This window comes from Bacillus sp. LNXM65 (genome assembly GCF_002998575.1).
Classification (GTDB): Bacteria; Bacillota; Bacilli; order Bacillales; family Bacillaceae; genus Bacillus.
On record NZ_PVRB01000012.1, the window covers coordinates 1 to 55,627 of the forward strand.

Here is a 55,627-nt window from a genome sequence, read left to right on the forward strand (position 1 = left end):
ATCAGGTTGATAGGTCTGAGGTGGAAGCGTGGTGACACGTGGAGCTGACAGATACTAATAGATCGAGGACTTAACCTATATTCTAATGTGAAGCTTGAACATTGTTATCTAGTTTTGAGAGAACATTCTCTCCATCAGGTTTGGTGGCGATAGCGAAGAGGTCACACCCGTTCCCATACCGAACACGGAAGTTAAGCTCTTCAGCGCCGATGGTAGTTGGGGGTTTCCCCCTGTGAGAGTAGGACGCCGCCAAGCTTTTCTAAGGATCAGTTCCATACGGAACTGGTCTTTTTTGTTTTTTAAGAAAAGGAACAAACACCCGATCTGACATGGATACATATACTAAACTACCATCTAAAACATTCTTAATTTTGTATACAATTGAAAGCGCTAGGGCATACTGAAGCTATAAGTGGAGGTGTCACAATGAGCAAAAAAGAGCGAGAAGCGATTTGTTTGATTTGTGAAGAGAAAAAGACAAAGGGAATTTATTTATATCATCAGTTTTTGTGCCGAGACTGTGAGCGAAAGTTAATTTCTACATCGACCTCGGATCCTAGCTATTCCGATTATGTGAGAAAGCTTAAAAATCTTCATACGCCGCCTTTGTATTCATAGACCACTAGATGGTCTTTTTTTATGAGCTATAAAGGATTGGTCTTGTTTTTTGGAACTTAGTTTGGACATCATCCGTAATTCATAATAAGATAAACAGAGAGCCTGATTATTCATAGGAGTCGATGAACATGAAATCAATTTTTTATACATTTATATGGGCCATCCTCTCTACTTTTTTTTCGGTTGTGATTTTAACCGTCAGTATAGGGGTTTTCCATCATCATGCTGGATTATCGATACTGTATGCGATGATTGGGTGGGTTGTGATGTTTGCAGGGGGCAGATGGGCTGCTTTCCAATTGTTTTTAAAGAAACACGGACTGTCTCGTAGTGATTATGTATATATCAAACAGCATTTAAAAGAAGCAGGGCAAAAACTTGTGCGTTTAAAAAAAGCTTTATTTACTGTGAAAAACGTACAAACGATCAAACATAATTATGAAGTTCTTCGGCTTGCACGACGAATCTATACAATAACAAAAAAAGAGCCAAATCGATTTTATGATGCACAGCGTTTTTATTTCGAAAGCTTGGATTCTGTCGTTGAACTAACTGAGAAATATGCACTATTGTATAATCAGCCTAATCGTAGTCATGAGCTGGAAATGACATTGAGCCAAACCCGAGTGACATTGACAGAGCTGCAAAAGCAATTGACCAATGATTTGCAGCAAGTTTTAGGAAGAGACATAGAAGCTCTTCATATTGAGCTTGAAGTAGCAGATAAAATGATGAAGAAATAGATGAAAGGAGTCAAACTCGATGAAACCGGAAGATCACGCCACACCATCACCTGCCTCCACTACAGATCTTCAGTTTCGGGTGTTTGATACCTTATCTGATGAGGAGAAAAAAGAAGCCGTGCAGCGTGCTAAGCAGATCCCTGACAATCCGCAAAAGCTGCTTTTCTATGGTACACGTGTGCAGGAACAATTATTGGAACAATCACAACAGATGATGAAATATGCTGAGAAAAAAGATATCGATCAAATAGGAGACGTGCTTGATACCTTTTTGCAGCAGCTGCATGTAGTGGAGCCTGAGGATTTACTGCCAAAGAAACAGGGCATTTTTTTAAAATGGTTTCAACGGGATAAACGATCTACTCAGGAGATCATATCGCGTTTTCAACATGCAAAATCACAGATCGAGAGATTGTCAGCAAGACTTCGTTATGCAAGAGGCGTATTAATCTCGGACCATATGTTATTAGAGCGTTTATTTGAAGAAAATCAAACTTATTTTCAAGAGATGACGCTGCAGGTCGCAGCAGTTGAAGCGAAAATGACAACGTTAGAGCAGCGGCCTATTTCAGAAACGCAACTTTCTGTTGACCGGACAATAGAGGAGCAATTGATGAGTCAAGAAGTCAATGAGGAAGAGTATGTGGAGAGACTAAAGGAACGAAAGTATGATTTGCTGTTAAGCCGGCAAATTGCATTGCAATGTAATGCTCAAATTCGGATGATCCAGCATACGAATCATACTTTGGCCAATCATATTCAATCAACTGTTTCTGCGTCTATTCCACTATGGATCAACCAAATGTCGATTGCGTTAACGCATATTCAGCAGCGGGCCAACTCAGCTCTTGAGAACCGAATCCAAAAAACATATGAAAAGGTATCGAAGCAGCAGGGACAGCTTCTTGAAGAGGCATCTTTTGCTCCTATAGATACGTTGAAAAAGGTCCAACGTCAATTAGCTGAAACATTACAGGAAACGTTACAGGTGAAAGAGCATGGAAGCCAAGAGCGAGCTCAATTGAAAAGCAGTATGTATGAGGCAGAGCAGCAGCTGGCGAATCCAATAAAGGAATGAGAAACCATCTTTCGGTTCACTTATTTGAACGTTATAATAGACTTAAGATATCGTTAAAGTGAAAAGGGTCGATTTGTTTGAGAACACCTTTATATACAACATTAGCACAGCATGCGGAAAAGAAGCCTTATTCTTTTCACGTTCCAGGACATCACAATGGAGATGTCTTTTTTGATGAGGCACGGTCCCACTATGCTTCAATCCTTCAGCTGGATGTGACGGAGCTTGAAGGTCTAGATGACCTCCATCACCCGACTGGTGTGATTCAAGAGGCAGAAAATTTATTGACTAAGCTATATGGTTCAGATCAAAGCTTTTTCCTTGTAAATGGCACAACAGTCGGAAATTTGGCGATGGTGATGGCGGCATGCCGCACGGGAGACGAGATTTTTGTCCAGCGTAATTGCCATAAGTCTGTCTTCCATGCGATCGAGCTTGCAGGGGCAACGCCTATTCTGGTAGACGCTGAGATAGACCCACACTTGCATGTTCCAACACATGTGACGGATGATACAGTCAGAAAAGCCATAGCAAGACATCCTAATTGCCGAGCAATCGTTTTGACTTATCCGAACTACTATGGACATGCAGCTGATTTATCAAAGCTGATTCACATGTGTCATGAAGCAGGTGTGGTTGTTTTGGTTGATGAGGCTCATGGCGCGCATTTTGTATTAGGCGGCGCATTTCCTCCATCTGCTCTTTCCTATGGAGCGGACGTGGTGGTACAATCAGCACATAAAACCCTTCCGGCAATGACGATGGGTTCCTATCTTCATCTTCAAGGGGACCGAATCGATGCGAAGCGTTTGAAAACATTGCTCACGATGCTTCAAAGCAGTTCGCCGTCTTATCCAATTATGGCCTCATTAGATGTGGCGAGGGCTTATGTCGAGGAGATCAAAGGAAAAGGGACATTGGATGTAATCATGAAAGAACTGACAGAGCTGAAAGATCAGTTCAACCGTCTGACTCATCTTGAAGTGGTTGAGCCTGACTCGCTGCTTTCCGATCCATTAAAATGCGTCATTCGATCAACAAAAGGACTGACTGGTTACGAACTAAAACGGGTGCTTGAATCAGTGGATGTTCATCCAGAGCTTGCGGACGAACATCAGGTTTTACTTATTCTTAGCTTAGAACAGAGGAAGGACGTTCCTTTCAAGCGGATCGAGCAGGCTCTTAAGCAAAGTGATTCATTGATCAAAGGAAAAAAACATATCCAAAATGAGACGTTATCTATTGAGACTGATGAGCAAAATCAAGACATAGAGGCTGTCCCATTTGAACATGCAGCAGGCCGGATGAGTGCAGAATCAATTATTCCCTATCCGCCTGGTATTCCTTTGATGATTAAGGGAGAGCGTATTGAGATAGATCAAATTGAGGCGTTAAGCCGTTTGCTTAGACATCAGGTTCATGTTCAAGCAAGTCAGGTCATTCATCAGAGAAAATTATATGTTTATATAGAAGAGGAGACACTATGAGCGGTATGTTTATTACGTTTGAAGGGCCAGAGGGCGCCGGAAAAACGACAGTGATTCGAAAAGTGTACGAAGAAATGGAACGTCAAGGATATGCAGTCATGGCGACACGTGAGCCGGGAGGCATTGAGATTGCTGAGCAGATTCGTGAAGTCATTTTAAATGAAAAAAACACGAAAATGGATGCGAAAACAGAGGCATTGCTGTATGCAGCAGCGAGAAGGCAGCATTTGGCTGAAAAGGTAGAACCGGCATTGCAGCGCGGAGACACAGTCTTATGTGATCGTTTTGTTGATAGCTCTCTCGCTTATCAAGGCTATGCGAGAGGGCTTGGAATTGATCAAGTCAGATCAATTAACGACTTTGCTATTGATGGCACGATGCCGCAAATGACCATTTATTTTTCCATTACACCTGAAGAAGGGTTAAAACGAATTCACGCCAATCAAGGAAGAGAAAAAAACAGATTAGACATGGAGACGCTGAATTTCCACCAGTTGGTCAGAGAAGGCTATGAACTGCTTATTGCGCAATCGCCAGAACGATTCCGTGTAGTAGATGCGTCTCAGCCGATACAGGATGTCTATGAAGAAGTACTTCGGGTGATTCAGGACACATTAAAGAAAAATCAAATATGACCTCATTCCCAATCGTTGTTATAATATAGAGGAAGACATCGGCATGTCACCTGTGCCTAAAACAAAGGAGGCCAATCAAATGAAATTAATTGTTGCCGTTGTACAGGACCAAGATAGCAGCAAGTTGTTGAAAATATTGACTGAACATCATTTCGGCGTGACAAAATTAGCTTCAACTGGTGGGTTTTTAAAGTCTGGGAATACGACTTTTATCATTGGTTGTGATGATGTCCGAGTGGATAAAGCATTACAGCTTATAAAAGAAAATTGCCGCAAACGTGATCAAATGATTGCACCTGTATCTCCAATGGGTGGTAACGCAGATTCATATGTACCATACCCTGTTGAGGTTGAAGTTGGTGGAGCTACTGTCTTTATTCTGCCAGTTGAACAATTTCATCAATTCTAAGGATGGGTTGCTGTGAAAATTAATCAAGATATGCGGCTGCTTTTAGAAAAGCGTGAACTCCAAGGCATTAAAGGAAGCCAAACATCTGCCTCCTTTAAAGCATCGATGGAGACGCAAAGCGGCAAAATGCGCTTAGAGCAGCTGACGGTCATGCTGAGTGATATCGAAGTGTTCGGTAAAAAGCTGACAAAGTCACGAAACCTAAAGGACTTGGCTAGGTTTAAAGGGCTTGTGAAGCGCTTTGTAAAAGAGACAGTCGATAATGGATTCAATATAGAAACATCAAGGAGCTTTGACATTTATGGCAACACGCGTACACTCGCTTTAGTCAAAGCATTAGATGAAAAGCTGATTGAATTAACAGAGGATATGATGGACCAAGAGAAACCTTCTATTGATTTGCTTGAACGTATTGGAGAAATAAAAGGTTTATTGATTAACCTTTACACATAGAGAGTGATAACATGGCAATTAGCTGGGATGACATGAATGATTTGCAGCCGCGCGTCATGCGGCTGATTTTTAATAGTATTGATAAAGACCGACTTGCGCATGCCTACTTATTTGAAGGAAAAAAAGGGACGGGAAAGCTGGATGCTGCGATGCTTTTGGCTAAGAGCTTTTTTTGCTTGAAAGCAGGAGTGAAACCATGTGAATCCTGCCAAAACTGCAAAAGGATTGAGTCAGGAAACCATCCCGATTTACATCTCGTGCAGCCTGATGGTCAATCGATTAAGAAAGCGCAAGTGCAGGCATTGCAAGAGGAATTTACAAAAGCAGGTGTGGAATCTCACCGAAAAATGTATATCATTCTTCATGCGGACAAAATGACGGTCAATGCCGCGAACAGTTTATTGAAGTTCCTAGAGGAGCCTAACCGGGAAACGATGGCAATTTTAATCACTGAGCAATCGCATAAAATGCTGGATACGATTATTTCAAGATGTCAGATGCTTAGCTTTCAGCCGCTGCAGCCGCAATCCTTGGAGCAGCAGCTATTACAAGAAGGCGTATCTCAGCATCTTGCAAGGCTTTTGTCGAATTTAACCAATAATTTAGCAGAAGCACTCGAATTAAGTCGAAATGATCAGTTTGCAGAGTCTAGAGCGAAAGTGATAAAATTGTATGAAGTCTTACACCAGCGAAAAGAACATGCATTTTTTTATATACAAGATCAATGGATGCCTTTTTTCAAAGAGAAAGACCTTCAAGAAACAGGTCTGGATATGCTTTTATTTATATATCGTGATGTATTGTCGATTCAAATAGGAAATGAAGATAAAGTCATTTATCAAGACTTATTCCAGACAATGAAGCAGCACGCGCTGCATTCCACACAGCAGATGGTGACGAACCAGATCCTTGCTGTATTAGAAGCGAAAAAGAGACTTCAATCCAACGTGAATGCCCAAGGGCTGATGGAGCAATTGGTGTTGATGTTGCAGGAGGGATAAGTTTGTACAACGTAATTGGTGTTCGTTTTAAAAAAGCGGGCAAAATCTATTATTTCGATCCTAATGGATTTCATATAGAAAATGATAGTTGTGTCATTGTAGAGACGGTCAGAGGAGTTGAGTACGGACAAGTGGTCATCGCTAATAAAAAAGTAGATGAACACGATGTCGTTCTTCCTCTGCGTAAGGTGATTCGTGTAGCAGACGAACGAGACCGGCTCATCGTTGAGGAAAACAAAGAAGCAGCGATGACAGCCTTTGATACATGTCTTCAGAAGGTAAGTGAACACGGGCTAGAAATGAAGCTGGTCGATGTTGAATTTACATTTGACCGAAACAAGGTCATCTTCTACTTCACAGCGGATGGCAGAGTAGATTTCCGCGAGCTAGTGAAAGATCTTGCTTCAATTTTCAAGACGAGAATTGAACTTCGCCAGATTGGTGTAAGAGACGAGGCAAAAATGCTGGGCGGCATAGGTCCTTGCGGGCGAATGCTTTGCTGTTCGACATTCTTAGGAGACTTTGAACCAGTATCCATTAAGATGGCAAAAGACCAAAACCTGTCGCTAAATCCTACAAAAATTTCAGGGCTTTGCGGCCGTTTGATGTGCTGCTTGAAATATGAGAATGATGAGTATGAAACAGCGAAAGAACAATTGCCCGATATTGGTGAAACGATTCAGACATCTAGTGGCTCTGCAAAGGTAGTAGGGCTCAACATTTTAGAACGAATTTTGCAACTTGAATTAACCGGGCAAGAAAAAGTGATAGAATATACTTGGGAAGAATTATTACAAGAAGGCGTTGTATCTGCACAAACAACTGAGTAACGAGGTGTGCCACCTTGGATAAAAAGGAACTATTTGATACGGTGATCAATTTAGAAGAACAAATCGGTTCTCTTTATCGCCAGTTAGGTGATTTGAAAAATCATATCGGTGAAGTGATTGAAGAAAATCATCAGCTGCAGATGGAGAATCAGCACTTGCGTGAACGTCTGGATCAGTCTGATCGGGACAAATCGTCTGAGACAGAGAATGATTCTGCTCAGAAGCCAGGTCATTCTGATATAGGAGAAGGTCATGATAACCTGGCTCGGTTATATCAGGAGGGCTTCCATATTTGTAATGTACATTATGGGAGCATTCGTAAAGAGGGAGACTGTTTGTTCTGTCTGTCATTTTTAAATAAAAAATGAGAAAAGGCTTCCGCTGAATCGGAAGCCTTTTTCACAGGAAAAGAAAGGATACATCATGGTTTCGTTAAGAGAAGATGAACGATTAGATTACTTGCTCGCCGAAGATATGAAGATTATTCAAAGTAAAACGGTTTTCGCCTTTTCATTGGACGCAGTATTATTAGCGAAATTTGCGTATGTGCCAATCCGAAAAGGAGAGATCATTGATCTTTGTACGGGAAATGGCATTGTGCCGTTGCTGCTTTCGACTCGATCTAAGGCCTCCATTACTGGGGTCGAAATTCAAGAACGGCTGTTTGATATGGCAAAAAGAAGTGTGGCGTATAATCAACTTGAAAAGCAAATTAAATTGATTCATGGTGATTTGAATGATATGCCAGCACGCTACGGCAACCACAAAGTAGATGTCATCACATGTAATCCGCCATATTTTAAGACACCTTCTAAGGAAGAAATCAATGAAAATGAATACTTGGCAATTGCTCGGCATGAAATCCATTGTACATTAGAAGATGTCATTCGCGTTTCTTCCACGCTGCTGAAGCAAGGGGGTAAACTGGCGATGGTTCATCGGCCGGGTCGGCTGCTTGAGATTGTGGAATTGATGAAGAAATACCGAATTGAGCCAAAACGAATTCAATTTGTTTATCCCAAACAGGGGAAAGAAGCCAATACCATCTTAGTAGAAGGTATAAAAGATGGAAAACCAGATCTGAAAATCCTCCCGCCTCTTTTTGTTTATGGAGATGATCAAGAGTATACAGAGGAAATCAGGACGATACTGTATGGAGAAGCATAATCATTATTTCTATGTATTGAAATGTGCAGACGGCAGCCTATATGCAGGTTATACAAATGATTTACAAAAAAGACTGACGACCCACAATAGTGGAAAGGGAGCAAAGTATACAAGAGCAAGACGGCCGGTTGAGCTGTATTATCATGAATGTTTTGCAACCAAAAGAGAAGCCATGCAGCAAGAATATCGTTTTAAAACGTGGACGCGGAAAAAGAAAGACCTTTATATAGAAGAAATGCGAATAGAAAAGGAGGCGGCACATGAAAACACAGAAAAGCTTTGATGGTCAATCAGATATGGGCATTCTATATCTCGTCCCAACCCCAATTGGTAATTTAGAAGATATGACGTTTCGAGCCATACAAACATTAAAAGATGTAGACTATATTGCCGCAGAAGACACAAGACAAACGAAAAAACTTTGTCATGTCTATGAAATTGATACGCCATTAACGAGTTATCATGAGCATAACAAAGACAGCAGCGGCCACAAGTTAATCGAATGGTTAAAAGAAGGAAAAAACATCGCACTCGTGAGCGATGCTGGTTTACCGACGATCTCAGATCCAGGTGCTGAAGTGGTTCGAGACTTTACTAATATCGGCGGCTATGTCGTTCCGTTACCTGGAGCAAATGCTGCACTTACAGCACTCATTGCATCAGGGATTACACCTCAGCCATTTTTCTTTTATGGTTTTCTTGACCGACAAAAAAAGGAAAAGAAAAAACAGCTCGAAGCTTTGAAGAAGCGTCAAGAAACAATCATTTTCTATGAAGCGCCCCATCGATTAAAAGAAACGCTGACTTTGATGAAGGAAGTGTGGGGCAACCGGAATATCGCCATTACGAGAGAACTAACGAAAAAATTTGAAGAGTTTATTCGTGGAGATTTAGAGTCTGTGCTGACATGGGCCGCAGAGCATCAAATCCGGGGTGAATTCTGTCTTGTCGTACAAGGTAATGATCAAGATGAAGAAGAGCTAAATGAAGATGTCTGGTGGAAGTCCTTATCTGAAAAGGAACACGTGATCCATTACATAGAAGAGGGATTAACGTCGAAGGAAGCCATTAAACGTACAGCCGTCGAACGTGGTATACCAAAGCGCATGATATACGATGCCTATCATATTGAACAATAAAGAAAGGTTCTTGCAAACGGTGCAAGAACCTTTTTTATATCAAACTTATTTTTGTGATTGAAGTTGGTTTTGGATTTCGTTAATGATTTGCTCTGCACCTTCACGGCTAAGAACTAATTTACCATTAGCAAGTTTAAGGTTATCGTCTGATACTTCACCTGTAACTTGGCAAGTCATGTTTGGTTTATATTTTTTTAGAATAATTTTTTCATCATCAACATAAATTTCCAAAGCGTCTTTTTCAGCGATTCCTAGAGTACGGCGAAGTTCGATTGGAATCACCACGCGTCCTAATTCGTCAACTTTACGTACAATACCTGTAGATTTCATCTTCATTCTCCTCCCAAAGAGTTCTTATTCTTAATATAATATTATCTTCGTCATTATTCGACAAATTCCTTACATTCATAGCATAACAAGGTTTCCATAAATCGTCAATCATTTTGTTTACTATTGTTTGTAAAATATGACTCTTAAAGTCAAAAGACCTTGAAACTATTGATTTATAAGGATTTCTCGGGTTTTTTCTATGAAAATATGAGAAATGACGAGTTCAGATTAACAAGACTTTTGCCCTAAATTAGACAATTGTAAATCTGGAAATAGATTTCATACGACAATATTCGACAAAATGTCGACAGGTTTGTCGTTTTTTTCGAAAAACTCATCTTTTTCGATCATTTCATCTTGTTCTATGTATATATGCTTGATCTTAAAGGCTAAGATGGTATCATAGAGAAAGCACAAGTGCAAAATTTAATGAATTGATCTAACACATTTTCATGTAATGATGATAACCGCTCTCGTCCATTGGGCGGGAGTTTTTGACATTTACACACATGCAGGAGGTTCCGACATGCCGGAAAAGAAAAAAACGTTTTATCTGACAACACCTATTTACTATCCGAGCGGAAAATTACATATTGGACATGCTTATACGACAGTAGCAGGGGATGCTATGGCTCGTTATAAACGTCTTCAAGGCTATGATGTGATGTATTTAACGGGTACAGATGAGCACGGACAAAAAATTCAGCAAAAAGCTGAAGAACAAAATATTACACCGATCGAGTATTTAGATCCGGTCGTAGCAGACATTCAATCATTATGGAAGAAACTCGACATTTCGAATGATGATTTCATCCGTACAACAGAAAAAAGACATACGAAAATCATTGAGCAAGTGTTTCAAAAGCTGCTTGATCAAGGTGATATTTATTTAGATCAATATGAAGGCTGGTACAGTATTCCTGATGAGACATTCTATACGGAAACACAGCTTGTGGATGTTGAGCGGAATGAAAAAGGAGAAGTCATTGGCGGGAAAAGCCCTGACAGCGGACATCCTGTCGAATTAATTAAAGAGGAATCATATTTCTTCCGTATGAGTAAGTACGCGGATCGTTTACTAGACTATTATGAGAAGAATCCAACGTTCATTCAGCCTGAATCAAGAAAAAATGAAATGATCAATAACTTCATTAAACCCGGTTTAGAGGATTTGGCTGTATCAAGAACAACCTTTGATTGGGGAATTAAAGTTCCTAACAATCCAAAACACGTCATCTATGTATGGATTGATGCGTTATTCAACTATTTAACTGCGATTGGCTACGGAACTGATCAGGATGAAAAATATAAAAAATATTGGCCTGCTAACGTGCATCTCGTAGGGAAAGAAATTGTACGCTTCCATACGATTTATTGGCCAATTATGCTGATGGCACTAGATCTGCCGCTACCGAAACAAATTTTCGCACACGGCTGGCTGCTGATGAAAGATGGTAAGATGTCTAAATCAAAAGGGAACGTAGTAGATCCCGTCACATTAATTGATCGCTATGGCCTTGATGCCCTTCGTTATTACCTCCTTCGTGAAGTACCATTTGGTGCGGATGGTGTGTTTACACCAGAAGGATTCGTGGAACGTGTAAACTATGACCTTGCCAATGATTTAGGTAACTTGCTTAACCGTACAGTTGCGATGGTACAAAAATATTTTGACGGTACATTAAGCAGCTATAAGGGTCCAGTTAATGAGTTTGATGAGGAACTTAAAGCGGTAGCTGAGCAAACAGTCAAAGCCTATGAAGAAGCGATGGAAAACCTTGAATTCTCGGTGGCTCTTTCAAATGTTTGGACATTAATCAGCAGAACCAATAAATATATTGACCAGACAGCTCCATGGGTGCTGGCAAAGGATGAAACAAAACGAAAAGAGCTGCATTCTGTCATGTATCATTTAGCAGAATCACTGCGCATCACAGCGGTGCTCTTAACGCCATTCCTAACGAAAACACCTGAGAAAATCTTCTTCCAGCTTGGCATTGAAGAAGAGAAGCTTAAAAGCTGGGATAGCATTCTATCTTTTGGTGCCATTCAACAAGCGACGGTACAAAAAGGAGAGCCTTTGTTCCCTCGTTTAGAGGTTGAAGAAGAAGTAGCGTATATTAAAGAGAAAATGCAGGGAAGTGCACCAAAGGAAGAAGAGAAAGTTGAAATAGAAGAAACGGAATTACCTGAGCTTGGAGCAGAAATTGCATTTGATGATTTCTCAAAAGTTGATCTTCGAGTAGCACAGGTACTGGAAGCAGCCCCAGTGAAAAAAGCGGATCGTCTCTTAAAGCTTCAGCTTGATTTTGGATTTGAAAAAAGACAAATTGTTTCAGGGATTGCCAAGCATTATCAACCTGAGGAATTAGTAGGGAAAAAGCTCGTTTGCGTAGCGAATCTCACACCAGTCAAACTCAGAGGGGAAATTTCCCAGGGAATGATTTTAACTGGAGAAACTGATGGGAAATTGCAGGTTCTTGAAGTAGATCGATCTCTAGCAAATGGAACAAAAATTTTATAAATCAACAAAAGGTGTTCCACGTGTAACATTTCGTCGAACACCTTTTGTTTTTTAGAAGAATTGTCGAAAGGAGCAATCAACGATGTTATTTGATACACATGCCCATTTAAATGCTGAACAATATAATGAAGACTTAGAGCAGGTGATCGAAAGAGCGAAAAGTGAAAAAGTCGAAAAAATCGTGGTGGTAGGGTTTGACCGCCCGACAATTACGAGAGCAATGGAATTAATTGAAGAGTATGATTTCATCTATGCAGCCATTGGCTGGCATCCAGTCGATGCCATTGATATGACAGATGAGGATTTGCTGTGGATCAAAGAATTATCTCAACATGAAAAAGTCGTTGCGATTGGAGAAATGGGTCTGGATTACTATTGGGACAAGTCGCCAAAAGATGTACAAAAGGAAGTCTTTAGACGTCAAATTGCTCTTGCGAAGGAAGTGAATCTTCCAATCATTATTCATAATCGTGACGCAACGGAAGATGTCGTGACGATCTTAAAGGAAGAGGGAGCGGCTGATGTTGGAGGGATTATGCATTGCTTTACGGGCAGCCTAGAAATCGCAAAAGCGTGTATGGATATGAACTTTTATATTTCATTCGGTGGACCCGTGACATTTAAAAATGCCAAAAAACCGAAGGAAGTTGTCAAGGACATACCAAGTGACCGGCTTTTAATTGAAACAGACTGCCCTTACTTAACGCCAGCGCCATTTAGAGGGAAACGTAACGAGCCAAGTTATGTGAAATATATCGCAGAACAGATCGCGGAGTTACGAGAAACAAGCTTTGAAGAGCTTGCTGAATTGACCACAAAAAATGCGAAAAAAGTTTTCGGTATAAACTGACAGTATATGATGTCAATCCTTGTTTAAGCTTGTCCAATTGTGAAACATAACGAAAATGTTCTACACGTTTGCGCCTCCTCATAGGATAAGTTGTCGATAAGTCTTTCTTCCCTTCCTTCCATCAATCTCCCATAATAGGGTTACAATCGAGCATTTTTGTACAGTGGGAGGAAGGGTTGACAGGTTTTGAGATACTCTATATAATCTCTCCGAGGAGAAGGAGGCGTTTTTCATCGTACAAAAAATGAAAAATCTGTTTTCTGTTAAGCTAGGAAAAGGCAAGGTTTTATTACTAGTTGTTTGCTTGCTTTTAGCTGGAACGGGGACGGCTTACGGTGCGCATGAGCTCACTAAGCAGTCTATTACCATTTCAATCAATGGTAAAGAGAAGACAATTCGTACACATGAAGAGACAGTAGCACAGCTGCTTTCAGACCTTGGAATAAAGACCAGGGCGGAGGATCATATCTCTCCAAGTCTAAATACAAAAATTGAAGACAACATGAACATTGTGTATGATGCGGCTATACCGGTTCATCTGACCCTAGATGGGAAAGAGAAAACGATATGGACAACAGATCAGACGGTTGGAGCATTATTGAAGAATGAGAAGATAGATATTGGGAAGCACGATCAAGTAACTCCAGGAAAGAATGACAAGATTAAAAAGGATATGAATCTTGTGGTTCAGCAGGCCTTCCAGGTCAGCGTAAATGATGGAGGAAAAGATAAAAAGGTGTGGACCACTTCGACTACGGTCGCTGACTTTTTAAAGCAACAAGAGCTGAGGCTCAAGAAGCACGATAAGATCAAGCCTGCGTTACATAGTAACCTTTCTAAAAAGAGCGCAGATATAAAGATCACTCGGGTGGAAAAAGTCACCGATGTAGTGGAAGAGAAAATTGCTTTTGATACCAAACATAAAAAGGATCGTTCTCTTGAAAAAGGAAAAGAGAAGGTGCTTAAAAAAGGTGAAGAAGGTAAATTGAAGAAGCACTATGCCATTGTGAAAGAAAACGGCAAAGTGGTGTCTAAAGAATTGATTAAAGAAGTGACTGAAAAAGATAGCAAGGATCGTTTAGTGGCTATTGGTACACAAGTGTCCAATAAAGAGCCTAAAGCGACACCTGCCGTTTCAAGAAGCAATGACTCGTCTGGAAAAGAATTTTATGTGGCGTCGACAGCCTATACAGCGAGCTGTGCTGGATGTACGGGCAGAACGTCAACAGGCTTTGATTTAAAAGCAAATCCGGGTGCAAAGGTTATAGCAGTAGATCCGAGTGTCATTCCGCTAGGCTCTAAAGTGTATGTGGAAGGCTATGGATATGCCGTTGCATCAGACACTGGATCTGCTATAAAAGGGAATAAAATCGATGTGTTCGTCCCAAATAAGTCGGTAGCTTATCAATGGGGAAATAAACGAGTGAAAATTAGAGTACTCAAATAAACACATCAAATCATTTATATGAACAGAGGGCTTTGCGCACCCTCTGTTTTTTTGGTTATAATAGAAGCACTGTTTTCTAATTAATTAGACGCAAAAACAGCATGAAAGGTTTCATTTTTTAACCAAAAATTGTTTATTGTTTTTGCAAGCGGAGGAATACATGAAAATCAAAGAAATCATTGTGGTGGAAGGTCGTGATGACACTGCCAGAGTGAAGATGGCAGTTGATGCAGATACGATCGAAACAAACGGATCAGCTATTGGTGATACAGTTATTCAACAAGTGCGTCTTGCTCAGGAGACGAGAGGGGTCATTATTTTAACTGATCCTGATTTCCCTGGTGAGAAGATCCGGAAAACCATCGCAGAAGCGGTTCCTGGCTGTAAGCACGCATTTTTGCCAAAACATCTTGCGAAGGCGAAGCGGGACAAAGGAATTGGTGTCGAGCATGCTTCCTTGGACAGTATTCGAGAATGCCTAGCCCATGTCCATGAGGAAATGGAAGAATCGGAAAGTGACATTACATTAGATGACTTATTTGACGCAGGCCTTATCGGAGGAGAAGCATCGAAACGCCGCCGCGAACGACTAGGTATGCTTTTAAATATAGGATATACCAATGCGAAGCAGCTGCAAAAGCGCCTTCACATGTTCCAAATAACCAAACATGATTTTATTGCGGCCTTAAAGACCGTCATGCAGGAGGAAGCCGATGAATAAAGATATTGCGACACCCATCAGAACGAAGGAAATACTGAAGAAATACGGTTTCTCTTTTAAAAAGAGCTTAGGGCAGAACTTTTTAATTGATACAAATATACTCGATCGTATTGTCGATCACGCAGAGGTGACGGATGAGACCGGCGTGATTGAGATTGGGCCTGGTATCGGTGCATTGACCGAGCAGCTCGCTAAGCGTGCAAAGAAAGTCACCGCTTTTGAAATCGATCAGCGTTTATTGCCCATTTTAAACGATACACTCTCTCCATATGATAATGTCACGATCATTCATCAAGACGTATTAAAGGCGGATGTGAGGAAGGTCATCGAGGAAAATTTTGCTGACTGTAAAGAAGTGATGGTTGTCGCCAACCTTCCATATTACGTGACGACACCGATTATTATGAAGCTGCTTGAAGAAAACCTTCCATTGAAAGGGATTGTCGTCATGCTGCAAAAAGAAGTAGCAGATCGTATGGCAGCAGTCCCTTCATCAAAGGAATACAATTCGCTGTCTATCGCAGTTCAATACTATACGGAAGCGAAAACAGTAATGGTTGTGCCTAAAACGGTTTTTGTTCCACAGCCTAATGTGGATTCGGCTGTGATTAAACTAACCGTTCGTGAAACGCCTGCTGTCTCAGTAGAAAATGATGCGTTTTTCTTTCAATTGATCCGTGCGAGCTTTGGTCAGCGCCGAAAAACATTGATGAATAATCTCATGAACAATTTACCTGATGGAAAAAAACATAAAGCCATCATCGAAGAAGCACTTCAAACAGCAGACATTGATGGAAAGCGCCGCGGTGAGTCATTATCCATTGAGGAATTTGCCTGTTTGTCGAACGTTTTACAAAAAGCTCTGTCTTAAGGGCTTTTTTCTTTTGTTTTTCACCACTTTGTTCGTTCGGGCATAGGCTAGAAAGAACAGCACACATGAAAGAAGAACATATTTTAGCGTAAGACGATACCAACAGGATATGAGCCTGATTGTGGAGTGAAAAGCATGCAATTTCAAATAGGAGATATGGTGACAAGGGCATCCTATCAAATGGATATTTTGTTTCGAATCATTCGAATTGATGAGACCGATCAGCACGAAGCTACCGCCATATTGCATGGGAATGAAGTGAGGCTGATTGCTGATGCCAAGTTGTCAGATCTCGTCAAGGTTCAAAAAGAGGAACAGCTGACTAGAGAGAAAAATGACGAACGAAAAATCAATGAATCGCTTGACTTACTTAGACAGGATTATCAGCTGCTGCGGGAAAAACAAGAGTATTATACTTCTGGACAATATCAGCATCAGGAGCAGTATTTTCACATGCCTGGAAAGGTCCTTCATTTAGATGGAGATGCTTCATACTTAAAGAAATGCTTGGATGTATATGAACGAATTGGTGTACCTGTGTACGGTGTGCATTGCCATGAGAAGAAAATGCCAAGCATGATTGACTCGTTAATTGATCAATATCGACCAGATATCTTGGTTATCACAGGACATGATGCGTATTCCAAGCAAAAGGGCGGCGTACATGATATCAGTGCCTATCGCCATTCTCGTCATTTCGTTGAAACGGTTCAAAAAGCAAGACGGAAAATTCCTCATTTAGATCAGCTTGTGATCTTTGCAGGTGCCTGTCAATCTCATTTCGAATCATTGATCCAAGCAGGTGCCAATTTTGCGAGTTCGCCTTCCCGTGTGAATATCCATGCGCTCGACCCCGTCTATATCGTTGCGAAGATCAGCTTCACTCCATTTGTAGATCGAATCAACGTGTGGGATGTGCTCCGAAATACATTAACAAGAGAAAAAGGCCTCGGAGGCATCGAGACGAAGGGCGTTCTAAGGGTAGGTATGCCATATAAAAGAGACCATGAATCGACACAACCCGACTGATTTCAGTCTGGTTTTTTTTATGTTCAAAAAGAAATTGCAAAAGGATACATAATTCACCGGAATTTGAGAAAAATAGGGAGAAGAAAAGGTAGAAGTTTGTCAAAATTATTTTGTTGACAATGGCTCGTGTTCGTTGATATAATTTAATTTTTATTTGACAAAAACGGGCCGTTGTTGTATAATTATCTCAGTGAGGTGGATGCAATGGCGAAGACTTTGTCCGACATCAAAAGATCGCTTGATGGTAACTTAGGTAAACGTTTGACGTTAAAGGCTAACGGGGGCCGCCGTAAAACAATTGAGCGTTCGGGCATTTTAGCTGAAACGTACCCTTCTGTATTTGTGATTCAATTAGATCAAGATGAGAATTCGTTTGAAAGAGTTTCTTATAGTTATGCAGATATACTGACTGAGACGGTCGAATTAACGTTCGATGATACCGCTAGCTCAGTCGCCTATTAATGGGCAGTGAACTTCTTGTTTACTGCTTTTTGTTTTGCCTTTTTTTCTGAATGGGAGTCTGTCCATTTTTTGAAAGGGGTAAAAGGAAGGAATCGATACAAAATAAGAAAGCCACAAAAGCAGTGGCACTGATTCGAATTCTCGACTAAAGGGGCTGTTTCGTTTGGGTAGACGCCGAGGCATTATGTCAGATGAGTTCAAATACGAGCTGGCGAAGGATCTTGGATTTTATGATACCGTCAAAAATGGAGGCTGGGGAGAGATTCGTGCGCGTGACGCAGGTAATATGGTCAAACGTGCCATTGAATTAGCTCAACAGCACATGGCTCAGGATGAGAATCAACGATAGAAAAACGGTCAGGGATACCTCGGGTGTCTCTGGCTTTTTTTGATGAAAAAGTCAGTGTGCTCGGCGTAAAAGCCTATATTCATCAGATCCATCAAATGTGATACAATATTGATACTTATGTTTAGATGGAGAAGTAGGTGAAATGTTTGCGTATTTTAGAAAAAGCACCGGCAAAAATTAATCTCTCACTTGATGTTCATGGAAAAAGACCGGATGGATATCATGAAGTGGAGATGGTGATGACAACAATAGACCTTGCAGATCGACTAGAGCTGACGGAGCTGGACAAGGATGAAATCCGTGTATCATCTCATAATCGATTCGTGCCAGATGATCAGCGTAATTTGGCTTATCAGGCGGCTAAATTACTCAAAACAAGGTTCGGTATTCAAAAAGGTGTATCAATTGTCATCACAAAAGCAATTCCAGTCGCAGCAGGTTTAGCTGGGGGCAGCAGTGATGCGGCAGCAGCTCTTCGCGGCTTAAATCGTTTGTGGAAATTAAACCTCACGTTAGATGAACTAGCTGATCTTGGAGCGGAGATCGGCTCAGATGTGTCTTTTTGTGTACACGGAGGCACAGCACTAGCGACAGGACGTGGAGAAAAGCTGAAGCATATTGCGACACCGCCGCATTGCTGGGTGATTTTAGCGAAGCCGGTGATTGGGGTATCTACAGCTGAAGTCTATAGACAATATGACGCAAGCAAAGTAGAACACCCAAATGTAAAGCGTATGATTGAAGCGATTGAAGCGAAAGATTATAAAGAGATGTGCGGCTCACTCGGCAACGTTCTAGAGTCTGTGACATTAAAGATGTACCCAGAAGTAGATATGATCAAAAGACAGATGAAGCGTTTCGGTGCTGACGCTGTTTTAATGAGTGGAAGCGGCCCTACAGTATTTGGCTTGATTCAATATGAATCGAAGGTACAAAGAATATATAACGGACTGAGAGGATTTTGTGATCAAGTATACGCTGTCCGCATGATCGGCGAACAAAATGCCCTTGATTAAATCCGTATATTAAGTTATATTTATCATAAATTATTCGGGTTCTGGGGGTAAGTTCATGAAGTTTCGTCGAAGCGGCAGATTGGTGGACTTAACAAATTATTTGTTAGCCCACCCGCACGTACTAGTACCGTTAACTTTTTTTGCAGAAAGATATCAATCTGCGAAGTCCTCCATTAGTGAAGACTTAACGATTATCAAACAGACCTTCGAACAGCAGGGAATAGGCACATTGCTTACTGTACCTGGTGCTGCTGGCGGAGTGAAATATATTCCAAAGATTCACCTAAAAGAAGCAGACGACGTAGTAAACGATATCGGAGAGGCTCTATCGACTCCTGAACGTGTACTTCCTGGCGGTTATTTATATTTAACCGATGTTTTAGGGAATCCATCAATTCTTGCGAAAATCGGTAAGCTGTTTGCGACCATCTTTGCAGACCGTGCGATTGATGTCGTCATGACCGTTGCGACAAAGGGTATTCCAATTGCCTATTCTGTTGCGGGTTATTTAAATGTGCCTGTTGTGATCGTTAGAAAAGATAATAAGGTAACCGAAGGATCAACTGTAAGTATTAACTACGCGTCAGGTTCGTCTAACCGAATTCAAACCATGTCACTTGCAAAGCGGAGTTTAGATAAAGGATCCAATGTCCTAATCATTGATGACTTTATGAAAGCGGGCGGAACCATTAACGGCATGATGAATTTGCTTGAGGAATTTAATGCAAATGTTGCAGGGATCGGTGTTCTTTTAGAAGATGAAGGCGTAAATGAACGTCTCGTTGATGAATATGTATCGCTTTTAAAGCTTTCAACCATTGATATGAAGCAGAAGATCATTGAGATCAATGAAGGCAATTTCCACGAGTTTTTTCATTCGAAAGCTTAAGCTTTGATCAAACATGTAGTTGAATGGGAGAGATTGATATGACAAAAGTTGTTCAAACCAAACATGCACCAGCAGCCATTGGACCTTACTCTCAAGGGATTATTGTCAATAACATGTTTTACAGCTCAGGGCAGATTCCATTAACGCCAGCTGGAGACTTTGTAAATGGAGATATTAAAGAACAAACACATCAAGTGTTCCGTAATCTTAAGGCCGTACTTGAAGCAGCAGGTGCTTCCTTTGAGACAGTCGTGAAAGCAACAGTTTTTATCAAAGATATGGAACAATTCGCAGAAGTAAATGAAGTGTACGGTGAGTATTTCCATACACATAAGCCAGCTCGTTCATGTGTGGAAGTAGCAAGACTTCCTAAGGATGCACTCGTAGAAATTGAAGTAATTGCATTAGTAAAATAAACAGGCAGTCTCAACGAAAGCCGTTTGGTTTCATCATATGCAGGAAAAGACATCATCATGATGTCTTTTTTTCACGCAAAGAATGTAAGCGTCGTCACCAAAATGACAAATAATGTATAAATATCCCGATATTTCAAAAAAAGTTTAAAAAAAGAGCAGGAGAATCACCACAATCGTTGAATACCTAAGTAATGCTTTTATATTGGGAAAAGGTGGTGAACTACTGTGGAAGTTACTGACGTAAGATTACGCCGCGTGAATACCGATGGTCGCATGAGGGCGATTGCATCCATCACGCTGGACCACGAATTTGTTGTTCATGATATTCGTGTGATTGATGGAAACAATGGGTTGTTTGTGGCAATGCCTAGCAAACGCACGCCTGATGGAGAGTTTCGCGATATTGCACACCCAATTAATTCAGGTACTCGGGGTAAAATCCAAGATGCTGTATTAAATGAATATCATCGCTTAGGCGAAGAGGAAGAAACAATTGAATATGAAGAAGCTGGAGCTTCTTAATCATATGTGAATCCAAAAAGACAGCTTTAAGAGAAAATGGAATGTTTTCTTTTAAATGCTGTCTTTTTTGCGTTTTTTCTCTTGTTTCTTATGTCTTTCATCCATTAGAAAATTATTGCACTTCCTCTTGTATCCTTGAAATCAGTCCTTATTTAGGATATATTTTTCTATGGATAATAGGGATATTGGAGGCCAATCAATGGATAAGCGGTTCGCAGTGATTTTAGCAGCGGGAAAAGGAACGAGAATGAAGTCAAAGCTATACAAAGTACTTCATCCAGTTTGCGGAAAGCCAATGGTCGAGCATGTGGCAGATGAAGCGTTAAAGCTTTCTTTAGCCAAGCTAGTGACGATCGTCGGTCATGGAGCAGAGAACGTCAAAGAGCAGCTTGGAGACAGAAGTGAGTATGCACTTCAAGAAGAACAGCTGGGAACAGCACATGCCGTCAAACAAGCAAAGTCGTTCCTTGCGCAGGAAAAGGGAACAACCATTGTCATTTGTGGTGATACGCCATTATTGACAGCGGAAACAATGGAAGCTATGTTGAGTGAGCATCAAAAACATCAAGCGAAAGTCACTATTTTAACTGCACATGCGGATGACCCGACAGGTTATGGTCGTATTATTCGTGACGAAACCGGTGCTGTCGTGAAAATTGTGGAGCATAAAGATGCGAATGATGCGGAACGTCAAGTGAATGAAATTAATACAGGGACCTATTGTTTTTCAAATGAAGATCTCTTCCGTGTGATTGAGCAAGTATCGAATGAAAATGCACAGGGTGAATACTATTTGCCAGACGTCATTGAAATTTTAAAGAATGAAGGGCAAACGGTTGCAGCATATCAAACACCGCATTTTGAAGAAACACTTGGAGTCAATGATCGTATCGCTCTATCACAAGCAGAGCAATTCATGAAGCGACGTATTAATCATCAGCATATGAAGAATGGTGTGACCTTGATTGATCCTGAGAACACGTATATTTCACCAGATGCTGTCATCGGTGAAGATACAATCATTTATCCTGGGACGGTCATCAAAGGGAATGTAAAAATCGGTGCAGACGCTACTATTGGGCCAAACACTGAAATTGTTGACAGCATCGTCGGAGATCGCACAGTGATTAAGCAATCTGTCGTCTGCGATAGTGAGGTTGGAGTCGATGTGACAATTGGGCCGTTTGCTCATATTCGCCCGTTGTCGAAAATTGGCGATGAAGTGAAGATCGGCAATTTTGTCGAAATCAAGAAAACGGTTTTCGGTGACCGCAGCAAAGCATCTCATCTAAGCTATATTGGAGATGCAGAGGTCGGAACTGATGTAAACCTTGGCTGTGGATCTATTACAGTCAACTATGATGGGAAGAACAAATTCTTAACGAAGATTGAAGATGGCGCTTTTATTGGCTGTAATTCAAATCTCGTAGCACCAGTCACTGTCGGAAAAGGGGCATATGTTGCAGCTGGTTCAACGGTTACAGAAGATGTACCGCAGGATGCATTGTCTATTGCTAGAGCAAGACAAGTCAATAAAGAAGATTATGTGAAAAATATTCATAAAAAATAATCCAAATACCCGGAGGTTTACCATGTCTAATCGTTATGCTGATGCGAATTTAAAGATATTCTCTTTGAATTCAAACCCTGAACTTGCTAAAGAAATTGCCGATCGTATCGGAGTTGATGTAGGAAAGAGCTCTGTTAAACGCTTTAGTGACGGTGAAGTCCAAATCAATATTGAAGAAAGTATTCGCGGCTGTGATTGTTATGTCATTCAATCAACGAGTGCGCCAGTCAATGAGCACATTATGGAACTGCTCATTATGGTGGATGCACTAAAACGCGCTTCTGCGAAAACGGTCAATATTGTGATCCCTTATTACGGATATGCACGTCAAGATCGTAAGGCAAAACCTCGTGAGCCAATCACTGCGAAGCTTTTTGCGAACTTACTTGAGACAGCAGGTGCTACTCGTGTCATTGCACTTGATCTTCATGCGCCGCAGATCCAAGGTTTCTTTGATATTCCAATCGATAACTTAATGGCTGTGCCAATCTTAACAAACTATTTCGAACAGAAAAACTTGAAGGATATCGTCGTTGTGTCTCCAGACCACGGTGGTGTGACACGTGCGCGTAAAATGGCAGACCGCCTGAAAGCGCCAATCGCTATTATCGACAAACGTCGTCCGAAGCCAAATGTTGCTGAAGTGATGAACATCATTGGTAACATTGAAGGCAAAACGGCGATTCTCATCGATGATATCATTGATACGGCTGGTACCATTACACTTGCTGCAAATGCACTTGTGGAAAATGGAGCGGCTGAAGTATATGCTTGCTGTACTCACCCAGTATTGTCTGGACCAGCAGTAGAACGTATCACAAATTCTAAAATAAAAGAATTGGTTGTGACAAACAGTATTCATTTAACAGATGACAAGAAAGTTGAAAAATTCATTCCGCTTTCAGTTGGGCCTTTGCTTGCAGAAGCCATCATCCGTGTACATGAAGAAGAATCTGTGAGCTACCTTTTTAGCTAATTTTCTGATTAAAAAAGGCCCTAGGCATCAGCTTGGGGTCTTTTTGCTGTCATCATTCAGAGCAAATAGGTTTAAAATGATTCGCTTATGGGTAATTATGAGAGTAGTGACAAAAATGAAATAGGATGGTGCTGAATATGGCAACTTTAAAAGCAAATAAAAGAACTGATTTCAAACGTTCCACACTGCAAAAAATCCGTCATTCAGGACACGTTCCTGGTGTCATATACGGAAAAAATACAGACAACCTGGCTGTTTCACTAGACAGCATCGATTTATTAAAGACCTTACGTGATGAAGGAAAGAATACAATCATCACATTAGACGTGAACGGTGAAACAAAATCCGTGATGGTCACAGAATTACAAACAGATCCGCTGAAAAATGAGCTTGTCCATGCAGATTTCCAAGTGGTCGACTTACAGCGTGAAATTGAAGCAGATGTACCTGTCCAGCTGATTGGCGAATCTAAAGGGGTAAAAGATGGCGGTGTGCTCCAGCAGCCACTATTTGAACTATCCATTACAGCGAAACCAAAAGATATCCCGCAGCATATTGAAGCAGATATTACAAACTTAGAAGTAAATGATGTCCTAACAGTCGCTGATTTGTCTGTTCAGTCATCATATCAAGTGAATAACGATCCAGAAGAAGTCGTTGCATCCATTTTGCCGCCTCAGCAATCAGAGGTTCCTGAGCCAGATAGCGAAGAGGAACCAAAAGAACCTGAGGCCATTAAAGAAAAGGATAACGATGGAGAATAACTGGTCATTTAGAGACGTAACCCTCCCGCGGTTGCGTCTTTTGTGCTAGAATGAAAAGAATTCATACGTTTTTACATGGGGCAATCCTATTGGCTCATTTTTTAGGCGTGTGCTTTGTGACAAAGGAGGTTATTGGTTTCATGATTGCATTCGTTGGATTAGGTAATCCAGGAAAAGAATATGAAAAAACAAGACATAATGTCGGGTTTATGACAATAGATGAATTATCGAAAAAATGGGACATCCCCTTAAATCAATCAAAATTCCATGGACAATTTGGAACAGGGTTTGTTTCAGGGCAAAAGGTTCTACTTGTAAAGCCGCTTACATATATGAACTTATCAGGAGAATGCGTGCGTCCGCTAATGGATTACTATGATATTCCACTTGAACATTTGAAAGTCATCTATGATGATCTTGATTTGCCAACTGGGCGGATTCGTTTGCGTACAAAAGGAAGTGCAGGCGGACATAATGGAATCAAATCGTTGATTCAGCATTTAGGGTCACCTGAGTTTGACCGATTCCGTATCGGCATTGGACGTCCTCAAAATGGCATGAAGGTCGTCGATTACGTGCTAGGACGCTTTTCTGAAGAGGAGCAGCCTGACATTGCATTAGCCATTCAGGCGTCTGTCGAAGCTTGCGAGGCGGCTTTAATAAAGCCATTTTTAGAAGTGATGAATGATTTTAACAAGAAGGTATAAGAATGATAAGCAAAGCACATACTGATTATAAAATCTCAGCATGGGAGGATCACGTATGGCTTTGCATTATTACTGCCGGCACTGTGGTGTAAAGGTTGGCAGTCTAGATGAATCCGCTGTTCAAAGTGAAGCACTTGGATTTCATCACTTAACAAATGAGGAAAGAAACGATATGATTTCTTATAGGGAAAATGGTGATTTACATGTACAAACCATTTGTGAGGATTGCCAAGAGGCGCTCGAAAGAAATCCTGATTACCATCAGTATCATACCTTTATTCAATAAAAAGCTTTGGTGTAGATAATAGACCAAAGCGTTTTTCTGTTTTAAACAAGCAGGGAGGAGGAGCCAAATGAAAAATATACAATCATTTATCAAACAAAGTGATGATTTTCAGTCCATTTTTAATGGGCTAAAGGAAGGGTTAAAAGAACAGCTGCTCGCCGGACTATCAGGCTCCGTCAGATCTTTATTTACAGCCGCTATATCAGACGAACTTAAGCGGCCGATGTTTATTGTGACTCACAACTTGTATCAAGCGCAGAAGGTAACAGATGATCTTGCCAGTGTGATTTCAGATCGCTCGGTCCTTCTTTATCCTGTTAATGAACTCATTGCTTCAGAAATTGCCGTTGCCAGCCCTGAGCTCAGAGCACAGCGTCTAGATGTTCTGAACCGGCTGGCGAATGGAGAAAACCCCATTATCGTCACACCGGCTGCAGCGGTGCGCAGAATGCTTCCGCCAGTTGAGCTCTGGAAGGAAAGTCAGATCCATTTAAAGCTCGGTGAAGAAATTGATTTGGAGGCGTTTTCAAAACAACTTGTACAAATCGGTTATGACCGGACGTCGATGGTTGCTGCGCCCGGAGATTTTAGTGTGCGCGGAGGAATCATTGATATTTATTCGTTAACGGAAGATCATCCGATCCGTATTGAGCTGTTTGATACAGAAGTAGACTCGATTCGAACGTTCCACTCAGATACACAGCGTTCATTAGAAACACTTCAAGAGATTAAAATCGGTCCCGCAAAAGAGCTGATTGTGAGAGGTCCTGAACGAGTGAGAGCCATTGAACAGCTTGATCAAGGACTTGCGAAGAGCTTAAAGAAATTTAACTCAGACCAGCAAAAAGAACTGCTTCATCAGCATATTTCTGCTGATCGAGAGAAGCTGCTAGAAGGTATCGTGACACAGGAAATGACGAAGTACCTGTCCTATTTCTATGAAAAGCCTGCTAGTTTGCTAGATTACACATCACAGGATACGATTATTATTTTAGATGAAATTAGCAGAATTCAGGAGATGGAAGAACAGCTTGAACAGGAAGAAGCTGATTGGACAATTAGCCTGCTTGAAGAAGGTAATATCCTTCATGATTTATCCCTTTCTTTCCCGTTCCAACAACTGATCAATCAGCAATCGCGGTCTATTCTGTACTACTCCTTGTTTCTGAGACATGTCCAGCAGACAAATCCGCAAAATATCGTCAATGTATCTAGTAAGCAAATGCAGAATTTCCACGGGCAGATGAATGTGCTTGCGAGTGAAATTGAACGCTACAAAAAACAACAATACACAGTTGTCTTCTTAGGTGCGGATGAAGAGCGGACAGATAAACTATCTTCTGTCTTACATGATTATGACATTGAAGCCGCTCTTGCCAAGCCGGACGCCGAGCTTGTAAGCGGACAGGTGTATATTTTACAAGGTGAGCTGCAAACAGGCTTTGAACTGCCGTTATCGAAAATTGCCGTGATCACAGAAGGCGAGCTCTTCAAGAAACGTGTGAAGAAGCAGGCACGTAAGCAAAAGCTGACCAATGCAGAGCGAATTAAGAGCTATTCAGAGCTTCAAGTCGGCGATTATGTGGTGCACATTAACCACGGGATCGGTAAGTATTTAGGAATTGAAACGCTTGAAATCGGCGGCATTCATAAAGATTATTTAAATATTCATTATCAAGGAAGCGACAAGCTTTATGTACCGGTTGAACAAATTGATCAGGTGCAGAAGTATGTCGGATCAGAAGGTAAAGAACCAAAGCTGTACAAACTAGGCGGCAGTGATTGGAAACGTGTGAAGAAAAAAGTGGAAACATCTGTACAGGACATCGCAGATGATCTCATTAAGCTGTATGCGGAACGTGAGGCAAGCAAAGGGTATGCCTTCTCGCCTGATCATGAGATGCAGCGCCAGTTTGAATCAGCGTTCCCTTACCAGGAAACAGATGATCAAATCCGTTCGATTCACGAAATCAAACAAGACATGGAGCGGGAGCGTCCAATGGACCGCCTGCTTTGTGGAGATGTGGGATATGGAAAAACAGAAGTGGCGATTCGAGCGGCCTTCAAAGCCATTGCTGACGGAAAACAGGTTGCTCTGCTTGTACCGACAACCATCTTAGCGCAGCAGCATTTTGACACGATTATGGACCGATTCCAAGACTACCCTGTCAAAATCGCTCAGCTGAGCCGTTTCCGTACAAGAAAAGAAACAACCGAAACGTTAAAAGGGCTGAAAAACGGAACGATTGATATGGTCATCGGCACACACCGTTTGCTTTCTAAAGATATTGTCTATAAAGACTTAGGTTTGTTGATCATTGACGAAGAGCAGCGTTTTGGTGTGACGCATAAAGAGAAAATTAAACAGATGAAAGCCAATATCGATGTACTGACATTAACGGCTACGCCAATTCCGCGTACGCTGCATATGTCTATGCTTGGCGTACGGGATTTATCGGTTATTGAGACACCGCCTGAAAACCGTTTCCCTGTTCAAACTTATGTGGTTGAGTACAATGGCGCTTTAGTCAGAGAAGCGATTGAGCGAGAACTAGCACGCGGCGGTCAAGTGTACTTTCTTTACAACCGTGTTGAAGATATTGAACGCAAAGCAGATGAAATCTCCATGCTAGTCCCAGACGCGAAAGTCAGCTATGCACATGGGAAAATGAGTGAGAACGAGCTGGAATCAGTGATGATCAATTTCCTTGAAGGTGAATCAGATGTATTGGTCAGTACCACCATCATTGAAACGGGAGTCGACATTCCAAATGTGAACACGCTCATCGTCCACGATGCGGATAAAATGGGGCTTTCTCAGCTGTACCAGCTAAGAGGACGAGTAGGACGCTCGAATCGTGTCGCATATGCTTATTTCACGTATCGAAAAGATAAAGTTCTGTCTGAAGTAGCAGAGAAGAGACTTCAAGCTATTAAAGAATTCACAGAGCTCGGATCAGGATTTAAAATTGCGATGCGTGATTTAACGATTCGAGGAGCAGGAAATTTACTTGGTGCACAGCAGCATGGATTCATTGATTCTGTTGGATTCGACCTCTATTCTCAAATGCTGAAAGAAGCCATTGAGGAAAGAAGAGGCGATACAACAGCTCAAGATAAATTCGAACCGGAAATCGATCTGCAAATCGATGCCTACATCCCGGACACTTACATTGCGGATGGGAAGCAAAAGATCGAGATGTATAAACAGTTCAGAGCGATTGGATCAATCGAAGAGCGAAAAGAGCTTCAAGATGAAATGATCGACCGATTTGGTGAATATCCGCAAGAAGTGGCGGACTTGTTCACGATTGCGACGATGAAAGTATACGCAGTGCAGGAACGTGTCGAACTGATCAAGATGGAGAAAGGCATTGTCAGGCTTACTCTTGAAGAGCAAGCAAGCAGTGAAATCGACGGTCAAAAATTATTTGCGCTCAGCAGTAAATATGGTCGTGATATAGGCTTGGGAATGGAAGGCAGCAAGCTGATTATTTCTGTTCAAACGAAAGGCAAGAAGACTGAGGAATGGCTTGAGATCGTTCTGAATATGCTTCGAGGCCTTCAAGAAGTGAAAAAAGAAACCATTCCATCTTCATAAAATTTTGTTTGTCTCTCGTGTATATTACGTTTGATGTGACGGATACTAAACTCAGGGTCAAGTGGTGAATGTTGCATAAAGTGGACGCTTTTGTTCCATTCACCCAACACATCATCAAACGAAAGAGAGGCAGCAGTGAATGAAAGCAACTGGAATTGTACGCCGCATCGATGATCTAGGTAGAGTGGTTATTCCGAAGGAGATTCGCAGAACATTGCGCATCCGGGAAGGAGATCCGCTTGAGATTTTCGTCGACCGCGATGGAGAAGTGATTTTGAAGAAATATTCGCCGATTAGTGAGCTAGGAGACTTTGCGAAGGAATATGCTGATGCATTATTCGACAGTTTGGGTCATTCCATCCTGATCTGTGATCGAGATACGTATATTGCTGTATCCGGCAGTTCGAAAAAAGAGTACTTAAACAAATCCATCAGTGATTTACTTGAACGAACAATGGACCAGCGTAATTCTGTATTAGAAGAAAGCAAAAAAGAAATTCAACTTGTCGATGGTATTGATGATGACGTATCTGCTTATACCATTGCACCTATTGTTGCAAACGGAGATCCTATTGGCGCCGTCGTCTTATTTTCTAAAGAGCGTTCAATGGGAGAAGTGGAGCATAAAGCGGCAGAAACGGCAGCTGGCTTCTTAGCCCGTCAAATGGAACATTAGGTCTAATAATTCTATATCATATAGATAAAACGAAAGAATGCCGATGAAATCATTTGATTTTGTCGGCGTTTTTTATATGGGATGAAACAAAACGAGGAATGTGCCGTCTACTCCTTAGAAAGAAACGGCTTTTCATTCACGTATGATATAATGAGTGCGTTTAACTGTAGATCTATTTTTAAAGGAGTCATCCATGAAAAATGCTGTGAATCAGCCGCATTGGCTTTTCCAGGGTGCGGTGATTTTGACCATCGCAGGCTTGTTATCAAAGGTTCTAAGTGCCGTTTATCGTGTTCCGTTCCAGAACATCGTAGGAGACACAGGGTTTTATATTTATCAGCAAGTGTATCCCTTCCTTGGCATTGCCATCATGCTCGGCACCACAGGGTTTCCTGTCATGGTGTCCAAGCTTCTGAGTGAGCATGGGGAAGAGAATCGAAGGATCATTACAAGGGTATCCTTGGTCTATATCACTTTACTGAGCTTGGTCTTATTTCTTTGTCTTTACATAGGAGCAGGCAGAATTGCGAGCCTTATGGCGGACAGTCAATTAATCCTGCTCATCCAAATGAGTGCTTTCGTGTTTTTATTTCTTCCGCTTACCGTGATGCTGAGGGGAGTTTTTCAGAGTGACGGTATGATGCTTCCAACGGCTATTTCTCAATTGGTGGAGCAACTCATCAGGGTAGGCGTCCTGCTTGTTTTATCCTTCTATTTCGTGAGGCGCGGCTATTCGCTTTATGAAACAGGGGCGGGTGCGGTCTTCTCCTCCATAGCGGGGAGTGCGGCCTCGCTTATACTACTTCTTTTTCTTTGGCTGACATACCGAAAACAGTCTGCTGCAAGTATGACAAGCAAACAGGCGACACTTCGGAAAAAGGATGTTTTGAAGAGTTTGGTGCTGTATACATTCACGATTTGTGTCAGCGGACTGCTCATTTTATGGATGCAAATGGTTGATGCCTTTCATCTGTATGCGTTGCTGCGCAGTGAGGGTCTGAGTGAAGCCGCGGCAAAGGCGGCAAAAGGTGTGTATGACCGAGGACAGCCGTTCTTACAGCTAGGGACGGTGTTTGCCATTAGCATCGGAACCTCTCTTGTGCCATTTTTATCGGCGGCCATGAGGAATGGAGAGCATGAAAAGATAAGGCAAAAAGTGCGTACATCGTTTAAGACCACGTCGGTTTTAGGGATTGGTTCAGCAGTTGGGCTGATTTGTATTCTAGCGTCAGTCAATACCATGCTTTTTCGTAATGACTTAGGCACCGATGCGCTGCAAATATTCTGTATTTCCATCGCATTTACATCGATTGCGATTACGCAAGCAGCTTTACTTCAAGGGCTCGGGCATACTGTGTATCCGGCTGTTGTGGTGATTCTCAGTGTGCTGGTGAAATGGATACTAACGCTTGCACTTGTCCCGCTATTTGGCATCTACGGTGCCGCATGGTCAACCGTATGTGGTTTTCTCGCTGCGGCTCTGCTCAATGCCGTTTATTTGAGGCATAAAGGATGGATTTCTTTGAGAGAGCTGTTCCCAGTGAAAATTCTTTTATCGGCTGCTTTCATGGCCATTGTCTTAATAGGGTATCAGGCACTGTTTTCTTGGGTCATTCCCTTTGAAAAACGTCCTTTTTTCGTTTTAGAGAGCCTGACGTCAGTTTTTATTGGTGGTTTCGCCTTTTTATATAGTATTCTTAAGCTAGAAGTATTTACGGACGAGGAATGGAGACTCATTCCATTAGGAGAAAAGATTTTATATTTTAAACAGATGAGAGGGAATCGAAATGGCAGGTAAGATTACCGTCGTCGGTCTCGGGGCAGGCGACATGGATCAGCTGACGCTCGGTGTATACAAGCAGCTGAAGCAGGCGAAAGAAGTATTTATGAGAACGCAGGATCATCCGCTTACCGCAGAGTTGATGCAGGAGGTCTCATCGCTGACCTTTTTTGATGAAATTTATGAAAAGCACGATCAGTTTGATTCGGTATATCAGGAAATCACTGAAATTTTATTTACAGAGGCTGCGGAACAGGAGATTGTGTACGCAGTACCAGGTCACCCATTTGTCGCAGAAAAGACTGTCCAGCTATTAGTTTCTCAGCAGCACGAACGCGGGATTGATGTGTCTGTTGCTGGTGGACAAAGCTTTTTGGATGCGACGTTTAACTCCTTGCAGATTGACCCAATCGAGGGATTACAATTCGTTGATGCAGGAGATATGAGAGCGGACGATCTGAAATTGACCCAGCATGTCCTCATTTGTCAGGTATATGATCAGCTGACCGCTTCGAATGTGAAACTCACGCTGATGGAAAAGCTTCCTGACGATTATGAAGTCTATATTGTGACTGCGGCTGGAAGCAGTCAGGAACAGATTACTGCCGTTCCTTTATTTGAACTTGATCGAGATGTGTCGATAAATAACTTAACGAGTGTTTATGTACCTCCGATTCAAGATGAAAAGCTGCTTTATCAACAATTTGACACTTTCCGTGACGTCATACGTACATTAAGAGGTCCGGGCGGCTGTCCATGGGATCAAAAACAAACCAATGAGTCACTTAAACCATATTTAATTGAAGAATGCTATGAACTGCTTGAAGCGATCGATGAAGATGATCCAGACCATATGGTGGAAGAGCTCGGAGATGTGCTGCTGCAGGTGTTACTTCACGCCCAAATTGGTGAAGATGACGGCTTTTTCTCAATTGATGACGTCATCCAGCATGTCACAGAAAAAATGATTCGTAGACATCCCCATGTGTTTGGTGACACAAATGTTTCTGAAGCAGCAGATGTGGTCGCCAACTGGGAAAAAATCAAGCAGCAGGAGAAGCCGGAGCGGGCAGCCTCCATTTTGCAATCCATCCCGGCGGCGCTTCCAGCACTAACAAAGGCATATAAGCTCCAAAAGAAAGCCGCCAAAGTAGGCTTTGATTGGACAGATGTGAAAGATATTTGGAACAAATACGAAGAAGAGAAGCAGGAATTTCTCGTTGAAGTGGCAGAGAAGCCGGACGAAAGTGCAACGAAGCAGATGAAAGATGAATTTGGAGATCTTTTGTTTGTTCTCGTCAACATTGGAAGGTTCTATCAGCTAGAGCCTGAAACGGCACTCGCTTCCGCCAACACAAAATTCATGCGTCGCTTTCAGCATATCGAACAAAAAGCAAAGGACATGGGACGTTCATTAGATGACTTAACGCTAGAGGAAATGGACGATCTATGGAACGATGCCAAACGTATAGAAAGAGGTGAGCATACATGAGACTAGATAAATTTTTAAAAGTGTCCCGTTTAATTAAAAGAAGAACATTGGCAAAAGAAGTAGCTGATCAAGGCAGAATTTCTATTAACGGCACACAGGCGAAAGCCAGCTCTGACGTGAAAGAAGGAGACGAGCTTCAAATCCGTTTTGGTCAAAAACTTGTGACGGTTCAAGTCAACGAGTTAAAGGACACGACGAAAAAAGAAGAAGCCGCTGGCATGTATACTGTGCTAAAAGAAGAAAAAACAGCAGAATAGGGCTTGTTCTAAATGATCCTCCTGTCACATACAATGCAGTAACAATGCAAGTATGAGATATGGGGGATGTATAAATGAATCAATATTATAATCAACCTCAAGGCACGAAGCTGTCATCAGAAGCGGAGCACAATGTCACAATGCGAAACAGAAAGCATTTAGATATTACCGGTGTCAAACAGGTGGAAAGCTTTGATAATGAAGAATTTCTGCTTGAGACGGTCATGGGGATTCTCGCTATCCGTGGAGAAAATCTGCAAATGAAAAACCTAGACGTCGAAAAAGGCGTTGTATCGATCAAAGGGCGTGTCTTTGACTTAATTTATGTAGATGAGCAGCACGGGGAGAAAGCTAAAGGATTTTTTAGCAAGCTGTTTAAATGACGCTGACAGTCCAGTTTTATACGATGCTTTCGATGGTAGCGATGGGCATCTGGCTGGGCGCATCGCTTGATACGTACAAGCTGTTTGTGAATCGGGAAAAGACAGCAAAATGGCTTTTGGTTATACACGATCTCCTTTTTTGGCTGGTACAGGGCCTCTTATTCTTTTATGTCCTGCTGCTGACAAATGAAGGAGAATTCAGGCTTTATATCTTTCTAGCCGTTGCACTAGGTTTTTCGATGTATCAGGCATTGATGAAACAGCTGTATATGAACATTCTCAAGTTTATGATGATGTGTGTGTATCAGACCGCTCTCGTCCTGAAACGGCTGGTCATGTCCATCGTCTTCCAGCCAATCCGCTGGCTGCTGACATTGATTATAAGTGCTATTATGTTCTTGCTCCACTTGCTCTTACGTCTTGTTCATTTTACGTTTCGGCTCGTGTGGAAGGTGCTGTCCATTGTTTGTTATCCGCTCATCTGGTTACTTAATGTGACCATTATTCATCGGATTCCCGAAAAATGGCGAACATCAATGAGATTGTTTTTCTCTAAAGGAGCAGGAATTTTACAAGGGACCAAGAAATTATCTGGTACCATCAAAACGAAATGGAAACAATTCTGGACAAAGTAAGAGAGGAGGCCTTCAACCTTGAACAAGAGAAAAAGAAATATCGCACAAATTCAAAATGATTACCAAAAACAAATGGAACAGCAAGCACAGCGCTTAAAACGCAAACGCCGTGGACTCCTTAGAAGGCTTACCGTGTTTGGTGTGATTGTGCTCATGTTTGCTGTCTTGGTGACAAGTGCCCTCTGGTCGCAATCGTCCTCATTAAAGGAAAAAGAAGAGAAGAAGGTTGCGCTTGAAAAAGAATTGAAGCAATTACAAACAAAGCAGGAAGATATTTCTGATGAAATTAAAAAGCTGAAAAGCAAAGAATACGTACTCGAACTGGCACGACGAGACTATTATATGTCCAAAAAAGGCGAAAAAATCTTTGATGTGGGCAATAAGAGCGATTAGCCTTGTTGACACTTAAAATTCAGTTTATGTATAATTGAACAAATGAGATTTTTTTATAAGTCTAAGGAGGAGCACTTTTTTTATGTCGATTGAAGTTGGCAGCAAGTTACAAGGGAAAGTTACGGGCATTACAAATTTTGGAGCTTTTGTGGAGTTGCCAGGCGGTTCAACTGGTCTCGTTCATATCAGTGAGGTAGCCGATAACTATGTAAAAGATATTAATGAGCATTTAAAAGTCGGTGAACAAGTTGAAGTGAAAGTGATTAACGTTGAAAAAGACGGTAAAATCGGCTTGTCCATTAAAAAAGCAAAAGATCGTCCTCAACAACAACAATCAAGACCGAGCAGAAATGATTTCCGTCCGAAGGAATCGTTTGAGCAAAAAATGAACAAATTCTTAAAAGATAGTGAAGACCGCTTAACATCTTTAAAACGTAACACGGAATCAAAACGTGGGGGACGCGGAGCAAGAAGAGGTTAACTTGTTGCTGCTTTCTATATATCTTTCACAACAAAGCACCTGCTGTCCGCAGGTGCTTTTTTTCTTGATCCATACGACATTTTTTGAGATTTCTTCATTTAATTTAGAACTTCCTATTGACGGACAAGCGATTCCTTTGTATTATAGATCTTGTGCTTCTTAGCGCATTTTTATTATGGCGGTGTAGCTCAGCTGGCTAGAGCGTACGGTTCATACCCGTGAGGTCGGGGGTTCGATCCCCTCCGCCGCTATCCTTTTTAGTAGAACATAAAAGCAAGGCCCGTTGGTCAAGCGGTTAAGACACCGCCCTTTCACGGCGGTAACACGGGTTCGAATCCCGTACGGGTCATCTTCAAAACAGCTTTCTTTAGGAAGGCTGTTTTTTTGTGTCTTCGTAAAATTCTGATGAAAGACATCGACTTTCATGAAAGTATGCCTCTTTGACGAATAAAGCGTCGAACGTTTTATGGAAACGACAACTTCTTTTGACAAAATTTCTTTTTCACCTTCGCTATAATGACAAGCAACGAATATCAGGTGGGGGATGAAAAGATGGAAAAACTAGAAAGAAGAACTGATTTAACAGGAGCGGGGTTTGAAAGAATCAGTGCAGGGTTAAAAAAGATGAAAAACCTGTTTCTTCATCACACGCATTCTCTTTTTTTCTATAAAGGGTTTATTTATGTTGTACTTGGTTTTTTATTAGGACGAGCCTTTATTTTATCTGAAATTATGCCGTTTGCTCTGCCTTTCTTCGGCTCCATGCTGCTTATCAAAAGAGATAAGGCCATGCTTGCTTGTCTCGCTTTACTCGCTGGAGCCATGACGATATCACCTCAAAACGCATTGTTTGTGTTTGCGTCGTTGATCGTGTTTCTCCTTATGTCCAAGGTGGTTTCTTTCATCATCAAAGACCCAGTGAAAACATTGCCGGTTGTCATTGTGCTGTCAATGCTGATCACCCGAGGAGCATTTGTTTACCTAGAGCAAGGTGCTATGCAAAGCTACGATTACGTCATGGCGGGTGTTGAAGCAGGACTTGCCTTCATTTTGACACTGATTTTCCTTCAAAGCCTGCCGATTTTTACAGTCAGGAAAATCAAACACTCCTTAAAGGTTGAAGAAATTATTTGCTTTATGATTTTAATTGCCTCAGTTTTAACAGGTCTGGCTGGTATCACATTTCAAGGGATGCAGGCAGAGCATATTTTGTCACGTTATGTAGTGCTGAGCTTTGCCTTTATTGGAGGAGCCAGTATTGGTTGTACGGTGGGTGTCGTGACAGGATTAATTCTCGGTCTCGCTAACATCGGAAACCTTTATCAGATGAGTCTTCTTGCCTTTTCAGGCTTATTAGGGGGATTGCTGAAAGAGGGGAAGAAAGCAGGCGCAGCCATTGGCTTAATTGTGGGTTCCTTACTTATTTCCCTATACGGAGAAGGATCAGCAGGTCTCGTGACCACGCTGTATGAATCACTTATTGCAGTTGCGCTCTTCTTACTCACGCCACAATCAGTGACCTCTAAGGTAGCGAAATATATTCCTGGTACGGTAGAGCATGTACAAGAACAGCAGCAATACGCCCGGAAAGTACGGGATGTGACAGCAAAAAAGGTAGACCAATTTTCTAATGTATTTCATGCGCTGTCTGAGAGTTTTGCGACATTTTACGAATCCATTCCTGAAGAAAAGAAGCAGGAAGAGGATGTAGATCTTTTTTTAAGTACGATCACAGAACGATCCTGTCAAACGTGCTATAAGAAAAATAAATGCTGGGTGCAGAACTTTGATACAACCTATGAACTGATGAAACAAGTTATGCATGAATCTGATGAAAAAACCTACGAGCATAACCGGAAATTGAAGAAGAAATTTAGCCAGCACTGCTCAAAATCAAAACATGTCGAGGAATTGATTGAAGAGGAGATCGCTTACTATAAAGCCAACCAGACTCTGAAGAAAAAGGTCCAAGACAGCAGACGACTTGTAGCCGAACAGCTGATGGGGGTCTCACAAGTGATGGAGGATTTTTCCCGGGAAATAAAACGAGAAAGAGAACAGCATTTTATTCAAGAAGAGCAGATGATAGAAGCACTTCAGCACTTTGGGATTGAAATTCAGCAAGTAGAAATTTATAGCTTGGAGCAGGGGAATGTCGATATTGAAATGAGAATCCCATATTGCCAAGGACATGGTGAATGTGAAAAAATCATCGCTCCCATGCTCTCAGATATTTTAGAAGAACAGATTTTAGTCAAAGCAGAGCAGTGTGCAGAGCACCCAACAGGCTATTGCCACGTTGTATTCGGCTCTGCAAAATCATATCGAGTGGCTACAGGCGTAGCGCATGCAGCGAAAGGCGGAGGGTTAGTGTCTGGGGATAGCTACAGCATGATGGAGCTGGGTGCGGGCAAATATGCCGCAGCTATTAGTGATGGAATGGGCAATGGAGCAAGGGCTCATTTTGAAAGCAATGAAACGATTAAGCTGTTAGAAAAAATATTGGCGTCAGGTATCAATGAAAAAGTGGCAATCAAAACCATTAATAGTATTTTATCTTTACGAACGACGGATGAAATCTATTCTACATTAGATTTATCAATTATTGATTTACAGGATGCGAGCTGTAAGTTCCTCAAGATTGGTTCAACACCCAGCTTTATTAAACGGGGTGATCAGGTGATGAAGGTACAAGCGAGCAACTTACCGATTGGGATTATTGATGAATTTGAAGTGGAGGTAGTGAGTGAACAGATGAAGGCAGGAGATCTGCTGATTATGATGAGTGATGGCATTTTCGAAGGACCAAAGCATATTGAAAATCATGATCTGTGGGTGAAGCGCAAAATGAAAAGCTTTAAAACAGAAGATCCGCAAGAGATTGCTGATTTATTAATGGAAGAGGTCATTCGAACAAGAGCGGGTCAAATTGACGACGATATGACGGTTGTTGTCATCAGGCTTGATCACAACACACCAAAATGGGCATCCATTCCGACTGGTACATTCTATCTTGAGAAACAAGAGATTTCTTAAAATATCGTATAATATGAATTTCTTCTGGCGATGATGGGGATATAAAGCATTCAGTTACGATCCCAGGAGGAATGAAGATGCGAAAAGGTCACGTAAACCAAATCTTATTGATTACAGATGGCTGCTCAAATCACGGGGAAGATCCACTTGCGATTGCCTCATTGGCAAAGGAACAAGGGATTACAGTCAATGTCATTGGCATTATGGAGGAAAACAGACACGATCATGAAGCGATGAAAGAAGTCGAGGGGATTGCCCTCGCAGGCGGAGGCATTCATCAGGTTGTCTACGTCCAGCAGTTATCTCAAACGGTACAAATGGTCACAAAAAAAGCGATGACACAAACCTTACAAGGTGTTGTGAATCAAGAATTGCAGCAAATACTTGGCAAAGACACTGAAATTGAAGAGCTTCCGCCTGATAAGCGTGGGGAAGTGATGGAAGTAGTCGATGAGTTAGGAGAGACGGTTCATCTTCAAGTACTTGTGCTTGTTGATACAAGTGCAAGTATGAAACCGAAGCTGCCGACCGTTAAAGAAGCACTCATCGATCTCTCTATTAGTTTAAATTCAAGGATTGGTGAAAATCAGTTTGGGATGTGTATATTTCCCGGGAAAAACTCAGATGCTGAAATTGTGTTGAATTGGACGCCTCGATTCGATTCGTTATCATCTATTTTCCCGAAACTGACCACGGGAGGAATTACTCCAACTGGACCAGCGCTTCGAGAAGCACTCCAGCATTTCAAATCAGTTCGTTCGCGTAAAGGGCTGCTTGAAGCAAAGGAAGAGCATGATAATGAATTCGGCTTCTAACATTCCGTTAGGCACGGTGATTCAAGGGAAATGGCATCACCATCATTACCGCATTGTAAAAGAGCTGGGAAAAGGGGCGAACGGTATTGTCTATCTAGCCGAATCGCCAAATGGTCAAGTAGCCCTTAAAGTGAGTGATGACAGTATGCTCATTGCATCTGAAGTCAATGTATTAAAATCCTTTTCTAAGGCTCCTGTGAAAACCATGGGGCCTTCTTTTTATGATATGGATGATGCGATTTATCCCGGTATGCTTCAAAAGCGTTCCTTTTATGTGATGGAGTATGTCAGAGGCCCGTTACTGCTTGAATTTGTAAAACAAAAAGGTGATGAGTGGATCGTCGTTTTAATGGTTCAGCTTTTATCTAACCTGGGTCATTTACATCAGGAAGGCTGGATTTTTGGTGACTTGAAGCCAGATAATCTCATCGTGTCAGGTCCCCCAGCCGCGATCCGGTGCATTGATGTAGGGGGAACGACAAAAGCAGGCAGGGCAATCAAGGAGTATACAGAGTTTTTTGATCGAGGCTATTGGGGATTCGGCACAAGAAAGGCAGAGCCATCCTATGATCTGTTTGCCTTAAGTATGGTGATGGTGAATTGTGCGTATAAGAAAGAATTCAAAAAAGGAGCAGAACCGGAAAAGCAGCTTTACAGAGCGATTGAAGGACATCCTTTATTAAAGCGTTATGAAAGGGTGTTAAAGGCTGCTCTACAAGGTAAATATCAATCAGCGGCGGCTATGAAGAGTGCGATGCTGAAAGAAGGACAGCTGATCGCTTCAAGAAAAGCGAGTCAAAAGAAGCAGCAGCAAAAAAACGGGCAAAAGCCCGCTGTTCATCAAAATCAACAGGTGACTTCACGATCGAGAGTTGCAGCAGCAAAAAGAACACCAGTACGCAAAAAATCAGGCGGGCTTTTTGAAACTGTTCTGATCGTGTGCAGTGTACTTGCTCTTTACTGTGCATATGTGGTTTTGTTCCTGCTATAGACCTGTAAAAAAGCAGGCTTCATCTTTGCTTGGAGCTACTGAAAGTGATAGGATATGTATATCTTTAAATTACCTGCTCTTTGTGAGGAGGAAGTTGTGAATAGAATTGAATCATTTTTGAAAAAACATGATGTTTACCTTGAAAATACGACAGTCATTGTCGGGGTTTCTGGCGGACCAGATTCCATGCTTTTACTGCACGAACTAAACAAACGTCGAAAAGGTTCCTATCAGCTGATTGCAGCCCATGTAGATCACATGTTCAGAGGAGAAGAATCCTTTGCTGATTTGGCATTTGTTGAGGCTTACTGCAAGGAGCAAGAGATTCCTTTTGAATCGGCCCGCATACAGGTCACCCAATATGCAAAAGAAAACCACTTAAACAAACAGGCAGCTGCAAGGGAGTGCAGATATGCTTTCTTTCGTCAATTGATGGAGCAATACAACGCTCAATTCATAGCGCTTGCACATCATGGAGACGACCAAGTAGAAACAATGATGATGAGGCTTGCGAGAGGGACTGTTGGAATAGGACTCGCCGGTATCCAAGCAAAACGTCCTTTTCAAGATGGATGGCTGATTCGGCCGCTCATTGGATATTCCAAGGACGACGTGCTGACCGCTTGTGAAAAAGAACATATTCCCTATGTCATTGATCAAAGCAATCACACTGATGACTACTTGAGAAACCGGATAAGAAGACACATTCTTCCCGTGTTAAAAGAAGAGGCACCTCATGTACATGAAAGCTTTCAGTTTGTAAGTGACATGCTGACTGAGGATGAGCAATACTTGCAGGCATTAACAAAGGAACAAATGAACCAAGTGATAACGAATCAATCGCCTAAGCAAATTAAGATCAAAACGAAGCCTTTGCTTGACCTGCCTTTGCCTTTACAAAGAAGAGGCATTCAACTAATATTAAACTATCTTTATGAAAACACTCAATCAGCGTTTTCAAACCAGCATATTCTAGGGACTTTGGACTGGTTATCTCATACCGAACAACCGTCTGGATCATTAGATTTGCCAAAAGGTTTACAAGCTGTCAAGTCTTATGATTACTGTATGTTTACCTTTGAACGATCGCTTGTACTAGACCAGTCTTATGCTCTTCACTTAAAGGGTGAGCTTGGAGAGGAGCTTTTCCTTCCGAATGGGCAGTCTATCGTGGTATCAAATCATGTTCCGAAGGATGCACGGAACGGAAACCATTTTTTCTTGCTTCAAAAAGATCATGTTCGTCTCCCTTTGATCATTCGCTCACGAAAAAATGGTGATCGAATCAAACTTAAAGGGATGAATGGATCAAAAAAGGTGAAGGATATATTTATTGATAAAAAAGTGCCTCTTGCAGAAAGAGACAGCTGGCCGATCGTCACTGACTCGGATCATCAAATCATCTGGATCCCAGGTCTGAAAAAATCCGTTTTTGAAGAAATTGATATGACAAACAGCGATCTCATTGTATTACAATATAGACAGCATGAAAATTTGTAGGGGGCAAGCAAAAGCATGAAACAAGATATTGAAAAGGTTTTGATCTCAGAAGAAGAGATCCAGCAAAAAGTGAAGGAACTGGGTGCAACATTAACCAGCGATTATGATGGTAAATTTCCCCTGGCTATTGGTGTTTTGAAAGGGGCTCTTCCATTCATGGCAGACCTGATCAAACACATTGATACATATTTAGAACTTGATTTTATGGATGTATCTAGCTACGGAAAATCTACCGTATCTTCAGGAGAAGTAAAGATCATTAAGGATCTTGATACTTCTGTTGAAGGAAGAGATATTTTAATTATGGAAGATATCATCGACAGTGGGTTAACTTTGAGCTATCTGGTAGAGCTTTTCCGATACCGTAAAGCAAATTCCATAAAAATTGTGACATTGCTTGATAAACCAAGCGGTCGTAAAGCAGACATCAAAGCAGATTATGTTGGATTTGAAGTGCCAGATGCATTTGTTGTCGGCTATGGATTGGATTTCGCTGAACGTTACCGAAACCTCCCGTATATTGGAGTGTTAAAACCATCTGTTTACGAAGGCTAATCAGCATACGTATACATGAGGTTATTGGTTGTATTGGAATGATTTTCTATGATACTATTGAACATAGTTGTGCTTACTGTGGGAGGAGGTAAGGAATGAATCGGGTTTTTCGTAATACGATTTTTTATATACTTATTTTATTACTTGTGATAGGGGTAGTCAGTTGGTTAGGATCCCCTAATCAAAAGCCTGAGAACATGTCTTACAGCAAATTTTCGCAAAATCTAAGTGCGGGAAAAGTGGAGAGTATCTCCATTCAGCCTGTAAGAGGGGTTTATGAAATTCGTGGTCAATTAGATGGCGCGAAGAAAGATCAATACTTCATTACCCATGTTCCAGATGGTCAAGGTGTTGACCAGATTTACAGTGCACTGAAGAATACAGATGTAAAAGTAGAACCAGCACCTGAAACAAATGGATGGTTGCAAGTTCTGACAACCATCATTCCGTTTATCATCATCTTTATCCTGTTCTTCTTCTTATTGAACCAAGCTCAGGGCGGTGGAAGCCGTGTGATGAACTTTGGTAAGAGTAAGGCGAAGCTTTACACAGAAGAGAAGAAACGTGTGAAATTTAAAGATGTTGCCGGTGCAGATGAAGAAAAGCAAGAGCTTGTAGAAGTGGTTGAATTCCTAAAGGACCCACGTAAATTTGCGGAGCTTGGCGCAAGAATACCTAAAGGGGTTTTACTAGTAGGGCCTCCAGGTACAGGTAAAACTTTGCTTGCGAGAGCATCTGCAGGAGAAGCAGGCGTTCCTTTCTTCAGCATCAGTGGTTCTGACTTCGTCGAGATGTTCGTCGGTGTCGGTGCATCACGTGTACGTGATTTATTCGAAAATGCGAAAAAGAATGCACCTTGCTTAATCTTTATTGATGAGATTGATGCAGTGGGTCGTCAGCGTGGAGCCGGTCTTGGCGGTGGTCATGACGAGCGTGAACAAACGCTTAACCAGCTTCTTGTTGAAATGGATGGTTTTAGTGCGAACGAAGGTATTATTATCATTGCTGCGACGAACCGTGCAGATATCCTAGATCCTGCATTGCTGCGTCCGGGACGTTTTGACCGTCAAATTACGGTTGACCGACCAGATGTCATTGGCCGTGAAGAAGTACTGAAGGTTCATGCGAAAAACAAACCGCTTGATGATACAGTGAACTTGAAAGCCATTGCAAGCAGAACACCTGGGTTCTCTGGAGCAGATCTTGAGAACTTACTAAACGAAGCAGCGCTAGTTGCTGCCCGTCATAACAAAAAGAAAATCGATATGCGTGATATCGACGAAGCGACTGACCGTGTCATCGCTGGACCGGCGAAGAAAAGCCGCGTCATTTCGAAGAAAGAACGTAATATCGTGGCTTACCATGAAGCAGGTCATACTGTGATTGGACTTATCCTAGACGAAGCGGACATGGTGCATAAAGTAACGATCGTTCCTCGTGGTCAGGCAGGCGGATATGCGGTCATGCTTCCAAGAGAAGACCGTTATTTCCAAACGAAGCCAGAGCTTCTTGATAAAATTGTCGGCTTGCTCGGCGGTCGTGTTGCAGAGGAAATTACGTTTGGTGAAGTAAGCACAGGCGCTCACAACGACTTCCAGCGTGCAACAGGCATTGCAAGAAAAATGGTTACTGAGTTCGGTATGTCTGATAAGCTTGGTCCGCTTCAGTTCGGTCAAGCACAAGGTGGTCAAGTGTTCCTAGGCCGTGATTTTAACAACGAGCCGAATTATAGTGAAGCCATTGCTTACGAGATTGACCAAGAAATTCAGCGTTTCATCAAGGACAGCTACGAACGTGCGAAACAAATTCTCACTGAGAACAAAGATAAGCTAGAAATTATCGCACAGGCCCTTTTAGAAGTTGAAACATTAGATGCTGAGCAAATTAAATCTCTTTACGAAACTGGAAAGCTTCCAGAGCGTATATACGCGGATGACGAAGAGAAAAACGATGATGTGAAAGTGAACATCAAGAAAAAAGAAGAAGATGAGGAGATCTAATCTCCTTCTGTGAAAGCTGCCGGGATCACCGGCAGCTTTTTTTATTTCGATTCATGAATGGATCGGTTTCGAATTGTTTACAAATGGAACTCAATTCGTGTATGGTATGATAGAAAGTCGAAAAATGCTCTTTTTGAGAAACTATTCAAAGTGGTGATGAAGTTGTTACTCGTGATAGATGTAGGAAACACAAATACCGTTTTAGGTGTTTATCATAATGGCGATCTAAACTACCATTGGCGAATTGAAACAAGCCGTCATAAAACAGAAGACGAATTTGGTATGGCCATCAGGTCTTTATTTGATTATGTGGGGCTGATGTTTGATCAAATAGAAGGAATTATCATCTCGTCTGTTGTCCCGCCGATGATGTTTGCACTAGAAAGAATGTGCGAGAAGTACTTTCACTTAACACCCCAAATTGTAGGGCCTGGAATGAAGACTGGATTAAACATTATGTGTGACAATCCAAAGGAAGTCGGGGCTGATCGAATTGTGAATGCAGTAGCGGCGATTCACCTATATGGGGCACCTCTCATTGTGGTAGACTTTGGCACAGCGACAACCTATTGCTATATCAATGAACAAAAACAATACATGGGTGGGGCAATTGCACCTGGTATTACCATCTCAACAGAGGCTTTATATACAAGAGCGGCGAAGCTGCCGAGAATTGAAATTGTCCGTCCAGATCACATTGTTGGAAAAAACACCATTAGTGCGATGCAATCCGGCATCCTTTATGGATATGTTGGGCAAGTCGAGGGAATAGTGAAACGGATGAAGCAGCAAGCGAAACAAACACCGAAAGTCATTGCAACAGGCGGTTTGTCGACATTGATTGGAAATGAATCAGACTGCATTGATATTGTCGATCCGTTCTTAACATTAAAAGGACTTCAACTCATTTATGAGCGTAATCGTGTCGGTGTACTATAGGAGGTTTAAAATCGAATGGATTACTTAGTTAAAGCGTTAGCATATGACGGAAAAGTCCGAGCATATGCTGCAAACACAACAGATACAATCAATGAAGCACAAAGAAGACACCATACATGGCCAACAGCATCAGCAGCGATTGGGAGAACAATGACAGCTACAGTCATGATGGGTGCTATGCTGAAAGGCGAAAATAAGCTAACGGTCAAAATTGAAGGCGGTGGACCAATCGGTGCCATCATTGCTGATGGAAACGCAAAAGGTCAGGTGCGCGGATATGTCTCAAACCCACAAGTCCACTTTGACTTAAATGAACATGGCAAGCTGGATGTCAGACGTGCAGTCGGGACATCTGGAACGTTGAGTGTTGTCAAAGATATCGGACTGAAAGATCACTTTACAGGACAAACGGAGATCGTCTCAGGTGAAATTGGAGATGACTTCACTTATTATCTTGTCTCTTCTGAGCAAGTGCCTTCCTCTGTAGGCGTAGGGGTTCTGGTCAATCCAGATAACTCGATCCTTGCAGCAGGCGGTTTCATCATTCAATTGCTGCCTGGAACAGAAGATGCTGTCATCGAAAGACTAGAAAAGCAGCTCTCAACCATTGAACCCATTTCTAAACTCATTGAAAAAGGGATGACACCAGAAGAAATTTTAGAAGAAGTACTCGGAGAAAAACCTCAAATTTTAGAAACCGTACCTGTCGAATTCTCTTGTAACTGCTCAAAAGAACGTTTTGCTAATGGCATTATCAGCCTAGGGAAAGCCGAAATTGACGACATGATTGAACAAGACGGACAAGCAGAAGCTCAATGCCATTTTTGTAACGAAACGTATGTATTTACAAAAGAAGAGCTAGAAGAGCTACGTGAAGAAATAACCCGCTAAGCTCTAAGCAGCGGGTTTTCTTTTTAGAATGGAAAGGAGACGAAAAATGAGACTAAAAGCAAGAGTGGTATGGACATTTATCCTCGTGTTGCTTATGATCAATGCCGTTGTCATTGCATATGTATTAACAAAGTCGCAAATGTCACAGGCTTCTTCAAATGGGAAGAGCGGTGAAGAAATTGCGTCGATTGGAAAAGAGAAGGTGACGCGTCAAGAATGGTTAAAGAAGATGGAAGACCGCTATGGCAAGGCAACACTTGAGCAAATGATTAATCAGAAGGTGGTCAATCAGCTTGCGAAAGAAAACAAGCTTGAGGTGTCTTCAAAAGAGATCAATCGTGAATTGCTCATGCTTAAAGCGGTATCTAATAACTTCTACGAAGATGGACATACGAGTGAAAAGGAATGGAAAGAACAGATTCGTTATCAAATTTTATTAGAGCAGCTTTTAACGAGAGATGCTGTCGTTTCTGAAAAAGAAGCGAAATCCTTTTATGAAAAAAACAAGGACTTATATCAATATGATGATTCATACCGTATTCGTCATATCGTCGTGAAGACAAAAGGCGAAGCTGAAAATGTATTGAAGGATCTGAAAGGCGGATCTAGCTTCGAAGCGGTGTCAGCTGAACGCTCCATTGACCGCTACACCTCTCCATATGGCGGAGATCTTGGGTTTGTGACAGAAGAACAAGAAAGTATACCAGCCCTATACATACAGGAAGCTCAAAAGCTTCAGCCAGACGAATGGACAAAAGAACCGATCGAGACCAAAAACGGGTATGCCATTATTCAACTAAAAGAAAAATTAGATGGCCGCTCCTTCTCTTATGAAGAAGTCAAAGATCAGATCAAAAGGCAGATTGCCATGGAAGACCTAGGTGAAAAGGCGAATGTCAAAACCCTGTGGAAAGAAGCAAAAGTCACATGGTTTTACGATGGCGACCAGGACTAAAAGCATTGACAAAATTTTTTGAAATTGATAATTTAATATTAATACAATAAAATTACTCGGAGATAGAGGTGTTAGTGATGGCTCGTATTGCAAATTCAGTTTTTGAACTAATAGGAAATACACCAGTCGTTAAATTAAACCGTTTAGTAGATGAAGACAGTGCGGATGTCTACTTGAAACTTGAATATATGAACCCGGGCAGCAGTGTAAAAGATCGTATTGCGTTAGCGATGATCGAAGATGCTGAAGCGAAAGGTACTTTAAAAGCCGGCGACACGCTCATTGAACCAACAAGCGGAAACACAGGGATCGGTCTTGCGATGGTAGCGGCAGCTAAAGGAATTAACGCAATTCTAGTGATGCCAGACACAATGAGTCAGGAGCGCCGCAACCTTTTACGCGCTTATGGTGCAGAGCTTGTATTAACACCAGGTGCAGAAGGAATGAAAGGTGCCATTAAAAAGGCAGAAGAATTGGCAGAAGAGCATGGTTACTTCATGCCTCAACAATTTAGCAACGAAGCCAATGCGGAGATTCACCGTCGTACTACAGGAAAAGAAATTCTTGAACAGTTTGACGGCGAGCTTGATGCATTTATTGCAGGTGTTGGTACGGGCGGCACGATTACGGGTGCTGGTGAAGTCCTAAAAGAAGCCATCCCATCGATTCAGCTTTATGCGGTAGAGCCGACAGATTCTCCTGTATTATCAGGCGGAAAGCCAGGCCCGCATAAAATCCAAGGGATAGGAGCAGGTTTTATCCCTTCAATCTTGAACACGGAAGTATATGACGGTATTATCCAAGTGAAAAACGAAGATGCATTTGAGCTTGCAAGAAAAGCAGCGAAAGAGGAAGGGATCCTTGGCGGTATTTCTTCAGGAGCAGCTATTTACGCAGCACTTCAAACAGCGAAGAAGCTTGGTAAAGGGAAAAAGGTTCTGGCAATCATCCCAAGTAATGGGGAGCGTTATCTCAGTACACCTCTTTATCAATTCGATTAAACCAATTACCCCAGCATTTGCTGGGGTTTTTTTATGAAATCTGTAGATGGAAAGCAAATACTATTTTCTAAATAAATTGGATTGCATTACAATAAGATTAATGAAAATGAAAAAGGATGATAACATGACACAACGCAGGCCGATGGGCATCAAAATTCCTTTTACGAAAGATGCTTTCCTGAAAAGATACGAACAATTAACTGCTGGCGAAACACACCATGTTCTTCTTGAAAGTGCTCGCGGCGGTTCATACAGCATTGCTGGCATTGACCCGGTTGCTAAAGCGAAGGGGAAAGACGGGATGACAACCATCCATTATCAAGATGAGGTGCTGTTCAAAGAAGGCGATCCATTCAGAGCGTTTACGGATTGGTTCCAAACCCTTCAAACCGAAATGAATGAGGAATATCCTGATTTTCAAGGCGGGGCGATTGGATTTTTAAGCTATGATTATGCTAGATATATCGAACATTTTAAAATGCTGTCCATTGATGACCTGAAAACACCTGATCTTTATTTCCTCGTGTTTAATGATGTTGCGGTCTTTGATCATGAAGAAAACGTGCTGTGGCTGATCACTCACACAGAAGGAACGGAACCTGTGAGTGACACTCATCAAAGACTCGAAGATTTGAAGCGAAAGTGGACAAGCTCTTCAGAAGAATCAGCGCAATCTCTTGTTCATGAATCTTCTGCAGAATTTGTACCAGCAGCACCGTTTACCGAAGAAACCTTTGGAGAAGCAGTAGAGAAAATTAAGCAATATATCGCAAGCGGTGATGTGTTCCAAGTGAATTTATCCATCAGACAAGATGAACAGCTCCACACACATCCGTATGATTTATACAAAACGTTACGTCAAGTCAATCCATCTCCGTATATGTCTTATCTGCACACGCCTGATTTCCAGATTGTTTGTGGATCTCCAGAGCTGCTTATTAAGAAAAAGGGGAATCAATTAGAAACAAGACCGATTGCGGGTACAAGATCAAGAGGCAAAGACGACGCTGAGGATCAAGCGCTGGCAAAAGAGCTCATTGAAAATGAAAAAGAACGCGCAGAGCATGTGATGCTCGTGGATCTTGAGCGGAATGACCTTGGACGCGTGTCTACTTATGGCTCAGTAAAAGTGAACGAATTTATGGCGATTGAGAAATATTCACACGTGATGCACATTGTATCCAACGTACAAGGGGAACTGCGTAATGATTGTGATGCAGTAGATGTCATGAGAGCTGTATTCCCAGGCGGAACAATTACAGGTGCTCCAAAGGTGAGAACAATGGAAATCATAGAAGAGCTTGAGCCGACAAGGCGTGGGCTTTATACTGGATCTATAGGCTGGTTTGGATTCAATCAAGATATGCACTTTAACATCGTCATTCGTACGGCGTACTGCACTGAAGGCAAAGCCTTTATGCAGTCGGGTGCTGGGATCGTCATCGATTCTGTACCAAAGCACGAATACAAAGAATCGATTAAAAAAGCCTATGCAGTGAAAAAAGCATTACAGTTGAGCAAAGAAGAGACTATTTTGAGTTAGAGGTGAGCAGAGCATGATATTAATGATTGATAATTATGATTCATTTACGTACAACTTGGTCCAGTATTTAGGTGAGCTTGGAGAAGAATTGATCGTGAAACGGAATGATCAAGTAACCATTCAAGAAATCGAAGAACTCAAGCCGGATTTTCTCATGATTTCCCCGGGGCCATGCAGTCCAGATGAAGCGGGAATTAGTATGGAGGCGATCAAGCACTTTGCGGGAAGTATTCCGATCTTCGGTGTGTGTCTAGGTCATCAATCCATCGCGCAAGTTTTTGGCGGGGATGTCGTTCGTGCAGAGCGCTTAATGCACGGTAAAACGTCAGAGATTGCACATGACGGAAAAGGCGTCTTCACTGGTCTCCAAAATCCGCTTGTCGCAACGAGATATCATTCATTAATTGTCAAAAACGAGACGCTGCCGGAGTGCTTTGACGCAACAGCCAGCACAAAGGAAGGCGAGCTCATGGCCATTCGCCATAAAGAGCTGCCAATTGAAAGTGTACAGTTTCATCCTGAATCGATTATGACGTCCTTCGGAAAAGAAATGCTTAAAAATTTCATTGAAACCTATCGTAAAAAGGGGCATGAAGTAAACGCATGATCATTTATCTGAACGGTCAGTATATAGAGGAGAAAGACGCGACTCTTTCTCCTTTTGATCATGGTTTTCTATATGGCATCGGTGTATTCGAAACATTTACCAGCCTGGCAGGACAAGTCTTTCTGTTAGATTGGCACCTTGAAAGGCTCAATCAATCATTGCGTGACCTTTGCATCGAATCCACAATAGAGAAACCATTTGTACTCGACATTATTCATACCTTACTAAATAAAAACGAAATAGCCGGTGGACACGCGAGAATTCGCTTCAATGTTTCTGCGGGCAGGGGCAATGGATTTTCTGCAGATCCTTATGAAGAGCCTGTCGTGTTTGTCATGATCTCTCCATTCCGGCCCGAATCTGTTTTAGATGAGAAACAGGGAGTCATTCTTCAAACGAGGAGAAATACCCCGGAAGGTCCGAGGCGCCTTAAGTCTCACCATTATATGAACAACCTGCTGGCTAAAAGAGAAGTGGGAAATGATCCGAAATTAGAAGGTATCTTTTTAACAAAAGAAAATGATGTGGCAGAAGGAATTACTTCCAATGTATTTTGGCGAAAAGGCGATGTGATTTATACACCGTCACTTGATACAGGCATTTTAAATGGAGTCACTCGTCGATATTGTATCGAAACACTCCAAGCGATGGAGGCTTCACTAAAAGTAGGGCGATATACAGTCTCCCATTTGCTATCAGCTGATGAGGCATGGATGACCAATTCTGTTCAAGGGATTGTGCCTTTCAGAAGTATAGGGGAAATCTCCTTTCCTCAAAACAGCCGGATCTTCTCAACAAAATTGAGAACACAATATACAAAAGAACGTCTAGATCATTAAGAGTAGGTGGACACAATGACACAACAAGTGATAAAACAGCCTAAAATCATACAAGCCAAGCACCACGCCCTTAGTTATGAAGAAAAGACATTGGTCATGGGCATTTTAAATGTCACACCTGACTCTTTTTCAGATGGAGGAAAGTTTAATCAAGTGGATAAAGCGCTGGCTCATGCAGCACAGCTGATAGAAGACGGGGCGCATATGATTGATATTGGCGGAGAATCGACTCGCCCAGGAGCGGCATTTGTCTCAGAACAAGAGGAGCTTTCAAGAGTGATTCCTGTCATTGAAAAGATCACAAAACAATTGGATGTACCGATTTCCATTGATACGTATAAAGCCCATGTTGCAGATGAAGCGGTGAAAGCTGGAGCTTCCATCATTAATGATGTATGGGGAGCGAAGGCAGATCCTCAAATGGCGCATGTGGCAGCGAAGCACAATGTGCCGATTATTTTAATGCACAATCGGCCAGAGCGAAACTACACACATCTGATTTCAGATATGATCGCAGATTTGAAAGAAAGTGTTCAAATTGCAAAACAAGCGGGTGTCCGTGATGACATGATCATATTAGACCCAGGTGTAGGATTTGCGAAAAATAAAGAGGACAATCTCATGGTCATGAATGAGCTCGAACATTTTTGTCACCTTGGGTATCCACTGCTCTTAGCTACATCTCGAAAGCGATTCATCGGAGCTGTCTTAGACCTGCCGCCGGAAGAACGTACTGAAGGAACGGGAGCCACGGTCTGCCTTGGGATTCAAAAAGGCAGTGCGATGGTTCGTGTACATGATGTAAAAGAAATCGCAAGAATGGCAAAAATGATGGATGCCATGTTGAATAAGGGAGGCGCTTATCATCGATAAAGTATATGTAAATGGAATGGAATTTTACGGCTATCATGGCGTATTTGCAGAAGAAAATAAATTAGGACAGCGGTTCCGTGTGGATTTAACAGCTTCACTTGATTTAAGTAAAGCCGGACAAACTGATGACCTCAATGAGACCATTAATTATGCAGAGCTCTACCAAATCTGCAAAAGCATTGTAGAAGGTGAATCAGTCAACCTCGTTGAAACACTGACAGAAAGAATTGCGAACCAAGTGTTAAAGGACTTTCCGACAGTTCAGGAATGTACAGTAAAGGTAATCAAACCAGATCCGCCAATTCCAGGACACTATCAGTCCGTTGCAATTGAAATGACGAGATCACGCACATGAACAATACCGCATACATCGCTTTAGGTTCGAACATAGGTAAAAAGGAAACCTATTTAAAAGAAGCTGTCAAAAAACTGCACGAACATCCAGAGGTTCAAGTAGAATTGATCTCCTCTATATATGAAACAACACCTGTAGGTTACGAAAACCAAGATGACTTTTTAAATATGGCTGTGAAAATTTCCACTTCGCTTCGTCCAAATGAACTACTGGTGCTTACTCAGAAAATCGAGCAAGAGTTAGGCAGAACAAGAGAAGTGAGATGGGGACCGCGAACGGCTGACCTTGACATTTTACTTTATAATCGTGAAAATATTGAAACAGAACAGCTTGTAGTACCACATCCTAGAATGTACGAACGTTTATTCGTTCTTGTTCCGATGAGTGAGATTTGCCCAGGAATCGGCGAAGTACAAATAAATGCCGTAACAGACCAAGAAGGTGTAAGCATATGGAAAAAGACATGTGGGGTAGAAGAATTCGTGCATACCGAAAGCTAAAAGGGTATACTCAGGAAGGGTTCGCGAAAAGACTAGGCATCTCTGTCTCTGTCTTAGGAGAAATTGAGCGAGGCAATCGATTACCAACAAACCAATTGGTTGGTCAAATAGCAGATGCTTTAAATATAACGGTGGAAGAACTTTCGCCAATTCTTGAAGAAGGAAGGAGGGGAAATGATGTTTAAAATCGGAGATATCGACATTAATAACAAAGTGGTGCTCGCGCCTATGGCTGGTGTGTGCAACTCTGCCTTCAGACTGACAGTTAAAGAGTTTGGAGCGGGTTTAGTCTGCGCTGAAATGGTCAGTGACAAAGCGATCCTGATCAACAATGCAAGAACAATGGGTATGCTATACATTGATGAACGTGAAAAACCTTTGAGCCTTCAGATATTTGGAGGTGAAAAAGACACACTCGTTGAAGCAGCAAAGTTTGTAGACCAGAACACAACAGCGGACATTATTGATATTAACATGGGCTGTCCTGTACCGAAGATTACGAAATGTGATGCAGGAGCGAAATGGCTGCTTGATCCAAACAAGATTTATGAAATGGTCTCTGCTGTTGTAGATGCTGTAGATAAACCTGTTACGGTGAAAATGAGAATGGGCTGGGACGAAGATCATATCTTCGCTATCGACAATGCCCGTGCTGTTGAACGAGCAGGTGGACAAGCGGTTGCGCTTCACGGACGGACACGTGTGCAGATGTACGAAGGAACAGCGAATTGGGATATTATAAAAGAGGTCAAACAATCTGTTTCCATCCCTGTCATCGGCAATGGAGATGTCAAAACCCCTCAAGATGCAAAACGTATGCTTGATGAAACAGGTGTAGATGCTGTCATGATCGGAAGAGCCGCACTAGGAAACCCGTGGATGATCTATCGAACGGTTCATTATTTAGAAACGGGTGAACTAAAAGAAGAGCCAAATGTACGTGAGAAGATGTCAGTGTGCAAACTTCACTTAGACAGACTCATTGACCTAAAAGGCGAACACGTGGCTGTCAGAGAAATGAGAAAGCACGCAGCATGGTACTTAAAAGGTGTCCGAGGCAATGCGGACGTAAGAAATCAAATCAATCAAAGTGAAACGAGAGCGGAGCTAGTACAAGTTCTTGATGACTTTACGATCGAAGCCGAGGCAAAAGAGCTTCAAAGTATAAAAGTAGGATAAGACTATCTTTCTTTTTGTAGCTCACTGCTAGTGCATGTACTGGCAGTTTTTCTGCTTTTCTCTGCAAAATACATTATTGGAGTGATATAAATGAGTAATGAAGGGCTTAATAACGAAGAATTAAATGACCAATTCCAGGTCAGACGTGACAAAATGAATAAAATGAGAGAAGAGGGTATCGATCCATTCGGCGAACGATATGACCGTTCTCATCAATCCGCACAAATTATCGCTGAATATGATGAGTTTTCTAAAGAAGACTTAGAAGAAAAGTCTGCCCAAGTGACAATCGCTGGACGTATGATGACAAAGCGAGGAAAAGGGAAAGCTGGCTTTGCGCATATACAAGACTTAGAAGGACAAATTCAAATATACGTTCGTAAAGATAGTGTAGGAGAAGAAGCTTACGAGTTATTCAAAAGCTCAGACCTAGGCGATATCATCGGTGTAACAGGAATGGTATTTAAAACGAACGTTGGAGAACTTTCAATTAAAGCGACTAGCTTTGAGGTTCTCACAAAAGCACTTCGCCCGCTTCCTGATAAATATCATGGACTCAAAGATGTTGAACAACGTTATCGTCAGCGCTACCTTGACCTGATTGTAAATCCAGAAAGTAAGCAGACGTTCATCATGCGAAGCAAGATTATTCAATCCATGAGAAGATACTTAGATTCTAAAGGGTACCTAGAAGTTGAAACACCAACAATGCACAGCATCCCTGGTGGTGCATCAGCACGTCCTTTCATTACTCATCACAATGCACTGGATATGCCGCTTTATATGCGTATTGCGATTGAACTGCACTTAAAACGCTTGATTGTCGGTGGCCTAGAGAAAGTATACGAGATTGGCCGTGTATTCCGTAACGAAGGTGTATCAACTCGTCATAACCCAGAATTCACTATGATCGAGCTGTACGAAGCTTACGCAGATTACAAAGACATCATGAACCTAACTGAAAACCTGATTGCTCATATTGCCGAAGAGGTACTAGGAACAACCACTATTCAATATGGAGAAGATGAAATTGATCTCAAGCCTGAATGGAAGAGACTCCATATGGTTGAAGCGGTCAAAGAAGCAACTGGTGTAGACTTCTGGCAGGAGATGTCTGTTGAAGAAGCGAAGCAGTATGCCGCTGATCACGGAATTGAAATCACGAAAAACATGACAGTAGGTCATATCATCAATGAGTTCTTCGAGCAAAAAGTTGAAGAAACATTGGTTCAGCCTACATTTATTTACGGACACCCAGTGGAGATTTCTCCATTAGCTAAGAAAAATCCTGAAGACCCTCGCTTTACTGATCGCTTTGAACTATTTATCGTACGCCGCGAGCATGCTAATGCATTCACAGAGCTAAACGATCCAATCGATCAAAGAGAACGATTCGAAGCTCAATTAAAAGAACGTGAAGAAGGGAATGACGAAGCGCATCTAATGGATGACGATTTTGTTGAAGCATTAGAATATGGTATGCCTCCAACAGGCGGACTAGGAATCGGTATCGACCGGTTAATCATGCTATTAACAAATTCTCCATCAATCAGAGATGTACTGCTTTTCCCACAAATGAGAAACCGTTAATACATCAATCAAAGCGCCATTTTAACTATGGCGCTTTTTATTTTTCATAAAATGAAACTTTTTTTAAAAAAACTATTGCAAGGAAAGAATCAAGATGGTATATTATTATTCGTTGCCGCAAAACAGCAACGAGGTTAAAAAAGAAATTGAAAAAAGTTCTTGACTTTAACCGATACGAAATGTTAAGATATTAAAGTCGCTTACGAGCGATAATGAAAATGATCTTTGAAAACTAAACAAGACAAAACGTACCTGTTAATTCGAGTTTTTATAAAAAATTCCTATGATATATCATAGGTAGTCAGTCAAACTGGCGAAAAACAAAACTTCGGTTTTGTACTTTTTCGGAGAGTTTGATCCTGGCTCAGGACGAACGCTGGCGGCGTGCCTAATACATGCAAGTCGAGCGGACAGAAGGGAGCTTGCTCCCGGATGTTAGCGGCGGACGGGTGAGTAACACGTGGGTAACCT

General features: G+C 41.8%; 58 protein-coding genes, 2 tRNA genes, 2 rRNA genes and 1 pseudogene. 62 read left to right on the forward strand and 1 reads right to left on the reverse strand.

Features of this window, described 5'->3' with window-relative positions:
- Nucleotides 1-139: 139 nt before the first annotated feature.
- The 14 genes from rrf (at nt 140) to rsmI (ending at nt 9,560) form a co-directional block, all read left to right on the forward strand.
- Nucleotides 140-255 (forward strand): 5S ribosomal RNA (rrf, locus tag C6Y03_RS18170).
- A gap of 171 nt (nt 256-426) precedes the next feature.
- The gene (locus tag C6Y03_RS18175) at nt 427-618 is read left to right on the forward strand and encodes a sigma factor G inhibitor Gin (RefSeq protein WP_003217973.1); all 192 of its coding nucleotides are present in this window, start codon (nt 427-429) and stop codon (nt 616-618) included.
- A 128-nt stretch (nt 619-746) separates the two neighbouring features.
- Nucleotides 747-1,361: a 5-bromo-4-chloroindolyl phosphate hydrolysis family protein gene (locus tag C6Y03_RS18180; RefSeq protein WP_106039731.1), complete on the forward strand. Its 615-nt coding sequence runs from the start codon at nt 747-749 to the stop codon at nt 1,359-1,361.
- Nucleotides 1,362-1,380: 19 nt separating this feature from the next.
- Nucleotides 1,381-2,439 carry a toxic anion resistance protein gene (locus C6Y03_RS18185; RefSeq protein WP_106039732.1) on the forward strand — a complete coding sequence of 353 codons (1,059 nt, stop codon included), beginning with the start codon at nt 1,381-1,383 and terminating at the stop codon, nt 2,437-2,439.
- Between the two features lie 77 nt (nt 2,440-2,516).
- Complete coding sequence (locus C6Y03_RS18190) at nt 2,517-3,926, forward strand: aminotransferase class I/II-fold pyridoxal phosphate-dependent enzyme (protein ID WP_106039733.1); 1,410 nt, start codon at nt 2,517-2,519, stop codon at nt 3,924-3,926.
- Nucleotides 3,923-4,561 (forward strand): dTMP kinase, encoded by a 639-nt coding sequence (gene tmk / locus C6Y03_RS18195; RefSeq protein ID WP_034665671.1) that lies wholly within the window; start codon nt 3,923-3,925, stop codon nt 4,559-4,561. Before C6Y03_RS18190 ends, tmk begins: the two co-directional genes overlap by 4 nt.
- 79 nt (nt 4,562-4,640) lie before the next feature.
- Nucleotides 4,641-4,970: a cyclic-di-AMP receptor gene (locus C6Y03_RS18200; RefSeq protein ID WP_024425625.1), complete on the forward strand. Its 330-nt coding sequence runs from the start codon at nt 4,641-4,643 to the stop codon at nt 4,968-4,970.
- Between the two features lie 12 nt (nt 4,971-4,982).
- Nucleotides 4,983-5,423, forward strand: a complete 441-nt coding sequence (locus C6Y03_RS18205; RefSeq protein WP_034665673.1) for a YaaR family protein — start codon at nt 4,983-4,985, stop codon at nt 5,421-5,423.
- An 11-nt stretch (nt 5,424-5,434) separates the two neighbouring features.
- On the forward strand, nt 5,435-6,424 hold the full coding sequence (holB, locus tag C6Y03_RS18210; RefSeq protein ID WP_106037503.1) for a DNA polymerase III subunit delta': 990 nt from the start codon (nt 5,435-5,437) through the stop codon (nt 6,422-6,424).
- A 2-nt stretch (nt 6,425-6,426) separates the two neighbouring features.
- Nucleotides 6,427-7,254, forward strand: coding sequence for a competence/sporulation regulator complex protein RicT (ricT, locus tag C6Y03_RS18215; RefSeq protein WP_106039734.1), 828 nt, complete (start codon nt 6,427-6,429; stop codon nt 7,252-7,254).
- Between the two features lie 14 nt (nt 7,255-7,268).
- Nucleotides 7,269-7,622, forward strand: coding sequence for a DNA replication initiation control protein YabA (gene yabA / locus C6Y03_RS18220; RefSeq protein ID WP_003217957.1), 354 nt, complete (start codon nt 7,269-7,271; stop codon nt 7,620-7,622).
- Between the two features lie 55 nt (nt 7,623-7,677).
- Nucleotides 7,678-8,421, forward strand: a complete 744-nt coding sequence (locus C6Y03_RS18225) for a tRNA1(Val) (adenine(37)-N6)-methyltransferase (RefSeq protein WP_106039735.1) — start codon at nt 7,678-7,680, stop codon at nt 8,419-8,421.
- Nucleotides 8,408-8,704 carry a GIY-YIG nuclease family protein gene (locus C6Y03_RS18230; protein WP_003217970.1) on the forward strand — a complete coding sequence of 99 codons (297 nt, stop codon included), beginning with the start codon at nt 8,408-8,410 and terminating at the stop codon, nt 8,702-8,704. Before C6Y03_RS18225 ends, C6Y03_RS18230 begins: the two co-directional genes overlap by 14 nt.
- Nucleotides 8,682-9,560, forward strand: a complete 879-nt coding sequence (gene rsmI / locus C6Y03_RS18235) for a 16S rRNA (cytidine(1402)-2'-O)-methyltransferase (RefSeq protein ID WP_106039736.1) — start codon at nt 8,682-8,684, stop codon at nt 9,558-9,560. Before C6Y03_RS18230 ends, rsmI begins: the two co-directional genes overlap by 23 nt.
- A gap of 45 nt (nt 9,561-9,605) precedes the next feature.
- Here rsmI and abrB read toward each other — a convergent pair whose 3' ends face one another.
- Nucleotides 9,606-9,896, reverse strand: a complete 291-nt coding sequence (gene abrB, locus C6Y03_RS18240; RefSeq protein ID WP_087975202.1) for a transition state genes transcriptional regulator AbrB — start codon at nt 9,894-9,896, stop codon at nt 9,606-9,608.
- Nucleotides 9,897-10,416: 520 nt separating this feature from the next.
- Between abrB and metG the strand changes: the two genes are divergently transcribed.
- The 48 genes and pseudogenes from metG to C6Y03_RS18480 form a co-directional block, all read left to right on the forward strand.
- Nucleotides 10,417-12,414 (forward strand): methionine--tRNA ligase, encoded by a 1,998-nt coding sequence (metG, locus tag C6Y03_RS18245; protein WP_034665685.1) that lies wholly within the window; start codon nt 10,417-10,419, stop codon nt 12,412-12,414.
- Nucleotides 12,415-12,496: 82 nt separating this feature from the next.
- Entirely contained in the window at nt 12,497-13,264 is a 768-nt protein-coding gene (locus C6Y03_RS18250) for a TatD family hydrolase (RefSeq protein WP_034665688.1), read from the forward strand.
- Between the two features lie 244 nt (nt 13,265-13,508).
- The gene (locus tag C6Y03_RS18255) at nt 13,509-14,711 is read left to right on the forward strand and encodes a G5 and 3D domain-containing protein (protein ID WP_106039737.1); all 1,203 of its coding nucleotides are present in this window, start codon (nt 13,509-13,511) and stop codon (nt 14,709-14,711) included.
- A 160-nt stretch (nt 14,712-14,871) separates the two neighbouring features.
- Nucleotides 14,872-15,432, forward strand: coding sequence for a ribonuclease M5 (rnmV, locus tag C6Y03_RS18260; protein WP_060595350.1), 561 nt, complete (start codon nt 14,872-14,874; stop codon nt 15,430-15,432).
- The gene (rsmA, locus tag C6Y03_RS18265; protein WP_060595351.1) at nt 15,425-16,303 is read left to right on the forward strand and encodes a 16S rRNA (adenine(1518)-N(6)/adenine(1519)-N(6))-dimethyltransferase RsmA; all 879 of its coding nucleotides are present in this window, start codon (nt 15,425-15,427) and stop codon (nt 16,301-16,303) included. Before rnmV ends, rsmA begins: the two co-directional genes overlap by 8 nt.
- Before the next feature lie 135 nt (nt 16,304-16,438).
- A complete protein-coding gene (gene yabG, locus C6Y03_RS18270) occupies nt 16,439-17,332 on the forward strand; it encodes a sporulation peptidase YabG (RefSeq protein WP_106039738.1) in 894 nt (297 codons plus the stop codon).
- Nucleotides 17,333-17,536: 204 nt separating this feature from the next.
- The gene (gene veg, locus C6Y03_RS18275) at nt 17,537-17,794 is read left to right on the forward strand and encodes a biofilm formation stimulator Veg (protein WP_003217979.1); all 258 of its coding nucleotides are present in this window, start codon (nt 17,537-17,539) and stop codon (nt 17,792-17,794) included.
- 163 nt (nt 17,795-17,957) lie between these two features.
- Nucleotides 17,958-18,143: a small, acid-soluble spore protein, alpha/beta type gene (locus C6Y03_RS18280; RefSeq protein ID WP_012008653.1), complete on the forward strand. Its 186-nt coding sequence runs from the start codon at nt 17,958-17,960 to the stop codon at nt 18,141-18,143.
- A 146-nt stretch (nt 18,144-18,289) separates the two neighbouring features.
- Nucleotides 18,290-19,159, forward strand: coding sequence for a 4-(cytidine 5'-diphospho)-2-C-methyl-D-erythritol kinase (gene ispE, locus C6Y03_RS18285; protein ID WP_034665703.1), 870 nt, complete (start codon nt 18,290-18,292; stop codon nt 19,157-19,159).
- Between the two features lie 55 nt (nt 19,160-19,214).
- Nucleotides 19,215-20,048 carry a pur operon repressor gene (gene purR, locus C6Y03_RS18290; protein WP_034665706.1) on the forward strand — a complete coding sequence of 278 codons (834 nt, stop codon included), beginning with the start codon at nt 19,215-19,217 and terminating at the stop codon, nt 20,046-20,048.
- Nucleotides 20,049-20,086: 38 nt separating this feature from the next.
- A complete protein-coding gene (gene ridA / locus C6Y03_RS18295) occupies nt 20,087-20,464 on the forward strand; it encodes a 2-iminobutanoate/2-iminopropanoate deaminase (RefSeq protein ID WP_034665708.1) in 378 nt (125 codons plus the stop codon).
- 225 nt (nt 20,465-20,689) lie between these two features.
- The gene (gene spoVG / locus C6Y03_RS18300; RefSeq protein WP_034324487.1) at nt 20,690-20,986 is read left to right on the forward strand and encodes a septation regulator SpoVG; all 297 of its coding nucleotides are present in this window, start codon (nt 20,690-20,692) and stop codon (nt 20,984-20,986) included.
- A 199-nt stretch (nt 20,987-21,185) separates the two neighbouring features.
- Nucleotides 21,186-22,556, forward strand: coding sequence for a bifunctional UDP-N-acetylglucosamine diphosphorylase/glucosamine-1-phosphate N-acetyltransferase GlmU (gene glmU / locus C6Y03_RS18305; protein ID WP_034665711.1), 1,371 nt, complete (start codon nt 21,186-21,188; stop codon nt 22,554-22,556).
- A gap of 22 nt (nt 22,557-22,578) precedes the next feature.
- Nucleotides 22,579-23,532, forward strand: a complete 954-nt coding sequence (locus C6Y03_RS18310; RefSeq protein WP_060595354.1) for a ribose-phosphate diphosphokinase — start codon at nt 22,579-22,581, stop codon at nt 23,530-23,532.
- A 137-nt stretch (nt 23,533-23,669) separates the two neighbouring features.
- Entirely contained in the window at nt 23,670-24,296 is a 627-nt protein-coding gene (locus C6Y03_RS18315) for a 50S ribosomal protein L25/general stress protein Ctc (protein WP_060595355.1), read from the forward strand.
- 140 nt (nt 24,297-24,436) lie between these two features.
- Nucleotides 24,437-25,003 (forward strand): aminoacyl-tRNA hydrolase, encoded by a 567-nt coding sequence (gene pth / locus C6Y03_RS18320; protein ID WP_106039739.1) that lies wholly within the window; start codon nt 24,437-24,439, stop codon nt 25,001-25,003.
- Nucleotides 25,004-25,058: 55 nt separating this feature from the next.
- Nucleotides 25,059-25,289, forward strand: a complete 231-nt coding sequence (gene fin, locus C6Y03_RS18325) for an anti-sigma-F factor Fin (RefSeq protein WP_003217967.1) — start codon at nt 25,059-25,061, stop codon at nt 25,287-25,289.
- Nucleotides 25,290-25,356: 67 nt separating this feature from the next.
- Nucleotides 25,357-28,890: a transcription-repair coupling factor gene (gene mfd, locus C6Y03_RS18330; protein WP_034665723.1), complete on the forward strand. Its 3,534-nt coding sequence runs from the start codon at nt 25,357-25,359 to the stop codon at nt 28,888-28,890.
- Between the two features lie 139 nt (nt 28,891-29,029).
- The gene (gene spoVT, locus C6Y03_RS18335) at nt 29,030-29,566 is read left to right on the forward strand and encodes a stage V sporulation protein T (protein ID WP_003217990.1); all 537 of its coding nucleotides are present in this window, start codon (nt 29,030-29,032) and stop codon (nt 29,564-29,566) included.
- Between the two features lie 193 nt (nt 29,567-29,759).
- Nucleotides 29,760-31,364, forward strand: coding sequence for a putative polysaccharide biosynthesis protein (locus C6Y03_RS18340; RefSeq protein ID WP_106039740.1), 1,605 nt, complete (start codon nt 29,760-29,762; stop codon nt 31,362-31,364).
- Nucleotides 31,354-32,838 (forward strand): bifunctional methyltransferase/pyrophosphohydrolase YabN, encoded by a 1,485-nt coding sequence (gene yabN / locus C6Y03_RS18345; protein ID WP_106039741.1) that lies wholly within the window; start codon nt 31,354-31,356, stop codon nt 32,836-32,838. The genes C6Y03_RS18340 and yabN overlap by 11 nt, the downstream gene beginning before the upstream one ends.
- On the forward strand, nt 32,835-33,095 hold the full coding sequence (locus C6Y03_RS18350; RefSeq protein WP_008341839.1) for an RNA-binding S4 domain-containing protein: 261 nt from the start codon (nt 32,835-32,837) through the stop codon (nt 33,093-33,095). Before yabN ends, C6Y03_RS18350 begins: the two co-directional genes overlap by 4 nt.
- A gap of 74 nt (nt 33,096-33,169) precedes the next feature.
- Complete coding sequence (gene yabP / locus C6Y03_RS18355) at nt 33,170-33,478, forward strand: sporulation protein YabP (RefSeq protein ID WP_034665732.1); 309 nt, start codon at nt 33,170-33,172, stop codon at nt 33,476-33,478.
- Nucleotides 33,475-34,113, forward strand: coding sequence for a spore cortex biosynthesis protein YabQ (gene yabQ / locus C6Y03_RS18360; protein ID WP_060595359.1), 639 nt, complete (start codon nt 33,475-33,477; stop codon nt 34,111-34,113). Before yabP ends, yabQ begins: the two co-directional genes overlap by 4 nt.
- Nucleotides 34,114-34,131: 18 nt before the next feature.
- Nucleotides 34,132-34,506: an FtsB family cell division protein gene (locus C6Y03_RS18365; RefSeq protein ID WP_003217952.1), complete on the forward strand. Its 375-nt coding sequence runs from the start codon at nt 34,132-34,134 to the stop codon at nt 34,504-34,506.
- Between the two features lie 82 nt (nt 34,507-34,588).
- A complete protein-coding gene (locus C6Y03_RS18370) occupies nt 34,589-34,987 on the forward strand; it encodes a S1 domain-containing RNA-binding protein (protein ID WP_003217901.1) in 399 nt (132 codons plus the stop codon).
- 177 nt (nt 34,988-35,164) lie between these two features.
- Nucleotides 35,165-35,238: transfer RNA gene (locus C6Y03_RS18375), tRNA-Met, on the forward strand.
- Between the two features lie 26 nt (nt 35,239-35,264).
- Nucleotides 35,265-35,336: transfer RNA gene (locus C6Y03_RS18380), tRNA-Glu, on the forward strand.
- Nucleotides 35,337-35,539: 203 nt separating this feature from the next.
- Nucleotides 35,540-38,023, forward strand: a complete 2,484-nt coding sequence (spoIIE, locus tag C6Y03_RS18385) for a stage II sporulation protein E (RefSeq protein ID WP_066031449.1) — start codon at nt 35,540-35,542, stop codon at nt 38,021-38,023.
- Nucleotides 38,024-38,100: 77 nt separating this feature from the next.
- Entirely contained in the window at nt 38,101-38,838 is a 738-nt protein-coding gene (locus tag C6Y03_RS18390) for a vWA domain-containing protein (RefSeq protein ID WP_106037512.1), read from the forward strand.
- A complete protein-coding gene (locus C6Y03_RS18395; RefSeq protein WP_060595361.1) occupies nt 38,822-39,829 on the forward strand; it encodes a protein kinase domain-containing protein in 1,008 nt (335 codons plus the stop codon). The genes C6Y03_RS18390 and C6Y03_RS18395 overlap by 17 nt, the downstream gene beginning before the upstream one ends.
- A gap of 96 nt (nt 39,830-39,925) precedes the next feature.
- Nucleotides 39,926-41,348: pseudogene (gene tilS, locus C6Y03_RS18400) on the forward strand (tRNA lysidine(34) synthetase TilS).
- Nucleotides 41,345-41,884 (forward strand): hypoxanthine phosphoribosyltransferase, encoded by a 540-nt coding sequence (gene hpt, locus C6Y03_RS18405; RefSeq protein ID WP_003217950.1) that lies wholly within the window; start codon nt 41,345-41,347, stop codon nt 41,882-41,884. The pseudogene tilS and the gene hpt overlap by 4 nt, the downstream one beginning before the upstream one ends.
- Nucleotides 41,885-41,979: 95 nt before the next feature.
- Complete coding sequence (ftsH, locus tag C6Y03_RS18410) at nt 41,980-43,884, forward strand: ATP-dependent zinc metalloprotease FtsH (protein ID WP_034665747.1); 1,905 nt, start codon at nt 41,980-41,982, stop codon at nt 43,882-43,884.
- Nucleotides 43,885-44,046: 162 nt separating this feature from the next.
- Nucleotides 44,047-44,823, forward strand: a complete 777-nt coding sequence (locus C6Y03_RS18415) for a type III pantothenate kinase (RefSeq protein ID WP_060595364.1) — start codon at nt 44,047-44,049, stop codon at nt 44,821-44,823.
- Between the two features lie 15 nt (nt 44,824-44,838).
- Nucleotides 44,839-45,714 (forward strand): Hsp33 family molecular chaperone HslO, encoded by an 876-nt coding sequence (gene hslO / locus C6Y03_RS18420; protein ID WP_106039742.1) that lies wholly within the window; start codon nt 44,839-44,841, stop codon nt 45,712-45,714.
- Nucleotides 45,715-45,760: 46 nt separating this feature from the next.
- Entirely contained in the window at nt 45,761-46,669 is a 909-nt protein-coding gene (locus C6Y03_RS18425; RefSeq protein WP_106039743.1) for a peptidyl-prolyl cis-trans isomerase, read from the forward strand.
- 77 nt (nt 46,670-46,746) lie between these two features.
- Nucleotides 46,747-47,670, forward strand: coding sequence for a cysteine synthase A (cysK, locus tag C6Y03_RS18430; protein WP_012008673.1), 924 nt, complete (start codon nt 46,747-46,749; stop codon nt 47,668-47,670).
- Nucleotides 47,671-47,794: 124 nt separating this feature from the next.
- Complete coding sequence (gene pabB, locus C6Y03_RS18435) at nt 47,795-49,213, forward strand: aminodeoxychorismate synthase, component I (RefSeq protein WP_106039746.1); 1,419 nt, start codon at nt 47,795-47,797, stop codon at nt 49,211-49,213.
- Nucleotides 49,214-49,226: 13 nt separating this feature from the next.
- Nucleotides 49,227-49,820 (forward strand): aminodeoxychorismate/anthranilate synthase component II, encoded by a 594-nt coding sequence (pabA, locus tag C6Y03_RS18440; protein ID WP_003217897.1) that lies wholly within the window; start codon nt 49,227-49,229, stop codon nt 49,818-49,820.
- Nucleotides 49,817-50,659: an aminodeoxychorismate lyase gene (gene pabC, locus C6Y03_RS18445; RefSeq protein WP_106039744.1), complete on the forward strand. Its 843-nt coding sequence runs from the start codon at nt 49,817-49,819 to the stop codon at nt 50,657-50,659. Before pabA ends, pabC begins: the two co-directional genes overlap by 4 nt.
- A gap of 15 nt (nt 50,660-50,674) precedes the next feature.
- Complete coding sequence (gene folP, locus C6Y03_RS18450; RefSeq protein ID WP_106039745.1) at nt 50,675-51,532, forward strand: dihydropteroate synthase; 858 nt, start codon at nt 50,675-50,677, stop codon at nt 51,530-51,532.
- Nucleotides 51,525-51,887 carry a dihydroneopterin aldolase gene (folB, locus tag C6Y03_RS18455; protein WP_034665765.1) on the forward strand — a complete coding sequence of 121 codons (363 nt, stop codon included), beginning with the start codon at nt 51,525-51,527 and terminating at the stop codon, nt 51,885-51,887. Before folP ends, folB begins: the two co-directional genes overlap by 8 nt.
- Nucleotides 51,884-52,387 (forward strand): 2-amino-4-hydroxy-6-hydroxymethyldihydropteridine diphosphokinase, encoded by a 504-nt coding sequence (gene folK, locus C6Y03_RS18460; RefSeq protein WP_066031444.1) that lies wholly within the window; start codon nt 51,884-51,886, stop codon nt 52,385-52,387. Before folB ends, folK begins: the two co-directional genes overlap by 4 nt.
- Entirely contained in the window at nt 52,339-52,572 is a 234-nt protein-coding gene (locus C6Y03_RS18465) for a helix-turn-helix domain-containing protein (RefSeq protein WP_034665770.1), read from the forward strand. The genes folK and C6Y03_RS18465 overlap by 49 nt, the downstream gene beginning before the upstream one ends.
- A complete protein-coding gene (dusB, locus tag C6Y03_RS18470; RefSeq protein WP_066031443.1) occupies nt 52,565-53,566 on the forward strand; it encodes a tRNA dihydrouridine synthase DusB in 1,002 nt (333 codons plus the stop codon). The genes C6Y03_RS18465 and dusB overlap by 8 nt, the downstream gene beginning before the upstream one ends.
- A gap of 90 nt (nt 53,567-53,656) precedes the next feature.
- Nucleotides 53,657-55,156, forward strand: coding sequence for a lysine--tRNA ligase (gene lysS, locus C6Y03_RS18475; protein WP_106031948.1), 1,500 nt, complete (start codon nt 53,657-53,659; stop codon nt 55,154-55,156).
- A gap of 341 nt (nt 55,157-55,497) precedes the next feature.
- A 16S ribosomal RNA gene (locus C6Y03_RS18480) occupies nt 55,498-55,627 on the forward strand; the annotation flags it as partial.

Bases quoted from the DNA above. Each gene is read 5' to 3' on its own strand.
- C6Y03_RS18175 (WP_003217973.1), top strand. From the start codon at position 427: ATGAGCAAAAAAGAGCGAGAAGCGATTTGTTTGATTTGTGAAGAGAAA.
- C6Y03_RS18180 (WP_106039731.1), top strand. From the start codon at position 747: ATGAAATCAATTTTTTATACATTTATATGGGCCATCCTCTCTACTTTT.
- C6Y03_RS18185 (WP_106039732.1), top strand. From the start codon at position 1,381: ATGAAACCGGAAGATCACGCCACACCATCACCTGCCTCCACTACAGAT.
- tmk (WP_034665671.1), top strand. From the start codon at position 3,923: ATGAGCGGTATGTTTATTACGTTTGAAGGGCCAGAGGGCGCCGGAAAA.
- C6Y03_RS18200 (WP_024425625.1), top strand. From the start codon at position 4,641: ATGAAATTAATTGTTGCCGTTGTACAGGACCAAGATAGCAGCAAGTTG.
- holB (WP_106037503.1), top strand. From the start codon at position 5,435: ATGGCAATTAGCTGGGATGACATGAATGATTTGCAGCCGCGCGTCATG.
- C6Y03_RS18225 (WP_106039735.1), top strand. From the start codon at position 7,678: ATGGTTTCGTTAAGAGAAGATGAACGATTAGATTACTTGCTCGCCGAA.
- C6Y03_RS18230 (WP_003217970.1), top strand. From the start codon at position 8,408: ATGGAGAAGCATAATCATTATTTCTATGTATTGAAATGTGCAGACGGC.
- rsmI (WP_106039736.1), top strand. From the start codon at position 8,682: ATGAAAACACAGAAAAGCTTTGATGGTCAATCAGATATGGGCATTCTA.
- abrB (WP_087975202.1), bottom strand. From the start codon at position 9,896: ATGAAGATGAAATCTACAGGTATTGTACGTAAAGTTGACGAATTAGGA.
- metG (WP_034665685.1), top strand. From the start codon at position 10,417: ATGCCGGAAAAGAAAAAAACGTTTTATCTGACAACACCTATTTACTAT.
- C6Y03_RS18250 (WP_034665688.1), top strand. From the start codon at position 12,497: ATGTTATTTGATACACATGCCCATTTAAATGCTGAACAATATAATGAA.
- C6Y03_RS18255 (WP_106039737.1), top strand. From the start codon at position 13,509: ATGAAAAATCTGTTTTCTGTTAAGCTAGGAAAAGGCAAGGTTTTATTA.
- rnmV (WP_060595350.1), top strand. From the start codon at position 14,872: ATGAAAATCAAAGAAATCATTGTGGTGGAAGGTCGTGATGACACTGCC.
- rsmA (WP_060595351.1), top strand. From the start codon at position 15,425: ATGAATAAAGATATTGCGACACCCATCAGAACGAAGGAAATACTGAAG.
- yabG (WP_106039738.1), top strand. From the start codon at position 16,439: ATGCAATTTCAAATAGGAGATATGGTGACAAGGGCATCCTATCAAATG.
- veg (WP_003217979.1), top strand. From the start codon at position 17,537: ATGGCGAAGACTTTGTCCGACATCAAAAGATCGCTTGATGGTAACTTA.
- purR (WP_034665706.1), top strand. From the start codon at position 19,215: ATGAAGTTTCGTCGAAGCGGCAGATTGGTGGACTTAACAAATTATTTG.
- ridA (WP_034665708.1), top strand. From the start codon at position 20,087: ATGACAAAAGTTGTTCAAACCAAACATGCACCAGCAGCCATTGGACCT.
- glmU (WP_034665711.1), top strand. From the start codon at position 21,186: ATGGATAAGCGGTTCGCAGTGATTTTAGCAGCGGGAAAAGGAACGAGA.
- C6Y03_RS18310 (WP_060595354.1), top strand. From the start codon at position 22,579: ATGTCTAATCGTTATGCTGATGCGAATTTAAAGATATTCTCTTTGAAT.
- C6Y03_RS18315 (WP_060595355.1), top strand. From the start codon at position 23,670: ATGGCAACTTTAAAAGCAAATAAAAGAACTGATTTCAAACGTTCCACA.
- pth (WP_106039739.1), top strand. From the start codon at position 24,437: ATGATTGCATTCGTTGGATTAGGTAATCCAGGAAAAGAATATGAAAAA.
- fin (WP_003217967.1), top strand. From the start codon at position 25,059: ATGGCTTTGCATTATTACTGCCGGCACTGTGGTGTAAAGGTTGGCAGT.
- mfd (WP_034665723.1), top strand. From the start codon at position 25,357: ATGAAAAATATACAATCATTTATCAAACAAAGTGATGATTTTCAGTCC.
- spoVT (WP_003217990.1), top strand. From the start codon at position 29,030: ATGAAAGCAACTGGAATTGTACGCCGCATCGATGATCTAGGTAGAGTG.
- C6Y03_RS18340 (WP_106039740.1), top strand. From the start codon at position 29,760: ATGAAAAATGCTGTGAATCAGCCGCATTGGCTTTTCCAGGGTGCGGTG.
- yabN (WP_106039741.1), top strand. From the start codon at position 31,354: ATGGCAGGTAAGATTACCGTCGTCGGTCTCGGGGCAGGCGACATGGAT.
- C6Y03_RS18350 (WP_008341839.1), top strand. From the start codon at position 32,835: ATGAGACTAGATAAATTTTTAAAAGTGTCCCGTTTAATTAAAAGAAGA.
- yabP (WP_034665732.1), top strand. From the start codon at position 33,170: ATGAATCAATATTATAATCAACCTCAAGGCACGAAGCTGTCATCAGAA.
- yabQ (WP_060595359.1), top strand. From the start codon at position 33,475: ATGACGCTGACAGTCCAGTTTTATACGATGCTTTCGATGGTAGCGATG.
- C6Y03_RS18370 (WP_003217901.1), top strand. From the start codon at position 34,589: ATGTCGATTGAAGTTGGCAGCAAGTTACAAGGGAAAGTTACGGGCATT.
- spoIIE (WP_066031449.1), top strand. From the start codon at position 35,540: ATGGAAAAACTAGAAAGAAGAACTGATTTAACAGGAGCGGGGTTTGAA.
- C6Y03_RS18390 (WP_106037512.1), top strand. From the start codon at position 38,101: ATGCGAAAAGGTCACGTAAACCAAATCTTATTGATTACAGATGGCTGC.
- C6Y03_RS18395 (WP_060595361.1), top strand. From the start codon at position 38,822: ATGAATTCGGCTTCTAACATTCCGTTAGGCACGGTGATTCAAGGGAAA.
- hpt (WP_003217950.1), top strand. From the start codon at position 41,345: ATGAAACAAGATATTGAAAAGGTTTTGATCTCAGAAGAAGAGATCCAG.
- ftsH (WP_034665747.1), top strand. From the start codon at position 41,980: ATGAATCGGGTTTTTCGTAATACGATTTTTTATATACTTATTTTATTA.
- hslO (WP_106039742.1), top strand. From the start codon at position 44,839: ATGGATTACTTAGTTAAAGCGTTAGCATATGACGGAAAAGTCCGAGCA.
- C6Y03_RS18425 (WP_106039743.1), top strand. From the start codon at position 45,761: ATGAGACTAAAAGCAAGAGTGGTATGGACATTTATCCTCGTGTTGCTT.
- cysK (WP_012008673.1), top strand. From the start codon at position 46,747: ATGGCTCGTATTGCAAATTCAGTTTTTGAACTAATAGGAAATACACCA.
- pabB (WP_106039746.1), top strand. From the start codon at position 47,795: ATGACACAACGCAGGCCGATGGGCATCAAAATTCCTTTTACGAAAGAT.
- pabA (WP_003217897.1), top strand. From the start codon at position 49,227: ATGATATTAATGATTGATAATTATGATTCATTTACGTACAACTTGGTC.
- pabC (WP_106039744.1), top strand. From the start codon at position 49,817: ATGATCATTTATCTGAACGGTCAGTATATAGAGGAGAAAGACGCGACT.
- folP (WP_106039745.1), top strand. From the start codon at position 50,675: ATGACACAACAAGTGATAAAACAGCCTAAAATCATACAAGCCAAGCAC.
- folK (WP_066031444.1), top strand. From the start codon at position 51,884: ATGAACAATACCGCATACATCGCTTTAGGTTCGAACATAGGTAAAAAG.
- C6Y03_RS18465 (WP_034665770.1), top strand. From the start codon at position 52,339: ATGGAAAAAGACATGTGGGGTAGAAGAATTCGTGCATACCGAAAGCTA.
- dusB (WP_066031443.1), top strand. From the start codon at position 52,565: ATGTTTAAAATCGGAGATATCGACATTAATAACAAAGTGGTGCTCGCG.
- lysS (WP_106031948.1), top strand. From the start codon at position 53,657: ATGAGTAATGAAGGGCTTAATAACGAAGAATTAAATGACCAATTCCAG.